The sequence below is a fragment of the Pseudomonas sp. PDM28 genome, assembly GCF_019219115.1.
Lineage (GTDB): Bacteria > Pseudomonadota > Gammaproteobacteria > Pseudomonadales > Pseudomonadaceae > Aquipseudomonas > Aquipseudomonas laurylsulfatiphila.
In genome coordinates this window covers 56,992-112,919 of sequence record NZ_JAHUWG010000012.1, presented here as the reverse complement: position 1 = coordinate 112,919, position 55,928 = coordinate 56,992, and the positions used below count along the sequence as shown (strand labels likewise).

Annotated in this window: 55 protein-coding genes (1 of these 55 running past the window's edge); 26 read left to right on the top strand and 29 right to left on the bottom strand. The window is 61.2% G+C overall.

Going from position 1 to position 55,928, the window contains the following annotated elements:
• The first annotated feature begins 159 nt into the window (after positions 1 to 159).
• Positions 160 to 1,476 carry a bifunctional DedA family/phosphatase PAP2 family protein gene (locus KW841_RS25700; protein ID WP_218480238.1) on the top strand — a complete coding sequence of 439 codons (1,317 nt, stop codon included), beginning with the start codon at positions 160 to 162 and terminating at the stop codon, positions 1,474 to 1,476.
• 189 nt (positions 1,477 to 1,665) lie between these two features.
• On the opposite strand, the gene KW841_RS25695 is transcribed toward KW841_RS25700, so the two are convergent.
• The 4 genes from KW841_RS25695 to KW841_RS25680 form a co-directional block, all read right to left on the bottom strand.
• Positions 1,666 to 2,031 carry a hypothetical protein gene (locus tag KW841_RS25695; protein WP_218480237.1) on the bottom strand — a complete coding sequence of 122 codons (366 nt, stop codon included), beginning with the start codon at positions 2,029 to 2,031 and terminating at the stop codon, positions 1,666 to 1,668.
• A gap of 220 nt (positions 2,032 to 2,251) precedes the next feature.
• Entirely contained in the window at positions 2,252 to 2,842 is a 591-nt protein-coding gene (locus KW841_RS25690; protein WP_007998442.1) for an LON peptidase substrate-binding domain-containing protein, read from the bottom strand.
• Between the two features lie 10 nt (positions 2,843 to 2,852).
• Positions 2,853 to 3,569 (bottom strand): LrgB family protein, encoded by a 717-nt coding sequence (locus tag KW841_RS25685; RefSeq protein ID WP_104451323.1) that lies wholly within the window; start codon positions 3,567 to 3,569, stop codon positions 2,853 to 2,855.
• On the bottom strand, positions 3,566 to 3,928 hold the full coding sequence (locus KW841_RS25680; protein ID WP_015096984.1) for a CidA/LrgA family protein: 363 nt from the start codon (positions 3,926 to 3,928) through the stop codon (positions 3,566 to 3,568). The genes KW841_RS25685 and KW841_RS25680 overlap by 4 nt, the downstream gene beginning before the upstream one ends.
• Positions 3,929 to 4,122: 194 nt before the next feature.
• On the opposite strand from KW841_RS25680, the gene KW841_RS25675 reads away from it, so the two are divergent.
• The 3 genes from KW841_RS25675 to KW841_RS25665 all read left to right on the top strand — a co-directional run bounded on the left by KW841_RS25675 (position 4,123) and on the right by KW841_RS25665 (position 7,080).
• Entirely contained in the window at positions 4,123 to 4,578 is a 456-nt protein-coding gene (locus tag KW841_RS25675; protein WP_008001099.1) for a MaoC family dehydratase, read from the top strand.
• A 114-nt stretch (positions 4,579 to 4,692) separates the two neighbouring features.
• On the top strand, positions 4,693 to 6,411 hold the full coding sequence (locus tag KW841_RS25670) for a C13 family peptidase (protein ID WP_218480236.1): 1,719 nt from the start codon (positions 4,693 to 4,695) through the stop codon (positions 6,409 to 6,411).
• Positions 6,412 to 6,438: 27 nt separating this feature from the next.
• Positions 6,439 to 7,080 (top strand): oxidoreductase, encoded by a 642-nt coding sequence (locus KW841_RS25665; protein WP_218480235.1) that lies wholly within the window; start codon positions 6,439 to 6,441, stop codon positions 7,078 to 7,080.
• A gap of 131 nt (positions 7,081 to 7,211) precedes the next feature.
• Here the strand turns inward: KW841_RS25665 and KW841_RS25660 are convergent, their stop codons facing one another.
• The 4 genes from KW841_RS25660 to KW841_RS25645 form a co-directional block, all read right to left on the bottom strand.
• Positions 7,212 to 7,496, bottom strand: a complete 285-nt coding sequence (locus tag KW841_RS25660) for a YceK/YidQ family lipoprotein (protein ID WP_218480234.1) — start codon at positions 7,494 to 7,496, stop codon at positions 7,212 to 7,214.
• On the bottom strand, positions 7,489 to 8,121 hold the full coding sequence (ubiX, locus tag KW841_RS25655; protein WP_218480233.1) for a flavin prenyltransferase UbiX: 633 nt from the start codon (positions 8,119 to 8,121) through the stop codon (positions 7,489 to 7,491). The genes KW841_RS25660 and ubiX overlap by 8 nt, the downstream gene beginning before the upstream one ends.
• A complete protein-coding gene (mpl, locus tag KW841_RS25650; protein WP_116581882.1) occupies positions 8,118 to 9,467 on the bottom strand; it encodes a UDP-N-acetylmuramate:L-alanyl-gamma-D-glutamyl-meso-diaminopimelate ligase in 1,350 nt (449 codons plus the stop codon). The genes ubiX and mpl overlap by 4 nt, the downstream gene beginning before the upstream one ends.
• Positions 9,468 to 9,559: 92 nt before the next feature.
• Complete coding sequence (locus KW841_RS25645) at positions 9,560 to 11,476, bottom strand: sigma-54-dependent Fis family transcriptional regulator (RefSeq protein ID WP_218480232.1); 1,917 nt, start codon at positions 11,474 to 11,476, stop codon at positions 9,560 to 9,562.
• Positions 11,477 to 11,878: 402 nt separating this feature from the next.
• Here KW841_RS25645 and KW841_RS25640 point away from each other — a divergent pair, with 402 nt between their 5' ends.
• From KW841_RS25640 to KW841_RS25600, 9 genes are all read left to right on the top strand, one after another.
• Positions 11,879 to 13,399: an aldehyde dehydrogenase family protein gene (locus KW841_RS25640; protein ID WP_095965731.1), complete on the top strand. Its 1,521-nt coding sequence runs from the start codon at positions 11,879 to 11,881 to the stop codon at positions 13,397 to 13,399.
• Positions 13,400 to 13,650: 251 nt separating this feature from the next.
• Positions 13,651 to 15,024 carry an ethanolamine permease gene (eat, locus tag KW841_RS25635; protein ID WP_218480231.1) on the top strand — a complete coding sequence of 458 codons (1,374 nt, stop codon included), beginning with the start codon at positions 13,651 to 13,653 and terminating at the stop codon, positions 15,022 to 15,024.
• 191 nt (positions 15,025 to 15,215) lie between these two features.
• On the top strand, positions 15,216 to 16,610 hold the full coding sequence (locus KW841_RS25630; protein ID WP_218480230.1) for an ethanolamine ammonia-lyase subunit EutB: 1,395 nt from the start codon (positions 15,216 to 15,218) through the stop codon (positions 16,608 to 16,610).
• Complete coding sequence (eutC, locus tag KW841_RS25625) at positions 16,607 to 17,443, top strand: ethanolamine ammonia-lyase subunit EutC (RefSeq protein WP_371319543.1); 837 nt, start codon at positions 16,607 to 16,609, stop codon at positions 17,441 to 17,443. The genes KW841_RS25630 and eutC overlap by 4 nt, the downstream gene beginning before the upstream one ends.
• Before the next feature lie 114 nt (positions 17,444 to 17,557).
• Positions 17,558 to 18,019, top strand: coding sequence for an N-acetyltransferase (locus KW841_RS25620; protein ID WP_007970197.1), 462 nt, complete (start codon positions 17,558 to 17,560; stop codon positions 18,017 to 18,019).
• Positions 18,020 to 18,253: 234 nt separating this feature from the next.
• On the top strand, positions 18,254 to 18,910 hold the full coding sequence (locus KW841_RS25615; protein ID WP_007970195.1) for a DedA family protein: 657 nt from the start codon (positions 18,254 to 18,256) through the stop codon (positions 18,908 to 18,910).
• Positions 18,911 to 18,914: 4 nt separating this feature from the next.
• Positions 18,915 to 19,727 carry a zinc-dependent peptidase gene (locus KW841_RS25610; RefSeq protein WP_007970193.1) on the top strand — a complete coding sequence of 271 codons (813 nt, stop codon included), beginning with the start codon at positions 18,915 to 18,917 and terminating at the stop codon, positions 19,725 to 19,727.
• A 113-nt stretch (positions 19,728 to 19,840) separates the two neighbouring features.
• Positions 19,841 to 20,368: an inorganic diphosphatase gene (gene ppa, locus KW841_RS25605; RefSeq protein WP_007894323.1), complete on the top strand. Its 528-nt coding sequence runs from the start codon at positions 19,841 to 19,843 to the stop codon at positions 20,366 to 20,368.
• 229 nt (positions 20,369 to 20,597) lie between these two features.
• A complete protein-coding gene (locus KW841_RS25600; RefSeq protein WP_007970191.1) occupies positions 20,598 to 21,344 on the top strand; it encodes a S24 family peptidase in 747 nt (248 codons plus the stop codon).
• Between the two features lie 373 nt (positions 21,345 to 21,717).
• On the opposite strand, the gene KW841_RS25595 is transcribed toward KW841_RS25600, so the two are convergent.
• Genes KW841_RS25595 through KW841_RS25570 form a run of 6 tightly spaced genes read right to left on the bottom strand, consistent with a single transcriptional unit; the run spans position 21,718 to position 31,888 of the window.
• Entirely contained in the window at positions 21,718 to 22,530 is an 813-nt protein-coding gene (locus tag KW841_RS25595) for a YfaP family protein (protein WP_218480228.1), read from the bottom strand.
• 3 nt (positions 22,531 to 22,533) lie between these two features.
• Entirely contained in the window at positions 22,534 to 24,153 is a 1,620-nt protein-coding gene (locus tag KW841_RS25590) for a DUF2300 domain-containing protein (protein ID WP_218480227.1), read from the bottom strand.
• A gap of 1 nt (position 24,154) precedes the next feature.
• The gene (locus KW841_RS25585; RefSeq protein WP_218480226.1) at positions 24,155 to 28,714 is read right to left on the bottom strand and encodes an alpha-2-macroglobulin; all 4,560 of its coding nucleotides are present in this window, start codon (positions 28,712 to 28,714) and stop codon (positions 24,155 to 24,157) included.
• Positions 28,711 to 29,349: a DUF1175 family protein gene (locus KW841_RS25580; RefSeq protein ID WP_218480225.1), complete on the bottom strand. Its 639-nt coding sequence runs from the start codon at positions 29,347 to 29,349 to the stop codon at positions 28,711 to 28,713. The genes KW841_RS25585 and KW841_RS25580 overlap by 4 nt, the downstream gene beginning before the upstream one ends.
• A complete protein-coding gene (locus KW841_RS25575; RefSeq protein ID WP_218480224.1) occupies positions 29,346 to 31,058 on the bottom strand; it encodes a DUF2138 domain-containing protein in 1,713 nt (570 codons plus the stop codon). Before KW841_RS25575 ends, KW841_RS25580 begins: the two co-directional genes overlap by 4 nt.
• 38 nt (positions 31,059 to 31,096) lie before the next feature.
• Complete coding sequence (locus KW841_RS25570) at positions 31,097 to 31,888, bottom strand: YfaP family protein (protein ID WP_218480223.1); 792 nt, start codon at positions 31,886 to 31,888, stop codon at positions 31,097 to 31,099.
• A 278-nt stretch (positions 31,889 to 32,166) separates the two neighbouring features.
• On the opposite strand from KW841_RS25570, the gene KW841_RS25565 reads away from it, so the two are divergent.
• The 5 genes from KW841_RS25565 to KW841_RS25545 all read left to right on the top strand — a co-directional run bounded on the left by KW841_RS25565 (position 32,167) and on the right by KW841_RS25545 (position 38,638).
• The gene (locus KW841_RS25565) at positions 32,167 to 33,312 is read left to right on the top strand and encodes a Fic family protein (RefSeq protein ID WP_218480222.1); all 1,146 of its coding nucleotides are present in this window, start codon (positions 32,167 to 32,169) and stop codon (positions 33,310 to 33,312) included.
• A 165-nt stretch (positions 33,313 to 33,477) separates the two neighbouring features.
• The gene (locus tag KW841_RS25560) at positions 33,478 to 33,720 is read left to right on the top strand and encodes an exodeoxyribonuclease VII small subunit (RefSeq protein WP_007970180.1); all 243 of its coding nucleotides are present in this window, start codon (positions 33,478 to 33,480) and stop codon (positions 33,718 to 33,720) included.
• Positions 33,717 to 34,604 (top strand): (2E,6E)-farnesyl diphosphate synthase, encoded by an 888-nt coding sequence (gene ispA, locus KW841_RS25555; protein WP_218480221.1) that lies wholly within the window; start codon positions 33,717 to 33,719, stop codon positions 34,602 to 34,604. The genes KW841_RS25560 and ispA overlap by 4 nt, the downstream gene beginning before the upstream one ends.
• A 91-nt stretch (positions 34,605 to 34,695) precedes the next feature.
• On the top strand, positions 34,696 to 36,594 hold the full coding sequence (gene dxs, locus KW841_RS25550; protein WP_218480220.1) for a 1-deoxy-D-xylulose-5-phosphate synthase: 1,899 nt from the start codon (positions 34,696 to 34,698) through the stop codon (positions 36,592 to 36,594).
• A gap of 157 nt (positions 36,595 to 36,751) precedes the next feature.
• Positions 36,752 to 38,638: a TonB-dependent receptor domain-containing protein gene (locus tag KW841_RS25545; RefSeq protein WP_218480219.1), complete on the top strand. Its 1,887-nt coding sequence runs from the start codon at positions 36,752 to 36,754 to the stop codon at positions 38,636 to 38,638.
• Positions 38,639 to 38,755: 117 nt separating this feature from the next.
• On the opposite strand, the gene KW841_RS25540 is transcribed toward KW841_RS25545, so the two are convergent.
• The 12 genes from KW841_RS25540 to nrdR form a co-directional block, all read right to left on the bottom strand.
• Complete coding sequence (locus tag KW841_RS25540; RefSeq protein WP_218480218.1) at positions 38,756 to 39,556, bottom strand: cobalamin-binding protein; 801 nt, start codon at positions 39,554 to 39,556, stop codon at positions 38,756 to 38,758.
• A complete protein-coding gene (locus KW841_RS25535) occupies positions 39,556 to 39,975 on the bottom strand; it encodes an MFS transporter (protein WP_102702040.1) in 420 nt (139 codons plus the stop codon). Before KW841_RS25535 ends, KW841_RS25540 begins: the two co-directional genes overlap by 1 nt.
• The gene (gene ribA, locus KW841_RS25530; protein ID WP_007970170.1) at positions 39,972 to 40,589 is read right to left on the bottom strand and encodes a GTP cyclohydrolase II; all 618 of its coding nucleotides are present in this window, start codon (positions 40,587 to 40,589) and stop codon (positions 39,972 to 39,974) included. The genes KW841_RS25535 and ribA overlap by 4 nt, the downstream gene beginning before the upstream one ends.
• A gap of 239 nt (positions 40,590 to 40,828) precedes the next feature.
• The gene (locus tag KW841_RS25525; RefSeq protein ID WP_218480217.1) at positions 40,829 to 41,569 is read right to left on the bottom strand and encodes an ABC transporter substrate-binding protein; all 741 of its coding nucleotides are present in this window, start codon (positions 41,567 to 41,569) and stop codon (positions 40,829 to 40,831) included.
• Between the two features lie 35 nt (positions 41,570 to 41,604).
• Positions 41,605 to 42,108, bottom strand: coding sequence for a phosphatidylglycerophosphatase A (locus KW841_RS25520; protein WP_007970166.1), 504 nt, complete (start codon positions 42,106 to 42,108; stop codon positions 41,605 to 41,607).
• Positions 42,105 to 43,070, bottom strand: a complete 966-nt coding sequence (gene thiL / locus KW841_RS25515; protein ID WP_218480216.1) for a thiamine-phosphate kinase — start codon at positions 43,068 to 43,070, stop codon at positions 42,105 to 42,107. Before thiL ends, KW841_RS25520 begins: the two co-directional genes overlap by 4 nt.
• A gap of 28 nt (positions 43,071 to 43,098) precedes the next feature.
• Entirely contained in the window at positions 43,099 to 43,599 is a 501-nt protein-coding gene (nusB, locus tag KW841_RS25510; protein WP_007970164.1) for a transcription antitermination factor NusB, read from the bottom strand.
• Positions 43,596 to 44,072 (bottom strand): 6,7-dimethyl-8-ribityllumazine synthase, encoded by a 477-nt coding sequence (gene ribE, locus KW841_RS25505; RefSeq protein ID WP_003228649.1) that lies wholly within the window; start codon positions 44,070 to 44,072, stop codon positions 43,596 to 43,598. The genes nusB and ribE overlap by 4 nt, the downstream gene beginning before the upstream one ends.
• A 91-nt stretch (positions 44,073 to 44,163) precedes the next feature.
• Positions 44,164 to 45,255: a bifunctional 3,4-dihydroxy-2-butanone-4-phosphate synthase/GTP cyclohydrolase II gene (gene ribBA, locus KW841_RS25500; RefSeq protein WP_007970163.1), complete on the bottom strand. Its 1,092-nt coding sequence runs from the start codon at positions 45,253 to 45,255 to the stop codon at positions 44,164 to 44,166.
• Between the two features lie 16 nt (positions 45,256 to 45,271).
• The gene (locus KW841_RS25495; RefSeq protein WP_007906836.1) at positions 45,272 to 45,934 is read right to left on the bottom strand and encodes a riboflavin synthase; all 663 of its coding nucleotides are present in this window, start codon (positions 45,932 to 45,934) and stop codon (positions 45,272 to 45,274) included.
• A 47-nt stretch (positions 45,935 to 45,981) separates the two neighbouring features.
• Entirely contained in the window at positions 45,982 to 47,115 is a 1,134-nt protein-coding gene (gene ribD, locus KW841_RS25490) for a bifunctional diaminohydroxyphosphoribosylaminopyrimidine deaminase/5-amino-6-(5-phosphoribosylamino)uracil reductase RibD (RefSeq protein ID WP_218480215.1), read from the bottom strand.
• A complete protein-coding gene (nrdR, locus tag KW841_RS25485; protein ID WP_003228656.1) occupies positions 47,112 to 47,576 on the bottom strand; it encodes a transcriptional regulator NrdR in 465 nt (154 codons plus the stop codon). Before nrdR ends, ribD begins: the two co-directional genes overlap by 4 nt.
• Positions 47,577 to 47,703: 127 nt before the next feature.
• On the opposite strand from nrdR, the gene KW841_RS25480 reads away from it, so the two are divergent.
• From KW841_RS25480 to trxA, 3 genes are all read left to right on the top strand, one after another.
• Complete coding sequence (locus tag KW841_RS25480) at positions 47,704 to 48,168, top strand: YbaY family lipoprotein (RefSeq protein WP_007970161.1); 465 nt, start codon at positions 47,704 to 47,706, stop codon at positions 48,166 to 48,168.
• Positions 48,165 to 48,818 (top strand): methyltransferase, encoded by a 654-nt coding sequence (locus KW841_RS25475; protein WP_218480214.1) that lies wholly within the window; start codon positions 48,165 to 48,167, stop codon positions 48,816 to 48,818. The genes KW841_RS25480 and KW841_RS25475 overlap by 4 nt, the downstream gene beginning before the upstream one ends.
• A gap of 197 nt (positions 48,819 to 49,015) precedes the next feature.
• Positions 49,016 to 49,888, top strand: a complete 873-nt coding sequence (gene trxA / locus KW841_RS25470) for a thioredoxin (RefSeq protein WP_007970158.1) — start codon at positions 49,016 to 49,018, stop codon at positions 49,886 to 49,888.
• 103 nt (positions 49,889 to 49,991) lie between these two features.
• Here trxA and KW841_RS25465 read toward each other — a convergent pair whose 3' ends face one another.
• A complete protein-coding gene (locus KW841_RS25465) occupies positions 49,992 to 50,330 on the bottom strand; it encodes a hypothetical protein (protein WP_218480213.1) in 339 nt (112 codons plus the stop codon).
• A 135-nt stretch (positions 50,331 to 50,465) separates the two neighbouring features.
• Between KW841_RS25465 and KW841_RS25460 the strand changes: the two genes are divergently transcribed.
• The 5 genes from KW841_RS25460 (at position 50,466) to KW841_RS25440 (ending at position 54,634) form a co-directional block, all read left to right on the top strand.
• On the top strand, positions 50,466 to 51,044 hold the full coding sequence (locus KW841_RS25460; protein WP_218480212.1) for a DUF2796 domain-containing protein: 579 nt from the start codon (positions 50,466 to 50,468) through the stop codon (positions 51,042 to 51,044).
• A 135-nt stretch (positions 51,045 to 51,179) separates the two neighbouring features.
• Positions 51,180 to 51,890 carry an ABC transporter ATP-binding protein gene (locus KW841_RS25455; protein WP_007970153.1) on the top strand — a complete coding sequence of 237 codons (711 nt, stop codon included), beginning with the start codon at positions 51,180 to 51,182 and terminating at the stop codon, positions 51,888 to 51,890.
• Between the two features lies 1 nt (position 51,891).
• The gene (locus KW841_RS25450) at positions 51,892 to 53,157 is read left to right on the top strand and encodes an ABC transporter permease (protein ID WP_218480211.1); all 1,266 of its coding nucleotides are present in this window, start codon (positions 51,892 to 51,894) and stop codon (positions 53,155 to 53,157) included.
• 11 nt (positions 53,158 to 53,168) lie between these two features.
• Entirely contained in the window at positions 53,169 to 53,687 is a 519-nt protein-coding gene (locus KW841_RS25445; RefSeq protein WP_218480210.1) for a DUF3299 domain-containing protein, read from the top strand.
• Positions 53,688 to 53,935: 248 nt separating this feature from the next.
• Positions 53,936 to 54,634: an OmpW family protein gene (locus KW841_RS25440; protein WP_007970148.1), complete on the top strand. Its 699-nt coding sequence runs from the start codon at positions 53,936 to 53,938 to the stop codon at positions 54,632 to 54,634.
• A 128-nt stretch (positions 54,635 to 54,762) separates the two neighbouring features.
• Here KW841_RS25440 and KW841_RS25435 read toward each other — a convergent pair whose 3' ends face one another.
• On the bottom strand, positions 54,763 to 55,692 hold the full coding sequence (locus tag KW841_RS25435) for an NAD-dependent epimerase/dehydratase family protein (RefSeq protein ID WP_218480209.1): 930 nt from the start codon (positions 55,690 to 55,692) through the stop codon (positions 54,763 to 54,765).
• On the bottom strand, positions 55,685 to 55,928 hold the final stretch of the coding sequence (locus KW841_RS25430; protein WP_007970144.1) for a sugar nucleotide-binding protein. Its footprint extends 641 nt past the window's final position; only the last 244 of its 885 coding nucleotides appear in the window; its start codon lies off the right edge, out of view; its stop codon occupies positions 55,685 to 55,687. Before KW841_RS25430 ends, KW841_RS25435 begins: the two co-directional genes overlap by 8 nt.

Below are 55,928 nucleotides of genomic sequence, written 5' to 3'. Positions count from 1 at the left end.
GTGGGAGCGGGCTTGCCCGCGAAGGCAGCGTGTCAGGCGACACAAATATCGACTGGAAGGGCCCCTTCGCGGGCAAGCCCGCTCCCACAGGGTTCGGCGCCGTTACGAAAATTTGCGTTTGCCCACCAAGGGCCAATTGAATTCAATGGAGTGGTTTTTATGGGCCCATGGCTCGATAGCGTGACCGGATGGTTGGCGATCAACCCGCAATGGCTGGCAGCAGCGGTATTCATCGTAGCCTTTGTGGAATGCCTGGCGATTGCCGGGCTGATCGTTCCCGGCACGGTATTGCTGTTCGCCGTGGCGGTACTGGCAGGCAGTGGAGCGCTGACGCTCAGTGAGACGCTCTTGCTGGGTTTCATCGCCGGTGTGCTGGGTGACGTCGTTTCGTATTTTCTGGGGCGGCACTTCCATCAGAACATCCGGCGCCTGCCGGGCTTGCGCCATCATCCGGAATGGATCGCCGGGGCCGAGTCATACTTCCAGCGCTACGGCATCGCCAGCCTGCTGGTTGGGCGCTTTATCGGCCCCCTGCGGCCAATGCTGCCGATGGTGGCCGGGATGTGCGACATGCCTTTCCCGCGCTTCTTCGCTGTCAGCCTGTTGGCCGGTGCGGGGTGGTCGGTGGCTTACCTGATGCCTGGCTGGGCCACGGGCGCAGCAATCCGCTTGCCGTTGCCCGAAGGCTTCTGGTTCCAGGCCGGGGTTGTTGCCGGCAGCATTGCTCTGATGGTCGGCTTGAGCGCGACCAGCAGCCTGCGCCGGCATCGTCGCGCGACGCTGTTCATTACCGGGATGAGTCTTTTGATTCTGGCGGGGTTGCTTATCGGATATTCGCACCTGTCCGCACTCGATCAAGGCGTGATGACGCTGGTGCAGGAGCATCGTAAACCGTTGCTGGATGAAGTGGCGGTAGTCTTCACGCTGATCGGCGAATTCCGCAACATGTTGTTGTTCAGTGCGCTGCTGACCGGCTTGCTGTTGCTGACGCGTCAATGGCGGCACGCGATTTTCGCGGGCAGCACACTGCTCTTCACGGCACTGGCCAATACCGCGACCAAGTACTTTTTCGCCCGCTTGCGCCCCGAAGTGTTGAGCGACCCGCTCACCAGCTACAGCATGCCCAGCGGCCACGCTTCAGGGTCTTTCGCGCTGTTCCTCACCCTCGCCGTTCTGGCCGGCCGCGGGCAACCGCCCCGGATGCGCCTGACTTGGTTATTGGTGGGATGCCTGCCAGCGACGGCTATTGCGCTGTCGCGGGTATACCTCGGTGCGCATTGGCCGACAGATGTATTGGCTGGCGCAATGCTGGCGGCGTGTGTCTGTGCGGCCAGCCTGTGGCTGATCCAGCGCAAGGAACCGCTCAACGCCTTGCAGCCCAAGGTCTGGTGGCTGGTGCTCCCAGCCTTGGTGGCATTGTTCGGGTTCTTCGTGTTGCGGCATTTGCCGCATACGATGTTGCGATATGCGTACTAGATAAAGCAAAAGACCCCAGCCCTCAGTCGCACTTGTATGAGCATTCACTCTGCAGAAGCGACCAAAGGCTGCGATCTTTTCAATAATGCCAGGTAAACAACTTCTGGGCGGATAACCCTATCACAGCAGTGACATAAAGAATCGCACTGACATCAAGCAACAGCCCAACCTGACAGATTATATTGAGTCTTAGCCGCCGATCGGGAAACTTGGCAAGTTCTCGCCATCAACAGCACGATACGTCATTAGACCCACTTCGATTTGCTTTGCAATCTTGCCAGCAAGGGCAATATTGTTTTCAAGTTTCCAACGAATCTCAGTAAACTTGACCATCGCCTCCCCGGCATAATCATCCCAGAGCCGCTGCTCAAAACTATCGCGTGCAACATTCGAGGGCGAACGTCGCGCCAGGATCAGCGCAGTCGCCACACTCACCGCCGAATCCGCCGCAAACTCAACTTCGCCACCCTGTGTGCTTCCGTTAATATACCGCAACATGGACCGAGTAAAGCAAAAACCCCACAACGCACGCTCATCGTCAGTTAAATCTTTCATCAAATATTCCCTTATATATGAAATACCTGCCTCATGCAGGCGAAGCAAATATAACCACCTCAACTTTATCAATCAACACTAACCCCATCCATAATTTATTATAAATCAATGCAAAGACCCATCAAATAAACCGACCACCGCAAATACAACCGACTAACAAATTTAAGAACAAACCAAATAACAGCACTCAACCGAACAACCGCCGACTTTCCATGATTAATCAGGCAAACAACTCACCCTGCAATTCATCCAGCAACGCCTGAATCGCATCCAGTCGTTGTTGCGGATCATCAAGTTGCAACAGGTCGATCTTGTCCAGTTCCGCAAATGGCAACAGGTAGGCCAATTGATTAGCCAGCGATTGTTGCCCGGTCGCTTCGGTGCCCATGTTCAAGGCCTCGACCATCGGGTGTTCAGCCAGGGCCTTGAGCAATGCCACCAGGTCGGCGTCCTCATCCTGCAGTGGCTGCTCGGGTTCATCTTCCAGCCACTCGACCTCGGCGACGGTCAACTGATCGCGCTGGACTTCCGTTCGTAATACATGGAAACGCCGACCACCCTGGACCCGAATCCCCAGCAGGCCGTTGTCCTGCTGTTTGAAATCGGTGATCAGCGCTTCACAACCCACCAGCGCGTAGCCGGCCGGGGCGATTCCGACTTCTTCGCCGTCGAGGATGCACACCACGCCGAACCCGCCACCCTGCTTCATGCAGCGGCCGATCATGTCCAGATAGCGCGCTTCGAAGATCTGCAAGTCGAGGATGCAACCTGGGAACAGCACTGTGTTCAACGGAAAAAGCGGCAGACTCATAGACATTTCCTTACACGACCATCGACACCGCCAGCGGCAGGAAAACCGCCGTGGCCACACCCATCAGGCTCATCGCCAGCGCCGCGAAGGCGCCACACTCTTCACTTTCCTGCAACGCCACCGACGTGCCGACCGCGTGGGCCGTCATGCCCAGTGCCATACCCCTCGCTTCCGGGCTGTGCACACCGAGGCGACTCAACAGGGCCGGGCCGAAAATCGCCCCGATCACACCAGTAATCAGGACGAACACCGCTGCCAGCGCCGCGACCCCACCGATCTGTTCGGCCACCAGCATCGCAATCGGCGACGTCACCGACTTCGGCGCCATGGTCATCAGGATCATGTGCTCGGCACCGAACCACCAGCCCAGCAACACACCCATCCCCGTGGCCACCACCCCGCCTATCACCAGCGTAGTAAATATCGGCCAGAACAACTGCCGAATCCGTCGCAGGTTGAGATAAAGCGGCACCGCCAGCGCAACAGTGGCCGGACCGAGCAGGATGCTCAGGATCTCGGTGCTCTTGCGGTACTCGGCGTAAGTCAGGCCGCAACCCACCAGCACACCGATCACCAGCAACATGGAGACCAGCACCGGCTGCAAAAAGATCCAGCGGGTTTTCTCGAATGCCGCAAGGACGAGCTGATAGGCACCGAGGGTGATACCGATGCCGAATAATGGATGGTGAATCACCGAGGCCCAGGCGCCGTGCCAGTCGAAGATCATTGGTTGTCCTCGGAGTGCGCGTGACGCTTGACCATGCGTTGCATAAGCACCCCGGCGAAGGCCATCGAAAGCAACAGCGACAACACCAGTGCACCGACGATGGCCCAGAAGTCCGCCGCGATGTCAGCGGCATACACCATCACGCCCACGGCCGGCGGTACCAGCAACAGCGGCAGATAGCGCAGCAGGCTGCCGGCCGCCAGGTTCAGTGGCTCGCCGACCTGTCCGCGGCAGATGAGGTACACCAGCAACAGCAGCAACCCCACAATCGGCCCCGGCAGCACAGGCAGAAACAAATGATTGATCGCCGTGCCGAGCAATTGGAACAGCACCAGCCACGTCAGGCCCCGTAACAACATCAAAGATCTCCCGCAAAATCCGTCACCCGCATTGGCTTGGCATTATAAGCATGCCCACGCTATAGACCGGCATTCGCCAAAAGCATGGCCAGTTGACCGCGACGTTCAGCCATGTTGATCTAAAGTGGTAAGCCGGGAGGTCAAGTCCCCCCCAACTCAAAACTATAAAACCGATGAACCCAAGGAGAGTCTCAATGCCCTATGTTCCAGTTGCAGAGCTCAAAGATTATGTCGGCAAGGAACTTGGACGTTCCGAATGGCTCACCATCGATCAGGACCGTATCAACCTGTTCGCCGAAGCCACAGGGGATTTTCAGTTCATCCACGTCGACCCGGTCAAGGCCGCGCAAACGCCATTTGGCAGCACTATCGCTCACGGCTTTCTGTCGTTGTCGCTGATTCCGAAGTTGATGGAAGACATCCTCGTCATGCCCGAAGGCTTGAAGATGGTGGTCAACTACGGCCTCGACAGCGTGCGCTTCATCCAGCCGGTCAAGGTCAATTCGCGGGTGCGGCTGAAGGTCGACCTGACCGAAGTCATCGAGAAGAAACCCGGCCAATGGCTGCTCAAGGCCACCACCACCCTGGAAATCGAAGGTTCGGACAAGCCGGCGTATATCGCCGAACCCCTGTCCCTGTGCTTCGTGTAAACCTTCCGGGATGCGAAGCAGCGCCTGCTGTTTCGCGCCCTCTTGCGGTACCTCGCCCTATATAAGGACACATGGCTGCGGCATACTCCCTCGCCTAATTGCCCGGAATCCGCTATGCGCCCACTTGCACTCCTTGCCTTGACCCTGATGCTCACCGCTTGCGGCGACGGCGAATCGCCTTTGCCCCCCGACGCACGCCTGCCGGACGGCGGACGCTATCGCGGTGACCTGGTCAATGGCTTGCTGCAAGGCAAGGGTCGCATCGACTACCCGAACGGCAGTTGGTACGCCGGCGAATTCGACAAAGGCCAGTGGCAGGGCCAGGGTGAATGGCATGGCAGCAATGGTGAAGTCTATCGCGGGCAGTTCACTCAGGGACTGTTCGACGGCCAGGGAGCACTGACCACCAACGCCAACAGCTACAGTGGCGGCTTCAAGGCTGGCCGTCGCGACGGCGAAGGCACGCTCAAAGAAAACGGCATGAGTTACCGCGGTGAATTCAAGGCCGATCAATACGCTGGCCTGGGTCGCCTCGAACTCGAAGACGGCAGCTCCTATCAGGGCCAGTTCGCCCACGGCAAACCCAACGGCGAAGGCCAGCGCGGTGACGGCAACGGCAATCAGTTCACCGGGCACTTTGTCGACGGCCAGCTGGAAGGCAACGGCACGTTCAACAGCGCCGACGGCGACATCTATGTCGGCAGCTTCAAGAATAATCAACTGCACGGTAAAGGCCGCTACGAAAACGCCGACGGCGATGTGTGGCTGGGCCAGTTCAAGGAAGGCTCGCTGAACGGCAAGGGCGAGTTGATCGGCACTGACGGCAGCCACTACATCGGCCACTTCAACGACTGGCGCTTTTCCGGCCAGGGCCGGCTGAACCTCGCCGATGGCAGCTTTTATACCGGCCAGTTCGACAACGACAGTTACCAAGGGCGTGGCACGCTGGTGCTGACCGACGGCACCGTGCTCAGCGGCACCTGGATCAATGGCCAGCGCGTGCGCGACGCCGAGGGCAAACTGTTGCCTGACACACTCGAGCTCGGCCTGCTGGCACAGGGGCGCTTGCTCGACGCAGCGCTGGCCAATATTCCGCCTTCCACCCCGGCAGTGGAGCTGTATTCGCTGACCCTGGGCGGTGATGGCAAGCAAAGCGTGTTTCTGCGCGAGTCCGACTACGTCGCCAATATGCTCTCCACCCGTTTCGGCGCCTTCGGCCAAATTCGCCTGGTGAACCATCGTGACCACCTCGCCGACCGCCCGATGGCCACCCGGGAGAACCTGCGTCGCGCGGCCCTGACGCTGGCTGAACGGAGCGGTCCGGAAGACCTGATTTTCATCTACCTGACCAGCCATGGCACCAGCGAACACGAGCTGGTACTGGACCAGCCGCGCATGGAACTGGCCGATCTGCCAGCCGACGAGTTGGCCACTGTTCTCGCCCCGCTGAAAAACCGCGACAAGGTCATCGTGATTTCGTCCTGCTACTCCGGCGGTTTCATTCCCGCACTCAAGGATGAACGGACCCTGATCATGACGGCCTCGCGGGCTGACCGAGTCTCCTTCGGCTGCTCGGAGGAAGCCAACTTCACCTACTTCGGCGATGCCCTGTTCGTCCAGGCCCTGAACCAGACCGATGATCTGGAACAGGCCTTCAAACGGGCCAAGGCCACCGTCGCCGAGCGTGAGCTGGCAGACGGCTTCGAAGCATCCGAACCACAGATCTGGGCACCGAAAACCGTCCTCTCGCACTGGCAACTATTGCGCAAACAACAGGCACGAAAAGCGTTGCAAAGTGCATCCATGCAAAGCAAGGATGCAAACAGCAACTAAGCTGAACAGTATCAAGGGAGAAACACTATGTACTTGACGCCTCAGCATGTGCTGCTCGCCGGAGCCACCGGTTTGACGGGTGAACATCTGCTCGATCGCTTGCTCAGCGAGCCAACGATCACCCGGGTATTGGCCCCCTCACGCCGGCCATTGGCAGAACACCCGCACCTGGAAAACCCGGTCGGCGACCCGACGGCGTTCCTGCCACAACTGAACGGGCGGGTCGATATCGCCTATTGCTGCCTGGGCACCACGATCAAGCAGGCAGGCTCGGAGCAGGCGTTTCGCGCAGTGGACCTGGACATGGTGGTGGCATTCGCCAAGCGCGCACGGGAGATGGGCGCACGGCACCTGATCGTGATCAGTGCCCTGGGAGCCGATCGCCGATCCTCGATTTTCTACAACCGGGTCAAAGGCGAGATGGAGTACGCATTGCGCGCGCAGGACTGGCCGCAGCTGACTATTTGCCGCCCTTCGCTGTTGCTGGGTGATCGCATTGAGCCGCGCCTGGCCGAGCAAGTCGCCGGCCCCTTGTCACGCCTGATCCCCGGTAAATACCACGGCATCGAAGCCTGCCAACTGGCCCGCGCCATGTGGCGTCTTGCACTCGAAGAGCAGGATGGCGTGCGGATTGTCGAGTCGGATGAGCTGAGGAAGTTGGGCAAGTAATTTTATAGTGCCTGAGCGGGCCTCATCGCGGGCAAGCCCGCTCCCACAGGATTTGTGTTGTACACAAATTTTGCAATCGCTGAAAAACCTGTGGGAGCGAGCTTGCTCGCGATAGAGCGCGAAGCGCTCTCTTACAACCCACCCGTTGCCTGAAAACTCACCCCGATCACCGTCAACACCGACAACGGCAACAGCAGTGTGTCGAGCAACGCACTGGCCGGCAGATCAACGCCAGGATAGCTCGGCGCTTGCGCGCCGAAACGGTCCATCGCGCAACAACCACCATTCATTGCATACAAATCCAGCCGCGTCCCGGCGTACACCACCGGCGCCCCCGGCTTGGCCGCATCGAGGGTGCGCACCGTGGCGCACCCGGCCAATTGCAGCGCCAGCACCATCACCAGCAGCTTATTCATCGCTGGTCAGATGATGCTCGCCCCAACGCGGCAGCATGTCCTGTGGAATATTCAGCAGGTTAAGGATCCGTGCCACGACGAAATCGATCAGGTCGTCGATGGTTTGCGGCTGATGATAAAAGCCCGGTGATGCCGGCAGGATTGTCACGCCCATGTTCGACAACTTGAGCATGTGCTCCAGGTGAATGCTCGAATACGGCGCCTCGCGAGGCACAAGAATCAGTTGGCGACGCTCTTTGAGCGTCACATCCGCGGCACGCTCGATCAGGTTGTTGCAGGCACCGGTAGCGATGGCCGACAACGTGCCAGTGGAGCACGGCACCACCACCATCGCCGCTGGCGCGCCGGAGCCCGAGGCCACCGGCGACATCCAGTCTTCCCTGCCGTACACCCGAATCTGCCCGGCGGCGGCCCCCGTGTATTCGGTGAGAAACGCCTGCATCACCTGCGGTTTGGAGGGCAGCGTGACGTCAGTTTCGGTCGCCATCACCAACTGCGCGGCCCTTGAAATCAGGAAGTGCACTTCACGATCTTCCCGCACCAGGCAGTCGAGCAGGCGTAAACCGTACTGGGCGCCTGAAGCGCCGGTCATCGCCAGGGTGATGCGCTCCGGGCCGTTGTTCATTTGAGTGCCTCGGCCAACTTGCCGTGAAGGCCGCCGAAGCCACCGTTGCTCATGATGACCACGTGAGTGCCGGGTTGGGCCTGGCTCTTCACACGATCGATGATGCCCTCAAGGGAATCGCTGACAATCGACGGCACAGTGCACAGTGCCGCGGTACCCGCCAGGTCCCAGCCGAGGTTGGCGGGTGCATACCAGATCACCTGATCGGCATCGACCACGCTTTCCGGCAATCCGTCACGGTGCGCGCCAAGCTTCATGGAGTTGGAGCGTGGCTCGATGATCGCGATCAACGGTGCATCGGCGATGCGCTTGCGCAGGCCGTCCAGCGTGGTGGCGATGGCGGTCGGGTGGTGAGCGAAGTCGTCATAGATGGTGATGCCACGGACTTCCGCGACTTTCTCCATCCGGCGTTTCACGCTTTTGAAGGCGCTCAACGCGGCGATGCCCATGGATGGCACCACACCGACGTGGCGCGCAGCGGCCAAAGTGGCCAATGCATTGGCGACGTTGTGCTGGCCAGTCATGTCCCATTCGACCACCCCCTGGGTGACGCCTTCGAACATCACTTCGAATTTCGAACCATCTTCACTGAGCAGTTTGACCTGCCACTGACCGCCGGCACCGGTAGTTTGCACCGGGGTCCAGCAACCCATTTCAATGACTCGCTGCAAGGCTGGCTCAGTGGTCGGATGAATCACCAGCCCTTCGCTCGGGATGGTCCGCACCAGGTGATGGAACTGCCGCTCGATGGCCGGCAGGTCCGGGAAGATGTCCGCGTGATCGAACTCAAGGTTGTTCAGGATTGCGGTGCGCGGGCGGTAATGTACGAACTTGGAGCGCTTGTCGAAGAACGCACTGTCGTACTCGTCGGCTTCGATGACGAAGAAGGGTGTATCACCCAGGCGCGCGGACACCGAGAAGTTTTGCGGCACGCCGCCGATCAGGAAGCCCGGGGCCATGCCTGCATGCTCCAGCACCCAGGCCAGCATGCTGCTGGTGGTGGTCTTGCCGTGCGTACCGGCAACGGCCAGCACCCAACGACCTTGCAGCACGTGATCCGCCAGCCATTGCGGGCCGGAAACGTACGGCAAACCTTTGTTCAGCACGTACTCCACCGCCGGGTTGCCCCGGGACATGGCGTTGCCGATCACCACCAGATCAGGGGCCGGATCGAGTTGCGCCGGGTCATAGCCTTGTGTCAACTCGATGCCCTGGGCTTGCAGCTGAGTGCTCATCGGCGGATAGACGTTGGCATCGGAGCCCGTCACGTGATGGCCCAGCTCTTTGGCCAGAACCGCCATTGACCCCATGAAAGTGCCGCAGATACCAAGAATATGAATGTGCATAGTCGACCTCGTAAAACTTGGTCGCAGGTTAGCTTAGGGAGGGGAAAATCGCACCTGATGTTTCAGATCCGAAGACGCCTTCGCGACCCGGTTTACCGGGCAATACCGTGTTTACGCAGCTTGCGATACAGGGTATTGCGACTGACCCCAAGCTGCTCCGCCGTATGCGTCATATGCCAGCGCGTCTGCTCCAGCGCACTGAGTAACGCCAGCCGCTCGGCATCCTCCAGCGGATGCTCCGATGGTTCCTCGACAACCTGCGCCATCGCCGGCCTGGCCGAACGAATCATGGCCGGCAAATCTTCCAGACCGATCCGTCCGTCCTCACACAGGGCTGCCAGCGTACGCAGCACATTTCGCAACTGGCGTACGTTGCCCGGCCAGGCAAATCCCAACAATGCCTCGCGTGCCGGTCCGTCAATCAACACCGCTTCTCCGTGCGCCTCTTCGGCCAGTAAAAAATCGAGCAACTGCGATTTGTCACTGCGATCACGCAAAGCCGGCAGCGCGACTTCCAGCCCGTTGAGGCGGTAATACAAATCCTCGCGGAAGCTGCCGTCCTGCACGCGATCCAGCAAATTACGGTGGGTGGCGCTGATGATCCGCACATTTACCGCTTCCGGCTCGCCACCGATCGGCACCACCTGCCGGTCCTCAAGCACCCTGAGCAATCGCGTCTGCAGGGCCAGTGGCATGTCACCGATTTCATCGAGGAACAAGGTCCCGCCGTCGGCCTGTTGCAACTTGCCGCGCATGCCTTCCTTGCGTGCGCCGGTGAAGCTGCCGCCACGGTAACCGAACAGCTCGCTTTCGATCAGGCTCTCGGGAATGGCCGCGCAATTGAGGGCGACGAAGGCTTTTTCCGCCCGCTGGCTGGCGTGGTGCACCGCTTTGGCGAAGGCCTCCTTGCCGGACCCGGTTTCGCCGTTGATCAGCAGCGGCACGTCGCGCTCGTAGACGCGCAAGGCCTTGCGAAAATCCGCCTGCAAGGCCACATCATCCAGGCAAATGCCCGACAGGCGCGGTGCAGGTGCGGCCTTGGGAGCAGGCTCCATCGGAATCGGCAGTGACCGCCGCGCCTCGCCGCGCAATACCGCGAACAACTTGCGACCATCACGGGTACGCAATGGCCAACTGGCCGCGGCATTGATACTCGCCCGCCCCAGCAACTCATCGAGCGAGCAATCGAAAAACGCTTCCACCGGCTTACCCAGCAAGCCGCCGCGAATGTGTCCCAGCAGGTTCAGCGCACTCTGATTGACCGCGCTGATGCGCCCTTCTCCGTCGAACGCCAGCAACCCTTCGCTGAACAAACCGACGGACTCGGCCTGCAAGTGAAAACGCAGCAACCATTGATTGTCGAAGCAGCGCAGGAAGTAACAGCTCTCGATCATCTTCGCCGACAGATTGACCAGCGCCATGGTGTGGAACTGACTTTGCCGCGACACGTCACGCCGTGCCGACGATACGTCGAGCACCGCCAGCAATTCGCCATGGGGATCGAAGACCGGGCTCGCCGAGCAGGTCAGGCCGGTGTGGCGGCCGCGAAAGTGTTCGTCTTGATGGATGGTCAGCGACTGACGCTCCACCAGGCAGGTGCCGATGCCGTTTGTGCCTTCGCAGGCCTCGCTCCAGTCGGCACCAAGCCAGAGCCCGGCACGCTCGAAAATCTGTCGTTCGGCAGGCGCGGTGACGCAATTGAGGATCACGCCGCGAGCGTCGGTCAGCAGCACTGCATGGCCGGCACCGGAGAGTTGCTGGTGCAAGCTGGTCATTTCATTGCCAGCGATGTGCAGCACTTGCTGCAAGCGTTCGCGGCTTTCCAGGACACGTCCATGCTCAAGCACCGTCGGTGCGATGCTCAGGGCCGGGTCGAGGTGATAGTCCTCAAGGCAGCGCAGCCAGGAGCGGGCGATGGACGGATCACTGCCAGGGCCATGCAGGTGGGCCTTGCCCTGAGTGACGGTCAGAACCTGCTGGGCATGGCGACTCAAATGGTTGTCGTGCATTTCTTATTGTTCTCCCCCCGAAAGGTGTACACGTTCCCTGTAGGAGCTGCCGCAGGCTGCGATCTTTTGACTTTGATTTTTTCAAGATCAAAAGATCGCAGCCTGCGGCAGCTCCTACAGGGGTGATGCAGCGTCAATCCTTGTGATTGCCCGAGCATCCTCCAGCCGGGCCTGCATTGCAATGCTGGCAAGACCGCTCGGTCAGAGGCTGTGCCAGAAGCGGTACAAAGTGTCACGCCAGGTGTACCGAAAGCGTCACAGGCGCACTCCATCCGTCCGACAAAAAATGCGCAAGGCCTTGATTTGCCTGAGCTGCAACGCACTGGCCCGCCCCTTGCTCTACGCTTATAGCAAGCGCACATGCGCGACTCCCTATAAGCACAAAAGCAAGGAGAGACCACCATGCGTTACGCTCACCCCGGTACTGAAGGCGCTATCGTTTCGTTCAAAGCCAAATACGGTAACTACATCGGCGGCGAGTTCGTCGCGCCTGTCAAAGGTCAGTACTTCACCAATACCTCGCCAGTGAATGGCCAACCCATTGCCGAATTCCCCCGCTCCACGGCCGAAGACATCGACAAGGCCCTGGACGCTGCCCACGCAGCCGCCGATGCCTGGGGCGCCACGTCCGCCCAGGCGCGCTCGCTGGTGCTGCTGAAAATCGCCGACCGCATCGAACAGAACCTGGAACTGCTGGCAATCACCGAATCCTGGGACAACGGCAAAGCCGTGCGCGAAACCCTCAACGCCGACATCCCGCTGGCCGCCGACCATTTCCGCTACTTCGCCGGCTGCATCCGCGCCCAGGAAGGCAGCGCTGCCGAAATCGACGGCAACACCGTGGCGTATCACATCCATGAACCCCTCGGCGTGGTCGGCCAGATCATCCCGTGGAACTTCCCGATCCTGATGGCCGCCTGGAAACTCGCCCCGGCCCTGGCTGCCGGCAACTGCGTGGTGCTCAAGCCTGCCGAGCAAACCCCGCTGGGCATCACCGTGCTGGTTGAACTGATCGGCGACCTGCTGCCACCGGGCGTGCTGAACATCGTGCAAGGCTTCGGCAAAGAAGCCGGCGAAGCCCTGGCCACCAGCAAACGCATCGCCAAGATTGCTTTCACCGGCTCGACCCCGGTCGGCTCGCACATCATGAAATGCGCCGCCGAAAACATCATTCCGTCCACCGTGGAGCTGGGTGGCAAGTCGCCGAACATCTTCTTCGAAGACATCATGAAGGCCGAACCGTCCTTCATCGAGAAAGCCGCCGAAGGCCTGGTGCTGGCGTTCTTCAACCAGGGCGAAGTCTGCACCTGCCCGTCCCGCGCCCTGGTGCAGGAGTCGATCTACGACGAGTTCATGCAAGTGGTGATGAAGAAGGTCCTGCAAATCAAACGCGGCGACCCGCTGGACACCGACACCATGGTCGGCGCCCAGGCGTCCGAGCAGCAATTCGACAAGATCCTGTCGTACCTGGAAATCGCCAAGGGCGAAGGTGCCGAACTGTTGACCGGCGGCAAGGTGGAAAAACTCGAGGGCAACCTGGCGAGCGGGTATTACATCCAGCCGACGCTGCTCAAGGGCACCAACAAGATGCGCGTGTTCCAGGAAGAAATCTTTGGCCCGGTGGTGAGCATCACCACCTTCAAGGACGAAGCCGAAGCCCTGGCCATCGCCAACGACACCGAGTTCGGCCTGGGCGCCGGCCTCTGGACCCGCGACATCAACCGCGCCTACCGCATGGGCCGGGCGATCAAGGCCGGTCGTGTGTGGACCAACTGCTACCACCTGTACCCGGCGCACGCCGCGTTCGGCGGGTACAAGAAGTCCGGCGTCGGCCGTGAAACCCACAAGATGATGCTCGACCACTATCAGCAGACCAAAAACCTGCTGGTGAGCTACGACATCAATCCGTTGGGCTTCTTCTAAAACCGAGGGCGACACTGATCCCCGTGTCGCCCTTTCTACCGCCTTCGCGAGCAAGCCCGCTCCCACAGGGGGGGAGTGTGAACACAAGTCCAATGTGGGAGCGGGCTTGCTCGCGAAGGCGCCCAAAATGACACAACACCCAAGCTCTGGCCGCTCTGGCACGGGCCTTGCGTACCCGTCATTCAGCGTTTCACCCAACCCGTCACACCCGAAAGTCCAAAAGATCGAACAATAAAAAATAGAGAGGACTTATGACTACTTCTTCCACACAGCTCAAACCCACACTCGGCACCCTGCATCTATGGGGCATTGCCGTCGGCCTGGTGATCTCCGGCGAGTACTTCGGCTGGAGTTACGGCTGGGGCACCGCAGGCACCCTGGGTTTTCTCGTCACCGCCCTGATGGTGGCGACGATGTACACCTGCTTCATTTTCAGCTTCACCGAACTGACGACGGCGATTCCCCACGCCGGCGGGCCATTTGCCTATAGTCGCCGGGCCTTTGGTGAGAAAGGCGGGTTGATCGCCGGCATCGCCACCCTGATCGAATTCGTCTTTGCCCCACCGGCCATCGCCATGGCTATCGGCGCCTACCTCAACGTGCAATACCCGGAACTGGACCCGAAGATCGCCGCCGTTGGCGCTTACTTCGTGTTCATGGGCCTGAATATCCTCGGCGTCAGCATCGCGGCCACCTTCGAACTGGTGGTCACCGTGCTGGCCGTCGCTGAACTGCTGGTGTTCATGGGTGTGGTCGCCCCGGGCTTCAGTTTCAGCAATTTCGTACTGAACGGCTGGTCGGGTGCCAATGAGTTCACGATGGGCTCGATTCCTGGCATCTTCGCCGCCATTCCCTTCGCGATCTGGTTCTTTCTCGCTATCGAAGGCGCAGCCATGGCCGCCGAGGAAGCCAAGGACCCGAAACGCACCATCCCCAAGGCCTACGTCAGCGGCATTCTGACGCTGGTGTTCCTGGCCATCGGCGTGATGGTGATGGCCGGCGGCGTGGGCGACTGGCGCCAACTGTCGAACATCAACGATCCGTTGCCCCAGGCAATGAAAGCCGTGGTCGGCAATAATTCGACCTGGATGCACATGCTGGTGTGGATCGGTCTGTTCGGCCTGGTGGCGAGTTTCCACGGGATCATTCTTGGCTATTCACGCCAGTTCTTCGCCCTGGCTCGCGCTGGCTACCTGCCCAAAGGCCTGGCCAAACTCTCGCGCTTCCAGACACCGCACCGGGCCATTCTGGCCGGTGGCGTGATCGGCATTGCAGCCATCTACAGCGATGGTCTGGTCAATCTGCAAGGCATGACCCTGACGGCGGCAATGATCACCATGTCGGTATTCGGCGCCATCGTGATGTACATCATCAGTATGCTGAGCCTGTTCAGACTGCGTAAAACCGAGCCGAACCTGGAACGCACCTTCCGTGCGCCAGGCTATCCGATCGTACCGGGAATCGCGCTGTTCCTGGCGGTGGTGTGCCTGGTGGCGATGGCGTGGTTCAACACCTTGATCGGCCTGATCTTCCTCGGGTTCATGATCGCCGGTTACCTGTACTTCCAGTTGACCGCCCGGCAACGCTCCGAAGCTCCGGCGGACGCTATGCTCGAAGGTATCTAAAATGCACCGGTGCCGGGCCCGCTGCCCGGCGCCTGCATGATTGAAGTGCACGCAGCTCCCCTGTGGAAGCGGGCTTGCTCGCGAAGGCGTCGTGTCAGTCGGCATCTATTTTGAAAGTCACACCGCATTCGCGAGCAAGCCCGCTCCCATAGGAAGAGCAGATTGCAGTCATTATTGGAGGACACCGCCCCATGGCCACATTCGCCCATACCGTCGGCGCCCAGACTTACCGCTTCGACAGCCTCAAGGAAGTGATGGCCAAGGCCAGCCCGGCCCGCTCCGGAGATTTTCTGGCCGGCGTCGCCGCCCTCAACGATGGCGAGCGAGTGGCCGCACAGATGGCGTTGGCCGACACGCCGCTAAGCCACTTTCTGCAGGAAGCACTGATCCCCTACGAATCCGATGAAGTCACCCGACTGATCATCGACACCCACGACAAAAATGCCTTCGCGGTCGTCAGCCACCTCACCGTCGGCGGTTTTCGCGACTGGCTGCTCAGTGATGCCGCCGATGAACAGGTCCTGCGCGCCCTGGCACCCGGTCTGACGCCGGAAATGGCCGCCGCCGTATCAAAGATCATGCGTGTGCAGGATCTGGTGTTGGTGGCGCAAAAAATCCGCGTGGTCACGCAGTTTCGCGGCACCCTGGGTCTACGCGGGCGCCTGTCCACACGACTGCAACCCAACCACCCCACCGACGAACCGGCCGGCATCGCCGCGAGCATTCTCGACGGCCTGCTGCACGGCAATGGCGACGCGATGATCGGCATCAACCCGGCCACCGACAGCATCGCCTCGATTTGCGCGATGCTGGAGATGCTCGACGCAATCATCCAGCGCTACGAAATCCCGACCCAGGCGTGTGTGCTGACCCATGTCACTACGTCGATCGAAGCGGTGAATCGCGGCGTCCCGTTGGATCTGGTATTCCAGTCGATCGCCGGCACCGAAGCGGCCAATGCCAGTTTCGGCATCAACCTGAGTGTGTTGAAGGAAGGCTATGACGCTGGATTGAGTCTGAATCGCGGCACCCTGGGCCAGAACCTGATGTACTTCGAAACCGGCCAGGGCAGTGCTCTGTCGGCCAACGCTCACCATGGCGTCGATCAACAAACCTGCGAAACCCGCGCCTATGCCGTCGCGCGTCACTTCAACCCGTTTCTGGTCAACACCGTCGTCGGCTTTATCGGCCCGGAATACCTGTACAACGGCAAACAGATCATCCGCGCCGGCCTGGAGGACCACTTCTGCGGCAAACTGCTCGGTGTGCCCATGGGTTGCGACATCTGCTACACCAACCATGCCGAAGCCGACCAGGACGACATGGACACCCTGCTGACCCTGCTGGGTGTCGCCGGGATCAACTTCATCATGGGTATCCCGGGTTCCGACGACATCATGCTCAACTACCAGACCACCTCGTTCCACGATGCGCTCTACGCCAGACAGACCCTGGGGTTGAAGCCCGCGCCGGAGTTCGAGCAATGGCTGGCGAAAATGGGCATCTTCACTCAATCGGACGGCAGGATTCTCTTCGGTGACAGCCTTCCGCCGGCCTTTCGGCAGGCCTTGGCGCAATTGGGATGAGTAATGACATGGATAAACTACCCTTTGACCCCCACAACCCATGGCTGGAACTGCGACGCCTGACACCGGCGCGAATTGCCCTGGGCCGAACCGGCACCAGTATTCCCACCCGCGCGCAACTGGACTTCCAGTACGCCCACGCCCAGGCACGGGATGCGGTGCACTTGCCGTTCGATCACGCGGCACTCAACTCACAACTGGCCGAACGCGGACACCAAAGCCTTTTGCTGCACAGCGCCGCAATCGACCGCAACAGTTACCTGCAACGCCCGGACCTGGGACGAAAGCTGAGTGATGCGTCGGCAAAAACCCTGCGTGACTACGCTGCGGCGCATCCTGGCGGAGTCGATCTGGTGATTGTGATCGCCGACGGCCTGTCGGCTCTGGCCGTTCATCGCCATACCCTGCCCTTTCTGGCACGCCTCGAGGAACAGATTGCAGCTGAAGGCTGGACTGTTGCACCGGTGATATTGGTGGAACAGGGGCGCGTGGCGGTCGCTGACGAAATCGGTGAGCTGCTGGGTGCGAAAATGACCGTCATCCTCATCGGCGAACGCCCTGGCCTCAGCTCCCCGGACAGCCTGGGTTTATATTTCACCTACAATCCCAAAGTCGGCCTTACCGATGCCTACCGCAATTGCATCTCCAACGTGCGGCTCGAGGGCCTGAGTTACGGCATGGCGGCACACCGTTTGCTGTATTTGATGCGCGAAGCCTGCCGACGGCAGCTGTCAGGGGTCAATCTTAAGGATGAAGCACAGGTTCAGACACTGGAATCGGACGCGGGAGCCGACATGAAAGATAATTTCCTGCTTGGGCCACCGAATGCCTGAACCGCTTCCGCATTGCACATTCGTACCAGTTTAAGGCAGGATCGTTGCACGGCCGCCAAGGGTTTCCCATCGCCGTCAGAGACGTAAGACAGCCACTTGAAGACGAGACCTACCATGCGGATTATTCAAGCGACCCTCGAACACCTGGACCTGCTGACCCCGTTGTTCGTCAAATATCGCGAGTTTTATGGCTCCCTGCCGTATCCGGACTCGTCCCGGGCGTTCCTCGAAAAACGCCTGCGTCGCAAGGAATCGGTGATCTACCTGGCGCTGTCCGATGACGACAGCCACAAGCTGATGGGCTTCTGTCAGCTGTACCCGAGCTTCTCCTCGCTGTCACTCAAACGTGTGTGGATCCTCAACGACATCTATGTCGCCGAGGACGCCCGCCGCCAGTTGGTGGCCGACAACCTGATCCGTACCGCGAAAAAAATGGCCAAGGAAACCAATGCCGTACGCATGCGCGTTTCCACCAGCAGCAACAACGAAATCGCGCAGAAAACCTACGAATCCATCGGATTCAAGGTAGACACCGAATTCAAGAACTATGTGCTGCCGATCAGCGACGAACTCTGAATCACCTGCGCCCTGCTCGCGCTGGCATCGCGAGCAGGTTCGCTCCCACCTGTTCGTTATCAAACATCAGCCCTGTCATGACATTCCCCGCTACAATCTCGACGCGATTTTCACCACTCGCCTCGTATAATCCCGATATTCCCGGCTTGTAAGAAAAACTACCCCTATCCGTAGTCTTACGCGAAGTCATCCGCACAGGCCTGCAGAGTCGGGCCAATACCACAGGTGCTATCCATGGATTTCAACCCGATCGACATTGTCCTGCATCTCGACGTCTACCTCGACATGCTTGTAGCCAACTACGGGGCATGGATCTACGCCATTCTGTTCCTGGTGATCTTTTGTGAAACCGGCCTGGTGGTCATGCCCTTCCTGCCGGGAGACTCCCTGCTGTTCATCGCCGGCGCCGTGGCGGCCGGTGGCGGCATGGATCCGGTACTGCTCGGCGGCCTGCTGATGCTGGCGGCGATCCTGGGCGACAGCACCAACTACATCATCGGACGAACGGCGGGTGAAAAACTGTTCAGCAATCCGAACTCGAAGATCTTCCGCCGCGACTACCTGCAACAAACCCATGATTTCTACGACAAGCATGGCGGCAAAACCGTGACCCTGGCGCGCTTCCTGCCCATCATCCGTACCTTTGCACCGTTCGTCGCCGGGGTGGGGAAAATGCCCTATCCGCGGTTCTTTGCCTTCAGTGTGCTGGGCACCATCCTCTGGGTCGGTGGCCTGGTGACCCTCGGTTATTTCTTCGGCAACGTACCGTTCATCAAGAAGAACCTGTCGCTGCTGATTGTGGGCATCATCCTGTTGTCGCTGGTGCCGATGATCATCGGCATGGTGCGTAGCCGCCTTGCCGGTTCGAGCTCCAAAGCCGAATCGCGCTGACACGATGTGGTCCCTGAGCGCCTGGCGTCGCCGGCGCACCCTGGCCAGGCACCCGATTGCCGATGACATGTGGCAACGGGTGCGTCATCACCTGAGCTTTCTCGATGGCATCAGTGCCGCCGAAGACCAATGGCTGCGCGAAGCTTGCGTGCTGTTCCTCGAAGACAAGCACCTGACCGCCCTCCCCGGCGTAGAACTGCACCAGGAGCAACGCTTGCTGCTCGCTGCCCAGGCGCAACTGCCGCTGCTTCACCTCGGCGACCTGAACTGGTATCAGGGCTTCCACGAAATCATTCTCTATCCCGACGACTTCCTCAGCCCCCAGCGCCATCGCGACGCCAGCGGTGTCGAGCATGAATGGGACGGTGAGCACAGCGGAGAAGCCTGGCAGCAAGGCCCGATCATCCTCGCCTGGCCCGGCGTTTTGGCCAGCGGAGGCTGGGAAGGCTACAACCTGGTGATCCACGAACTGGCGCACAAACTCGACATGCTCAACGGTGACGCCAATGGCCTGCCGCCACTGCATCCCGACATGCGGGTCAGCGACTGGGCCAAGGTCATGCAAGAGGCCTACGACGACCTGGACCGGCAACTGGAACGCAATCCCGACGCTGAAACCGCCATCGACCCGTACGCCGCCGAAAATCCTGCCGAGTTCTTCGCCGTCACCAGCGAATACTTCTTCAGCGCCCCGGATTTGCTACACGAGGCTTATCCACAGGTGTACCAGCAGCTGAAGCTGTTCTATCGCCAGGACCCGCTGGCAAGGTTGAAGCAACTTCAGGCGCATGACCCTGTCTATCAGGCACACCAGTGAGCGCCATACGACTTCTGGTACATGGCGTCGACACAGGAATATGCCTATAATCGCCGCCACTTTTTGGTCAATCCGGCCAAGTGTTTCTGGTCAACTAACGGGGGCAACGCCCAATGAGCTACAGCAAGATTCCGGCTGGCAAAGACCTGCCGAACGACATCTACGTCGCGATCGAGATTCCGGCCAACCACGCGCCGATCAAATACGAAATCGACAAAGACAGCGATTGCCTGTTCGTTGACCGTTTCATGGCCACCCCAATGTTCTACCCGGCCAACTACGGTTACATCCCGAACACCCTGGCTGACGACGGTGATCCCCTCGACGTGCTGGTCGTGACCCCTTACCCGGTTGCTCCTGGTTCGGTGATCCGCGCTCGCCCGGTCGGCATCCTGAACATGACCGACGACGGTGGCGGCGATGCCAAAGTCATCGCTGTTCCGCACGACAAGCTGTCCCAGCTGTACGTCGACGTCAAGGAATACACCGACCTGCCAGCACTGCTGATCCAGCAGATCGAGCACTTCTTCGCGAACTACAAAGATCTCGAAAAAGGCAAATGGGTGAAAATCGAAGGCTGGGCCGGTGCAGACGCCGCCCGCGACGCGATCACCAAGTCGGTTGCTGCCTATAAAGGTTAAGAGAAGCCGCGAGCTTCCAGCGACAGGCTTCAAGAAAAACCCCGGGTGATCCGGGGTTTTTTGTGGGCGCTTGGTAAGTGCGTTAAACATGATGTTTAGCCTTGTTCGATCTTCGTTTTTGTCTGTTTAAAGTTCCTCAAGAACGTCTTACATCCGGTCGTAAATTACCCACGAAATTTGAACGAGGCGTTTATTCAAACCCTTACCCGCCGTCAGTAGACTCGCGTTCATGAAAAAGAACACTAGCGGCCCACGCTTTAAAGCGCTCCTCGAAGCAGCGAACATCACAACCACCGGATTTGCCGACTTTCTGGATACGGCTCCGCAAAATGTCCATAACTGGTACACCCGCGGCGTGCCTGCCCATTGCATGGAAGAAGTCGCCAGAAAACTCTCCGTCAACAGTGACTGGCTGAAAACCGGCGAAGGCTCGAAAGACGCCCGGCATCTGCGCCTGATCGAGGAGTCAGGCAACATCTTCGACGCCCAAACCATCCGCGGTATCTACACGGTCATCGAGCCTGTCGACGTCGAACTGCCTTTCTACAAAGAAGCTGTCATCGCCCCGGGATCCAACAAAACCCACGTCATAGAAGATCCCGAGACGTCCATTCGCCTGCCCCGCAGCCATCTCGACTCACTGGAAATCAACCACGCCGACGCCATCTGCGCCTTCATGAGCGGTAACAGCATGGGCGAGAAAATTGAAGACGGTTCGACCCTGGCGATTGATCGTGGCCTGACCCAGATTATCGATGGCGAGATCTACGCCATCGAACATGACGGCATGCTGCGCATCAAGTACCTGCACCGACTACCGGGCAACTCCCTGCGATTGCGCAGCCACAACCGCGCCGAGTACCCGGATGAAATCTTCCGAGCGGCACAAATCGAGGAACAGAACATCAGGGTACTGGGTTGGGTGTTCTGGTGGTCGACCCTGAACAAGCGGCGGCCGGCGGTGCCCTTTCTTTAAACGCTCCACAACGCCCATCGGCCACCCACCCAGGTGGCCGAACAGCTCTGCGCGGCACTTCCCGCTGGGAATTTCCATCAAACCTGCGTATGCTGCGCCCCACATTTGCGCATCGACCCGCCCTGCGGCTCAGATGCGCTGACCTGACAGATGACTTTCTCACCAGGTCCCACAGCCGGACGCAAGATCCGGGTGTACGTTTTGAAGGCTGGCGCGGTTTACCAAAAATGATCCAAGCCAGTCCCCGAGAAGCCGGCCACAAGCCGGCTTTTTAATGTCTGCTGGAAAGTTAACTGCCCAAAACCTGCATTTGTCTCAGCAGCGCGGAGACAAATGCAGAGCTAATAGTGTCAGCACTGCTGTCACTATCCCCTCACGGATAACTAAACCCCTTCACCAACGTCAACTCCCCCACCGCGCGCATCGGCACCAGGAAGGTCTCCATCTTTTCACTCGGCGTGCCTTCCTCGGTAATCACCGTCACCTGCGCGGTGGTCAGCGCCTGTACCGCGTCTTCCTGCCCTTCCTCATCACTGCTGTAGCCGCCACCGAAGTAGTTCACATACACCAGATACTGCCCCTTGATCGGTGCAGGCATGGCGAAGATTTCCGGGCCGTAGCCGGTCGTGACGTCGACGTCGAGCGCTGCGCCGTTGGGGGCGACGCGGTCGCCGTACCAGATGTGCGCGCCGTCGGGGGTGATGAGGTGCAAGTCGAGGTCGGTGTTGTCGCTGTCCCATGCCAGCAATACACGTAACTTGGCCGGGGTCGCACCGCCGCTGCTGTTGAGGAATTGCGTGCGATGACGTTGCTGGCCATCGGGGTTGCGAACTTCGACGCTGTTGCTGCCGTTAGGGAATGAGAAGGGGCGATCGAAGCGGCCGGCCGGATCGATTTTCAGCGGCATGCTCACCCCGTTGACGATCAGCCGGCCGGGCTCTGTGGATTTCGCTGTGGCTTTGATCTGGCCGCTGATGCGTGCGGTGTTGGCCTGCCCTGCCGGGGTGTTGACCGATGAGGCCGGGTAGTTGACGACCTGCCGGAAGCTTTCTCCCTCGCCCCCGGGCGCGCCGGTGCGCCAGCCGCCTGCGGGGGTGTCGAGTTTGACGCTGTCCGCCGCCATCACTGATGGCAACGCCAGCAGCGAGCAGAGACACAGCAAGACCTGTGGATAACGGAGTTTCATGGTCTATTCCAGCAAGAGGTGGCGGGCGAGCCCTTCGATGTAGGTTTCATCCTGGCCGTTGGGGTGTGCCTCGAAGGCCAGGTGCAGGTATTCGTGGGTCAGGTCGAGGCGGTCTTGCAGCGTCAGCACGCCACGCACGTAGATACGCTGGCGTTCGCGGTTGACATAAGGGCGTCCGAAGGCCAGGCGGCATACGGCGAAGGTGCCGACTTCGTTGTAGCCGACCTCGCCTTGCAACCGCGCACGCCAGCCGCGCCGTTGTTTCTGCAGCCAGTCTTGCGCGGCAGGCAATGCTTCGCAGGACGCGACCGGGTTGTCCCAGCGACTGAGGCTGGCGCGTGGGTAGGCGTGCAGCAGGATGGCGTCGTAGCGCTGGCCGCTACGGGCCTGTTCGACGGCTTGCTGCCATGACAGCTTGTCCGGGCCAGGTTGATCGGAATGATAGGTGACGGTACTGCCGGCCAGGACCAAGTCGCTGGTCCACGCGGCGATGTCGCGTGACCCGGACGATGCCGGACGTGGCGCGACCCGCTGACGACTGCTGCTGTCGTCGATGCTCAGGCAATCGCCGCTGCGCGTGGCGTTTTGCAGCAGGTACGTGCGGATGGCCACCGCGAGGGCTTTGGCGGCCTCGACCGGCTCGGCAGTGGCTTCGCGCTGGAGCACACGGGCGACGTACTCTTCGCGATCCAGCCGGGCGACGAGCTTGTCGTCCAGCAGAAAGAGTTCGCCATCGCTGTGGATATCCAGCGCATTGCCGTTGGCGAATTCGACGCGGTAGTCACCCTGTAACGCTCCGGAAGTCACCGCAGAGCCTCCTGACAAGACACGCCGAAGTGGATAGCGGGAGAACAGGTCGACCTCGACACACTTCCCTGTATCCGCAGGCCAGGCAACAGGAATCACCGTGGACAACGCCCGGGCGTAATCGCGCAGTACCCGCTGACTGGTGCCCCGTCCCCCGGCCCAGACCGATGCACCCTCCGCCGTCCAACCGGCAAATCCGCCCTGGCGTGACGTGGCATCCTGATCCGCCAACCAGCTCCAGGTCTTCACCCGCAGGCTGCTTCCGAGTTCGCCGACGACATGGCCATCGGCGGCATTGAGCACCACATCGAGCAACACACGTCGGGCTTGATCCTGTGCCGGCAGTACCGAGAGCACTTTCAGCAGCTGCGCCACCGAAACCCGGGTAGCCGGTTGCAACGAAGGCAAATCCAGTAACCATGGCGGCGCCTGCCGTGCCTGCCAATAGGTTCGCCAGTCGGCCTCTCGGATGCCCAGTCGCGCGGGTTCGAAATACAGACCGCATGACTTCACCAACGCCTGATCGCGCTCGATCCTGCCGCCCGCCGTGCAGCAATAGACTTCTTCCTTCGACTGGCCGCGACATTCATAAGCCGGCTCACGCGCACTGGTGTCCACCAGCCAGGCGTAGACGAACAACTTCCACACACTGCCCAACGGCGCCTGCAAGGTCTGCGGCAGTGGCTCGCGGGCGATCACCTGAGTTCGGCTCAACGACAATAAATCGCCCTTGAAGGCCAGGCGCAGCGGTTCATCCTGTGCTGTCGCCAGCACAGGGATCAAACACAGCAGCCACCCCAGCAGCAATCTGTGCACGTCAGTGAACCGTGACCTGGCCAAGGGCTGCCTTCTGCTCCATCGCCTGATGCTGCGGCGCATACACCTGAGTGAATCGCACCGGTGGCAAGTTGAACTGCCCCTTCTGCGAGAAACGCACCAGATGCCGCAGGCGCAATTCGCCACTCAAGGCATCGACCGGAACGGCATAAGCCATTTGCCCCGGTTCGAAACGCGCCTTCTCCAGCGATGTCGGTTCGGTGCCAGCCTTGCCCATGAGCTTGATGCCCCAGGTCGTGCGCTCGACATCGGCACCCGGTGGCAGCGGCACTTCCAGCAGGCCGTAGCGCAGCGGTTTGGCAGCTTTGCTGGTGATAATCACTTCGTCGAGATAAAGATTGTCGCTGGACAGCGGCGCGTTGCCGACCGCTTCGAGTTTGAAGGTAAACGCTTCATCCCCCGGCACCAGCCGCGACAGGCGACGGGTGATGGTCACGGCCATCGGATCCACCGCCGGCTGCTGGCTGCGATAGCTCAATGCAGCGCGCAGCGGACGCTCCTGCACCCCGCTCAGCGTCAATACCGCTGGCACTGGCGCAGGCCCCTGCCACGTCCAATACATCTCACCAGAAACCCCGTACTGTTTCTTCCAGCCTTCACCCGGCGCCAATGCAATGGTGGGCGATGCCTGCTCGATGCTGCGCTGCAGCCAGGTGAGCGCCAATGCCCGCTCAAGGGTCGATTGCTGCGGCAACAGGCGTTGCAACAACGCCTGGGCGCGAGCCTGATCGAAGGGTTGCAGCGACAGGTTCAGCGCTTCGGCGAACGGCTGGGAACTGACCGCCAGACGTTGCTGCGCGTCGGCCAGTTGCCGGTTGAACGCATCCGGCAGAACGACCTTCGCCTGCCTGGCCAGCGAAGCCGTCAGCACTCGCGCGGCAGCCAGCCCCAGGGCTGAATCCGGGTCGCTCATGACGAGGCTGTCTTCACCGCCTTCCATCAGATTCGCGGCACTGCCCTCGCCCGCTTTCGCCAGGTCATCCATCAGCCCACTGAGCAAGGTGTTGACCGGCAACTGCATCTGTTTGGCGAACGACAGGATCAGCGCCCGCTGCAATAGCGGCGTGTTGTTCGCCTGTTTGGCGTAGACCTCCAGCACCCGCTGCCAGTGCTCCGGCGGCAGGCTCAGGTCCAGCACCCGGCTGGCGTGCCAGTCGGCGTAATAGGCGTAGGCCGTGAGAAACGCGTCCGGCTCACCGTCCATGCCCCACCAGGTGAAGCTCGCCGAAGGACCGGCCATTTGTACCAGGCGCAGGCGACTGTTTTGCATGATCAGGCGCAAGCGATCGCGGATCTGCGGATTCGCCGCCAGCGTCGGGTAGGCAATGCTCAACGGCAACAGGCGACTGGCGGTTTGCTCGACGCCACCGTAGGGGTAGCTCAACAGATCGTCGAGGGCAGAACGGAACAACGCTTGCGGACTGTCATCCAGGCGCAGGCGAATATCGGTTGCGTCTGCCGGCAGAGTCAGCGGTGTATCGCCGCTGCTCACATCGAGACTCTGGGATTGCGTCACCCGCCAACCTTCACCGGTCGCGCTCAGCTGCACCGTCAACGCGTCAGCGGTTTTGCCGTCCTGCACCAGCTCCGCGCTCCACTCGCCATTGGCCAGTTCGAACGCCGGCAATGGGATGTAGTTGATGCCGCTGTTCAGGGTCACAGGCACGCGCTGTTCGTTGCCGGCGTAACGGGTCACCAGTTCGACCTTGACCGGTTTCTCGGCCTGACTGAAGGCGAACACACCGAGGTCCGGTTTGTCGCCGGTACGGAATCGACTCGGCCCGCTCCATTTCAGGTACAGCGGTTTTTCCGAGCGTACGAATTGCTTCTTCTGTCCGACCTGACCGTCATCGGCGATGGCCCTGGCGGTGATGCGCCAGCGGGTCAGGGAGTCGGGCATCTTGAAGGTGAAGCGGGTTTTGCCGTTGGCGTCGGTCAGCAATTCTGGCTGCCACGTCGCCGTGTCGACGTCCTCGCGACGCGGCCGTTCCAACACCTTCACGCCGCGCTCACTGCGATTGGCTTTGCCCGGTGCACCGGGGCTGCCCGGCAAGGCAACGTCATAACTGATGAACGACAAACTGGCGCTGGTGCGCACGTTGTTGCGCCGTGGGTGATAGAAGAACTGGTCGATGCTCGGCGCCACTTCCGGTTGCAGGGCGTAGACCATTTCATCGACCACGCTGACTGTCAGGTGCGCCGGGATCGGCTTACCGGCAAATTGAGTCGTCAGGTCCACCGAGACGGTTTCGCCCGGCTGGTAGGTGTCTTTATCGGTGGCGATGACCACGTCGATTTGTGGCGTTACCACCTTGATGCCGGCGTTCTGGAAACTGTACTGGCCGCCCTTGGTGTACAGCACCGAGAAGGTCAGGTTCGGCGCGAAGCCGTCCTTCACCGGGATGCGCGCGCGGTATTGGGTATCGCTGAGTTTTTCCGTTTTCAGCCAGTCACCGCCTCTGGACAGCAGCGCGGTCGCCTCGACCTTGTCCCGCTCCAGCGACAGCAAGGCATCGTTGACCGGCTCCGGGAAAGTGATCAGCGCCAGCGCCTCATCGCCGGTGACGTACTCGGGCTTGTCGAGGACGATTTCCACGGTGCCGGGTACGGCTTTGACACCTTCACCGGTGACCGAATGCCCGGTGGCGCCAACCACGCGACCGTGGTCATCCTTGAGCGTCAGGTTGTAGGTGCCCGGGCGGTCAAAGGCCAGGGTGAAACCTTTATCGGTTGCCGCGAGTTTGCCCTCGCCGGTGCTCTGATCTTCCAGACGTACCCAACCGTAGCTGCCCGGTGTAACGGCCTGGGCCTGCTCGCCTTCGCGGGTGTAGCTGAACGCAACCTTGTCGCCCACCGCGCTGAAGCGTCGGGGCGCGCTCAAGCGGAAGTTCGCCGCGCCACGGTCGATGAGGATTTCCTTGGTGGTCTTGACCCGATACGCCGCGCCGTCGCTGGCGAACACGGTCAACATGTAGCGACTTGGCTTGTCGGCGGCGGGCAGGTCGAGCGTTGCGTTGCCCTTGGCGTCGGTGGTCAGTTCGGTACTGCTCAGCTCCACCGGAAATTGCCCGAGGTATTGCAGTTCGTTGTCGACCATCGACAACTGTTGGGCGCGCAGGCTCAGGCTCAATTTCGCATTGGCCACTGGTTTACCGTCCGGGTACAGCAGCACCAGGCTGCCCTTGACCGGCTCGCCGGTGCGGTAATCCTGCTTGGCCAGATTGAGCGAAATCTCGAAGTGCGGCTTGATGTATTCCGCGACGCGAAAGGCGCTGCTGTAGGTCTGGTCCTTGTAGGTGAAACGCAGTTCATAACCACCGGCCACGGCATTGTCTGGCAACTGGAAGCGGCCCTGGGTGCCGGCCCTGGAATCGAGCTTCAGATCGAGGGATTGCAGCGCCGTGCCGGTGGCATCGAGCACGCTCACATTGACGTCGGCAGCGCTTGGCTGCACCGAGTCCCGCGCGTTCTTGAATTCACGTCCGACGATTTTCAGCGACACCCAATCCCCCGGCCGATACAGCGGTCGGTCGGTGAAGGCATAGAGTTTGGTGTCGTAGATTTCGCTGTCGTAGTAGAAATTCTCGGAGACGAACACCCCGCCCTCTTCGTCTTCACCGATCACGAAGGAACGCTCGGGGCTGACGTGTTTCAGGCGCAGCAAGCCGTCGCTATCGGTGGCGCCGCTGCTCATCACACCCAGGCCGTCGGTCCACAGCACATTGACCTTCGACACCGAGCTGCCTTCGTGTTTGCGCGCGGCCCACACCAGCAATTCGTCACCGGCAATCTTGCTCACCGCCACGGTGTTGGAGACGAACACCATGGTGGTCGCGCGGTACTTGCCGATCAGCGCTTCCACCAGATAAAGACCCGGTTTGAGAGTGCCCAGCGGGATGTACACATTGCCCGGCGCGACACTGACAAACTCGCTGGAAGATCCGGCCAGGTTCACCCCTGCCGGTGGCTGGATCGGCTTGGCCTGCCACAACGGATAACGGAACTGGCTGACCACCGGCAAACCGGGTATCAACGCGAATTGCGGCTGCGCATCGTAGGGCGTCGGCGCGGCCATCGCGTTGCCCATCTTCAGTTCCGGCACTTCCTCGGTGACTTGTTTACGCGACTCGTAGGAAAACGCCCGCTGCATCACCCGGCGGGATTTGCGATACCAGTTGTCCCACAGGTACGCGAGGGTGTTGGACAGACCTTCACCCTTGAACTGGCCATCGCTGACCACCCGATGCAGGTTCTTCTGGCGCTTGAGGAAGTCCAGCGGCTTGTCGATGCGATACACCCGAATGTCCGCGCCGCCATAGGGCTCCATGCGAAACCGGCGATAGTCGCGGCCCGGCGCTTCGAGGCGCACCATCGCCGGCTCATCGCTGGCGAAACTGCTGTCGGCCAGCAGGAAAAAGCTCTCGCCGGCCACTAGCGCATAGCCGCTGGCCGGAACCGAGTCATCGGCGTTAACCACCGAGAGTGGCAGCATCCACACCAACATCAGAGACAGAAAACGCAGCATGCGGGCACCGGTCATTGGGAGAGAAAATTCAGTCGATAGACGCCGATGAAGTTGGGGTTGGCTGCGTCGGGTATCCATCGGGTGTCCTTCCATGTCATGAGTTGCTGCAGGCTTGCCGAACGCATGCCGTTGTCGGTGGGGGTGGTGGTGCCGGTGTGATAGGCGATGTAGCGACCCATCCAGATCATCAGGTGCTGGTCGTCGCCCTGATCGAAAAACATCAGGTCGCCCGGTCGCGCCTGTGACACATCGCGACTGACCAGATGGCTGTTGAACTGGATCAATTTGATCGCGTTGACGTACGGCCCGACCTTGCCGCCACCCTGCTGCCACTGCTGGGCGAGACCGCGCTGGGTATCGCTCAATTGCAGTTCCGGCGGCAGGTAACGATTGGACAGGCCATTGCTGCGCAGCCATTTGTCGTCATGGACTTTCAGCGCTTCATTGGCGGCAAAGCGCACCAGTCCGGCGCAGTCTTGCTGATACCAACGGGGGCTCGGACCCTGGCTCAGTTGCTCCTGGGCAATGCGCACGAACCAGGCGCGGAACACCTGGGATTGCTGCGGGTCGAGCGACGGCGCCTCGACAGCGCGGGCACTTGCGCTCAGCAACAACGCCAGCAGGCCGAGACTGCGGATCAATGCCGTCACAGCGCTTTCCACTCCAGCGGCAGCCACTGCCAGTGGCCGTCTGGCTCGCTGCCTTCGGGCAAGGTCAGGGCGTATTTGCCGTAGCCACCGAGCGTGCGCAGTTTCGGAATCAGGAAGGTTTGCGCGGCGTTGTAGAACACCGGTTCCATGTCCTGGGGCAGGCTGTCGAGGGTTTCCTGGCGCATCAGTTGCGCCATGGAATCGGGGCCGAAATAGACTGGCATCAACAGGTCTTTGGGCACCACGTCGGCCATCGGCGGGAAGCGTTTGTCGAGGGTGCCGAGGGCCTTGTCCACCAGCTTGTCGTCGAGGGAAAACAGCAACGTCGAACCATGGCGCGCCAGGCTGACTTTCATGAACGCCTTGCCGGTGATGGCATCGGGATCTTGAGCTTCCTTGGCCGCATAAGGCCCGAAACTGGAGCTGACCTGGCGTTGCCATTGATGGCTCTGGCCTTGCTGTTTTTCCACCACCGGGAAGGCACCGTCCTCGACATTGCTCTCGTGCGCACCGACCATCGAGCCGAACAGCTTGCCCAGGTCCCCATCGAGTTTGCCGCCGTCGTCATCGTTGAGGCTGGCCACCAGCAAGGGCGTGTACAACCGCGAATCGGCATACCAGCACAGCCCCGCCGCGCCGGCCATGTGTTCGGTCAGTGCCTGGGCCACCGTCTCCTCGGCACCGAGTTTCACCAGCAGCGGCTTCTGTTGTTCGGCAGCCAGCGGCAACGCTACACAAGCGCTTGCGCCCATGGGCATGGCTTGCCAGATCGGTTTGAAATCGAAGTCCGGCTGATTCTCCAGTTCATCCATGGCCAGGAAGCTGTGCCAGCCCTTGTCGTCCATGTCGAAACGCAGGCCGGCGAAGTTCGGAATGAAACGCTGGTAACCCATGGCCAGCACACTGGCATTCACCGACAGGCGTTGTTTCACCTGCGGCGCACGAGGCGGCAGACCGAAGGCTTCGGGAAACAGTTTTTCGCCACTAAGCAGCGCGGCAACGGCCGTGGTCGATACGCTGCCCGGCTCCTCCGTTGCACCGTTTTGCGGATCGTAGAGTTTCGCCGGATTGGACAGCACCACCAGTTTGTCGCCATGGGACGCGAACAACAGCGCCTTGCTGGCGTTGTAATTGAGTTGATAGAGCGGCACGTCTTCGCTGCCGACCTTCACGTCAGCGACCTTGCTCAGCTGCGAGTCGTCCAGCGCGACTTTGGCCAGCGGTTCCAGCACCTTGGCCAGGCCGCCGCGATCCATCACCAGCAGGAAATCCTTGAGCCGCCCGTCCGCCCCGCGCCACAACGCCACGTCGGCAGGCTGATCGAACAGTTGCTCGATCAGGGTGTCCTGCAACTTCAGGTCATGTTCGTAGATGATCCGCCGCAGACTGCCGATCAAACCGAGGCGATCGGCGTGGGTTTCGTAGTAGAAGACGAAATCTTCGGTCAGGGTTTCCTTGAGGAAGGGCACCGCGAGCAGGTCTTTGGGCAATTGGCTCAAGGAATGGGTTTCCAGCAAACCATCCGGGCGGCCCATACCCAGTTTGTCACTGGCCAACGCAGGCGCCGGCGCCTTGGGCTTGTGCATGAGCCACCCCAACCCACCGGCTACGCTAGCGACCAGGCATATGCCGATCAGCAGCGTCGGCCAATGCAGGGAAGATTTGGCCGCGGGTGCGTCAGCGGCCGGAGTAACAGTGCTATCACTCATGTTCACAAAACCCGATGTTCATCCGTGGAGCGGGATGCTTAATAGTTGAAAGTCTTGACCAGCAACAGGTCGCCGATTGCGCGCAGGGGCACGATGAAGGTCTCGCGTTTTTCATCGACGGTGTTTTCGTTGAGCACCAGGTTGATTTGCGAGGTAATCACCTCGTTCTGGTTGCCGGTCTCATCGAAGTTATAGCCGCCACTGCCGAAGTTGCCCCAATAGTTCACGTAAACCAGATAGGTGCCGTGCAGCGGTGCGGTCATGGTGAACATCTCCGGGCCGGGTCCATCGACGCCGTCCGGGTCGAGGCCGCCGCCATTGGTCAGCGCCGAGTGCGCCCAGAAAGCGTGCTGGCCGTCGGGGGTGATGATGTGCAAATCGAGTTCGGCCTTCGGGTCGTCCCAGCCCAGCACCACACGAATCCGCGCCGGGGTGCGCAAATTGTTGGCTTCATAGAATTGAACGCGCTTGAGCGACTGGCCTTCAACGCTACGCACTTCGACGCTGTTGGAACCGGCGCCGAACGCATAGGGCCGGGCGAAACGGCCCTGGTCGTCGGTGTACAGATTCAGGGGATTGCCGTTGACCGCCAGCGTGTGCGGCCCACGCTGAGTGCCGAGAGCCTTCAGTTGGCCTTCGATCATCGTGCGATTGCGCTGCACGCCCCGGTCGATAGGCGGCGTGGGATAGGCGACTTGCGGGTTTTCCGTGCGATCCAGCAAACCGTTGTAGCGCCAGCCGCCCACCGGCTCCGACAACTCGGCATTCGGCGCGGCCAGAATCCCGGGCGCGAAAACCAGCCCGATCAGCAGCAAAAGAAATGAGCGCATGCGACGCCTCCTGCCATGCATGACGAAACCTTGCGCCTGATCCTGGGCGCGTTACAGATGTGCATACTGCGTTTCGTCTGAAAGACCCGTGACTGCCAGGTCGTATAGGGCTCGAAGGTTAGCCATTCGGGTGTTTTTTAACAATCGGATGGCTGCGAAATTGCGGTGGGAATCACGATAACGGGTGGACGGTGAGCCGAATACGCGCCATATTCGGCTCACTATATGAGCCGAATAGACAATCTAATCGGCTCACCCCCACTTAGAGCATCAAGTGCATGACACCTCAATGGATATGGCAGCAGCCTGATTGGCCAGAGTTCACCTGGAATACCGAACGCTTGGCGCCCTTGTTACGCGAGTGCGTTCAAGCACAAGGTCGGCTAATGGGCATGGCCAGTTCAGTGGGCAGTTCGCTGAGCGCGCAAAGTGAGCTGGATGCGTTGTTGCAAAACATCGTCACCTCATCGGCCATTGAAGGTGAACAACTGAACGTCGGCTCCGTTCGTTCGTCGCTGGCTCGACGCCTGGGTCTGGATCTGGTTGATGGCGATAGAGTCAGCCAACGCAGTGAAGGTCTTGCGCAATTGATGCTTGATGCTACTCAGCATTTTGCCGAGCCGCTGACACTGGACCGCTTGCTGCACTGGCATGGATGGTTGTTTCCGGAGCAGGACGGCGACCTCGCCACCCGGGCGATACGTGTCGGTGCATTGCGCGGCGATGAACCGATGCAGGTTGTCTCCGGTCGTCTCGACAAGCCGACCGCACACTTCGAAGCGCCGCCTCGACCGGGCCTTGAGCGTCAACTCGAAATCTTCCTCGACTGGTTTGAGTGCGGCCGAAGCCAGGCCGGACTCGACCCATTGCTGCGTGCTGGCATCGCACACTTCTGGTTTGTCACACTCCACCCTTTTGACGACGGCAATGGTCGCCTCACGCGCACCATCACGGACCTGGCATTGGCACAGGGCGAGGCTCAGGCGATTCGTTTTTACGCAATGTCGGCAAGCATTCTTGAGGACCGCTCCGGCTACTACCGGGTATTGGAAACGAGTCAAAAAGCTACGACCGATGTCACTTATTGGCTGGAGTGGTTTCTGCAAACCCTTCTGCTCAGCCTGCAACAAGCCATGACACGGATCGACAGCGTGCTAGGCAAGGCGCGATTCTGGCAGGCGCACCAAACATCCGGGCTGTCGGCCGAACAAACCAGGGTACTGAATCGCTTGCTCGATGGCGGCGAAAGAGGCTTCGAGCACGGCATCAGTGCGGCTCAATACCAGGCCGTCGCCAAAGTATCCAAAGCGACCGCAACCCGTCATCTGGCCGAACTGCTGGATAAGGGCTGCCTGCAACGCCTGCCCGGTGGCGGGCGCAGCACCCGCTACCGAATCCACTATCCTGATAACCCGGTACTGTAGGAGCTGCCGGAGGCTGCGATCTTTTGATCCTGCTTCCAAAAAAACAAAGTCAAAAGATCGCAGTCTTCGGCAGCTCCACACGGGTGTGCGCCGTCTGTGAGTTTGCCCATAAACCCCCTATCTGCTAGTGTCGCGCCGGTTTAACGTCAACCGGAAATCGCCGCCATGGCCCGCAAAAAAGCTGCACTGGATTTCGAACAGTCCCTCGCCGACCTGCAAACGCTGGTGGAGCGTCTGGAGAATGGCGAATTGTCGCTGGAGGACTCGCTGGCCGCTTTCGAGCAAGGCATCGGTCTGACCCGCGATTGCCAGGCGGCGCTGGCCCAGGCCGAGCAAAAGGTTCAGGTACTGCTCGAGCGTGATGGCGAGTTGGCCGAGGAACCCTTCGACGCGGATCAGCCAGAATGATTGCAGCCTACTCGGCCACCAGCCAGGCCCGCGTCAATGCGGCGCTGGAAACCCTGTTCACGGCACCAGGCCCCGAGTTGGCACGGCTGTACGAAGCCATGCGCTACAGCGTGATGAATGGCGGCAAACGCGTGCGTCCACTGCTGGCCTACGCCGCCTGTGAAGCGTTGGGCGGCAAGCCTGAGCAAGCCAACGGTGCCGCCTGTGCGGTGGAGCTGATCCACGCCTATTCACTGGTGCATGACGATTTGCCGGCGATGGACGATGACGATCTGCGTCGCGGCCAGCCCACCACCCACAAGAAATTCGATGAAGCCTGCGCGATCCTCGCCGGCGACGGCTTGCAGAGCCTGGCCTTCAGCGCCCTGCTCGACCCGCGCATGAGCGCGTCGGATGCCGAAATCCGCCTGCAAATGGTCAGCGCCCTGGCACTGGCGGCGGGCCCGGCGGGCATGGTCGGCGGTCAGGCCATCGACCTCGGCTCGGTCGGCCTGAAGCTCGACCAGAAAGCCCTGGAGTACATGCACCGGCACAAGACCGGTGCGCTGATCGAAGTCAGCGTCAAACTCGGCGCCCTGGCCAGCGGCCGTGCCGAGAAAGACGAACTCAAGTCCCTGCAGACTTATGCACAGGCCATCGGCCTGGCATTCCAGGTCCAGGACGACATTCTCGACGTCGAAAGCGATACCGCCACCCTCGGCAAACGCCAAGGCGCCGACATTGCCCGGGACAAACCGACCTACCCGGCCCTGCTCGGCCTCGATGCGGCCAAGGCCTATGCCCTTGAGCTGCGCGACCAGGCCCTGCACGCACTGCGACCGTTTGACGCGGCGGCCGAGCCGTTGCGGGATCTGGCCCGGTATATCGTCGATCGCCGCAATTGACGGCGATTGCGCCAAAAAAGACCAACGCGTGGGCAGGGGGCGATGCATCAGGTAAACTGCCGCATCTTTTATACCTATAACGATTCGCCTGATGCCCACGACGTTTCATGAGATTCCCCGCAAGCGCCCGACCACGCCCCTGCTCGACCGCGCGAACACGCCGGACGGCCTGCGCCGGTTAGGCGAAGCCGAGCTGGAAACCCTGGCCGATGAGTTGCGCCTGGAATTGCTCTACACGGTCGGCCAGACCGGTGGGCATTTCGGTGCCGGCCTGGGCGTGATCGAGCTGACCATCGCGCTGCATTACGTCTTCGACACCCCGGACGACCGGCTGGTGTGGGACGTGGGTCATCAGGCGTATCCACACAAGATCCTCACCGGTCGTCGCGAGCGCATGGGCACCCTGCGCCAGAAGGACGGCGTCGCTGCCTTCCCGCGCCGCTCCGAGAGCGAGTACGACACCTTTGGCGTCGGCCACTCCAGCACCTCGATCAGCGCCGCGCTGGGCATGGCGATTGCCGCCCGCCTGCAGAACAGCGAGCGCAAGGCGATCGCGGTGATCGGCGACGGCGCGTTGACCGCGGGCATGGCGTTCGAGGCGCTGAACCATGCGCCGGAAGTGGACGCCAACATGCTGGTGATCCTCAACGACAACGACATGTCGATCTCGCGCAACGTCGGTGGCTTGTCGAACTACCTGGCGAAGATCCTTTCCAGCCGCACCTACGCGAGCATGCGCGAAGGCAGCAAGAAAGTGCTGTCGCGCCTGCCCGGTGCCTGGGAAATCGCTCGCCGCACCGAAGAATATGCCAAGGGCATGCTGGTTCCCGGCACGCTTTTCGAAGAGCTGGGCTGGAACTACATCGGCCCGATCGATGGCCACGACCTGCCGACCCTGATCGCCACCCTGCGCAACATGCGCGACCTGAAAGGCCCGCAGTTTCTGCACGTCGTCACCAAAAAGGGCAAAGGCTTCGCCCCGGCGGAAGTCGACCCGATCGGTTACCACGCCATCACCAAACTCGAGCCTCTGGACGCCCCGGCCGCCGCGCCGAAAAAGGCCAGCGGGCCGAAATATTCCGGTGTGTTCGGTGAATGGCTGTGCGACATGGCAGCGGCCGATCCACGTCTGGTCGGGATTACCCCGGCGATGAAGGAAGGCTCGGACCTGGTCGCGTTCAGCGAACGTTTCCCGCTGCGTTACTTCGACGTGGCCATTGCCGAGCAACACGCCGTGACCCTCGCCGCCGGTATGGCCTGCGAAGGCGCCAAACCCGTAGTGGCCATCTATTCAACCTTCCTGCAGCGCGGCTACGACCAGCTTGTCCACGATGTGGCGGTGCAGAACCTCGACGTACTGTTCGCCATCGACCGTGCAGGCCTGGTGGGCGAAGACGGTCCGACCCACGCCGGCAGCTTCGATTTGTCGTTCCTGCGCTGCATCCCCGGCATGCTGGTGATGACCCCGAGCGACGAAAACGAGCTGCGCAAGATGCTCACCACCGGTCACCTGTACGAAGGCCCGGCGGCTGTGCGTTATCCACGCGGTAATGGCCCGAACGCGACCATCGAGAAAGACCTCGAGCCGATCGAGATCGGCAAGGGTGTCGTCCGCCGCCAAGGCAGCAAAGTCGCCCTGCTGGTGTTCGGCGTGCAACTGGCCGAAGCCCTGAAGGTCGCCGAGACGCTGGATGCGACCGTGGTCGACATGCGTTTCGTCAAGCCGCTGGATGAAGCGCTGGTGCGCGAAATCGCCGGCAGTCACGAGCTGCTGGTCACTGTCGAAGAAAACGCGATCATGGGCGGCGCCGGTGGCGCAGTCAGCGAATTCCTCGCCCGGGAAAACATCCTCAAGTCGATGCTGCACCTGGGCTTGCCGGACATCTACGTCGAGCACGCCAAGCCTGCACAAATGCTGGCCGAGTGCGGGCTGGATGAAGCGGGAATCGAAGCGTCCATTCGCGAGCGCCTGCAACTGCTGAACCGCTAAACACACTCTCCCTGTGGGAGCGGGCTTGCCCGCGAAGAGGCCGGTATATCCAACATCAATGTTGGCTGTACCGACGCTTTCGCGGGCAAGCCCGCTCCCACAGTGTTTTGTGGCCCCCTCAAAATTGTATTTGCCTCAAAGCACCATCGGACTACCCATGAAGTTCTCCCGCCTCGCCCTGCCCCTATTCCTGCTACCCACCGCCAACGCCCTCGCCGACACCTTCGAACGCGATCAAGCGCTGAAGCTGCCCGACGTGCTGATCAGCGCCAACCGCCAGGTCGAAGCGCGCAACGACAGCAGCGCCGCCAACACCGTGTTCACCCGCGACGACATCGATCGCCTGCAACCCGATAGCATCACCGACCTGCTGCGCCGTGTACCGGGCGTGCAAGTCTCGCAGGCCGGCGGGCGCGGCAGTGTGCCGGGGGTCTACATTCGCGGCACCCAGTCGGCCCAGAGCCTGGTGCTGGTTGACGGCCAGCGCATCGGCAGTTCGACCTCCGGCGACAGCAACCTGCAGCACCTCAACATCGAACAGGTCGAGCGCGTGGAGGTGCTGCGTGGCTCCCGTTCGGTGATTTATGGCAGCGATGCGATTGGCGGGGTGATCCAGATCTTCACCCGCCGTGGTGGCGAACAGGGCCTGCAACCGCGCCTGCACACGGCGCTTGGCAGCAACCAGACCTGGGAGCGCAGCCTTGGCCTGGCCGGTGGCGATGAGCGCACCCGCTTCAACCTCGGCGCCAGCCTCGACGAAAGCGCCGGGATCAATCGCACCCACGAGTCTTACCCTAGCGATGGCGACCATGATGAGTACCGAAACCAGTCGTTCAGCCTGAGCGTTAGCCACGCACTCAGCGATGACATCGAGATCGGCGCCAACGCGCTGGATAATCGCGGCAAAAGCGAGTTCGACAACCCGTTCGGGCGCTTCGACATGAATACGTTCGAGTCGGTCCAACAGCAGCCCGACAACGAATTCGATGTGAGCAGTGTCAGCAGTTACATCGACGCGCGCATCAATGACCTGTGGCAAACCCGCATCGAGTTCGGCCACAGCGAAAACCGCGAGAAGACCCTCGACAAACTCAGTGACGAACGCAGCGTGTTCAACACCTACCGGGATTCGGTGAACTGGCAGAACGACCTGGCGCTCGACGAGCGCAACAGTCTGCTGCTCGGAGGTGACTGGTATGAAGACCGGATCAACAGCAGCACCGCGTTCGATGAAGACAGTCGCTGGAACCGTGCGGCGTACATCCAGCATCGCTATCGGGCCGACCGTTTCTCCACGGAGCTGGGTCTGCGTCACGACGACAACCAGCAATTTGGCAGCCAGAACACCTGGAGCGGCACCTTCACCCTGCCGCTGAATCCGGACAACGAAGTGCTTTTCACCTACAGCGAAGGCTTCCGCGCACCGACGTTCAACGATCTGTACTACCCCGACTTCAGCAACCCGGACCTCAAGCCTGAAACCTCGAAAAGCTATGAGCTGCAATGGCGCAGCCAATTGACCGAGAGCAGTCGCCTGGAAACGTCGCTGTATCGCACCGACCTTGAAGACGCGATCATCTTCGGCAGCAACTCGCGCCCCGAGAACGTCGCCTCGGCGCGGATCAACGGCTTCGAAGCAGCGCTTAAACAGGAATTGTTCGACTGGCAAAGCAATCTCGGCGTGGCGATCATCGACCCGCGCGACCGCGACACGGGTCATACCCTGGCCCGCCGCGCGCGCCGCACTTTGAGCTGGGATCTGGACCGACAGTTCGACCGTCTGGGCCTCGGCGCCAGTTGGCAAGCGGTCAGCAGCAGCTATGACGACCTGAACAATCAACAGCCCCTCGGCGGCTATGCCTTGCTGGGGCTGCGCAGCAGTTGGGCGCTCAATCGTGAAGTCCGGCTGGAGCTGAAGGTCGACAACCTGCTGGACAAGGGTTACAGCCGGGCGTTGTACAGCTACCAAGGCAGCCAGTACGGGTATCGCGAGGAAGGTCGGGCGTGGATGTTTGGCGTGACCTGGACCCCCGACATCCGCTGAGATCACCTGTAGGAGCTGCCGAAGGCTGCGATCTTTTGATCTTGACTTTAAAAAGAAAAATCAAAAGATCGCAGCCTTCGGCAGCTCCTACAGGGTGGCCAGAGTATCAGTGACATTTCAGCGGTCGGGGGCGATCAATTGGCACAGCTTGGCAGTTGCCTCGACCATCTGCCCACTCGGCCGCTCCAGGCCCTTGTCCGTCACCAGGCGCAATTGCCCCTGCGCTACCGCCGCCACCTGCGGCCAGGCTTTCCACGCATCAAGTTGCGCCTGATCACTGGCCAGAATCACCTCGGGATTACGCTGCAACACGGCTTCCACACTGACCTGTGGTGCCGGCAGTTTCAGGTCAGCGAACACATTTTTGGCTCCGCAGACCTCCAGCGCATCGCTGATGATCTGCTCGCCGCCAACGGTGTACAGCGGCCGATCCCAGACCTGATAGAACACCCGCAACGGCTGATCCCGTCGATAGCGTTGACGCAGCGCATCCAACCGCTGGCGCATGTCGCTGGCCAATGAAACGCCGCGCTCAGGCCGACCGAGCCGAGCGGCAATGGCCTCGATTTGCGCGGTGAGTTGGTCCAGGCTGTGGGGTTCGGCGACATAGGTGGGAATGTTCAGGCGCTTGAGCTGGTCGCGTTGGGCCGGGCCGACGCTACCGGGCCATAGCAGCAACAGATCGGGCTGCAGGCTGAGCAGCCGCTCCATGTCCAACTGGCCATAGCGGCCAACGGAGGGCAGGTTCTTGAGTTCGGCAGGTCGCTCACCGGCGTCCAGCACACCGACCAGGAGGTCGGCAGAACCCAGTTCCACGACGATTTCAGAGAGTGACGGTGCAAGGCTGACGACCCGCTCGACCGCGATGGCCGAGCGGCTGGCGGCCAGCAGCAACACCGCCAGCCAGAGCGCGCGCATCAACCGAGCTGACGCGGAATACGGTAGAGGTAAAACAGCACGGCGGTCGACAGCGCCAACAGCATCAGCGGCACCGCTTCGAGCCCGACGAACACCGCCAGGGCACCGATCCACGCTGGCAGGCCGGCGGCAAGGAACGCTGTACGGCGCTTCGCCGCCAGGTTGATCCACGCGCCAGGTTCTTCAGGGGTATCGAGGGCTTTCTGGGTGGCGATCAGCGCGTGTTTGTAGGCGCCGAAAAACTTCAGGCTGACAAACATCGAGGCGACACCGGCGATGAACAACGGCATCGCCAGCACCGGCAGAATGGCTTCGCTCTGGCCGAACACCGCGTTGATCACAAACAGCGGCAACAGGGCCAGTGCCAGGTATTGCCACCAGTTGACGGACAGTCGCCGCCGAACCTGACCGCGGGTCACGCCCGGTCTACCTCGCCCTGATGCTCATTGCCCATCATGTGGTCGAGCTTGCTGGCCTTGGTCGCCAGGTAGAGTCGGTTATGCGGGTTGTGGCCAGTGTGCAACGGCACGCGCTCGGCGACCGCGATTCCCATGTCGGTCAAGGCCTTGACCTTGCGCGGGTTGTTGGTCATCAGGCGCAACGACTTCACGCCCAGGTGCTCCAGCATCGGCAGGCACATGGCGTAGTCACGCTGGTCGGCGGCAAAGCCCAGACGCTCGTTGGCTTCGACGGTATCGGCGCCACCGTCCTGCAACTCATAGGCGCGGATCTTGTTCAGCAGGCCAATGCCACGACCTTCCTGGCGCAAGTACAGCAATACGCCACGACCTTCACGGGCGATAGCCTGCAAAGCGGCCTCCAGTTGCGAGCCGCAGTCGCAACGCTGGCTGAACAGGGCATCGCCAGTCAGGCATTCGGAGTGCAACCGGCCGAGTACCGGGGCACCGTCGTCGAACTCACCCAGGCTCAGCACAACGTGCTCGCGGCCAGTGCCTTCATCGAGAAAGCCGTGCATGGTGAATTGCGCAAAAGGCGTTGGCAGCTTGGAAGCGGCGACAAAAACGACAGGCACCGGTGTGCTCCTGATCTAAAAGTTCTGAAGATTCGCAGAGCCGGCATTGTAACAGCAGGTTCCGAGCGACGCTTAGGCTGAATTATCGGCCATAACAATCAAAAAGTTTGATATGCGTTCCACCACATTCCCTGTGGGAGCGAGCCTGCTCGCGATTGCGTACGGTCAGCGGCATCAACATTGGCTGATACTCCGCCATCGCGAGCAGGCTCGCTCCCACAGGACTCTGTGTCAGCCCTTCAGTTCGAATCAAACGGATAAGGCTGTTTCCAGCGTTCAAAAATCGGTTTCAGCTCACCGCTTTTGACCAACTTCTCCATGCGCTGATCGAACAGCGCCATCAGGCTACGCGCCTTTGCGGTCTTGGCAAAGCACAGGTACAGCGGCAACTCGGCGATATGGGTACTGCGCAACTGGGAGGGGTCTTTGGCACGATTGCGCACGTAGTCAACTTCGGTCTGCCCGTCGATGTAATAGTCGGCACGGTTGTGGGTCAGCATCGACACGATGCCATCGCGCCGCTGTACTTCCGCAAAGTGCTGCACGTTGGGCAAATAATCCTGGTAATCGTAGCCACGGACCCAGGCCAGTCGATAATTGCCCAGGGTTTCGGGGGTTGGCACCGGACTGCTCGCCAGGCCCAGGGCGTAGATGTGATCGGTGTCGAAGTTCCAGTGGGGATAGAGCACAGCCTCGGATTCGTCGCGATAGGAACCGACGCAGGCATCGACTTCACCCCGTTCGGCCAGGCCCAGCGAACGCACGTAGGGCTCGGTGCGGATGTCCACTTTGACACCTGCCGGCTCGAACACTTGTCGCAGCACGTCCCAGCCCAGGCCATGGCCGTCAGCGGCGGTGTAGTCTTCCCAGTCTTCACTGGCCAGATGAATCACCGACGGCGGCGTAGCCCCCCCTCCTCCCGCTTGGGCGAAAGAGCAAAACATCACGAATACCACCACCATCAATCCACGTAGAACCATCCCTGCTCCCCCGATTAACGCCTGGCCACCCTTGATCAGGCGAAAAACCACACCAGTCCCTGCATCGCCAACCAGGCGAACACCCCGGCCAGCACATCATCGAGCATGATGCCAACGCCGCCATGCACATGCCGGTCGATCCAGCGAATCGGCCATGGCTTGAGGATGTCGAAGAAGCGGAACATCAAGAAGCCCGCGAGCAACCATTGCCAACCTTCCGGCACCAGCCACAGGGTGATCCACATCCCGACCATTTCGTCCCAGACGATGCCTTCATGGTCATGTACCCGCAAATCGTCGGCCACTTTGCCGCACAGCCAGAAACCGAACAGCATGGTGATGCCAAGCATCAGCCAGTAACCCCAGTCGGGCAACATCTGCCACAACGGAATAAAGGGCAGCGCAACTAACGATCCCCAAGTGCCGGGCGCCTTTGGCAAGGTGCCCGAGCCGAAGCCGAACGCCAGGAAATGCCATGGATTACGCCAGACCGACGGCGGTACGAATTCCGCCGGGACCTGTTTGGGATGATCTGTCACGGTGACTCCCGAAAATGTTGATAACCCCGGGTTTGCGGGGTGATGTCTTGGCCATCGGCGTCCAGCAGCGTCACGCCCTGCCCCGTCACCACCTGCCCAATCACATGGATCGGCCAGCCGTCGGCCAGCAATAGCGGCAACTCGATGGACGGTAGGGTGAACGCCAGAACGTAATCGTCGCCGCCGCTCAGGGCCGCCACCTGGGCGTCCGATCGGCCGAGAAAGTCGACCAGGCTCTGCGACAGCGGTAAACGCTCCCGCTCGACTTCGATACCGACCTTCGAGGCCAGCGCGATATGCCCGCAATCAGCGAGCAGGCCGTCGGAGATGTCCATCGCCGAAGTGGCTTTGCCCCGCAGCGCCTGCCCCAGGCCAAGCTGCGGTTGCGGCGACCAGTAGTGAGCCAACAACGGCTCGGCAATGCTCGCGTCGGCCGTGCGCTGGCCGAGCACCAATGGCAAGGCACCGGCGGCATTGCCCAGGTCGCCGCCGACACACAGCAGATCGCCCGGTTGCGCACCGCTGCGGGTCAGAGCCTGGCCACTCGGCACGCGACCGAACACGGTCATGGTCAGGCTGAGCGGCCCACGGGTGGTATCGCCACCGACCAGCGCCACGCCGCAGCTTTGCGCCATCTGGTTCAAACCACGGGCATAGGCTTGCAGCCAATCGGCGGTCACCGTCGGCAAGGTCAGGGCAAGGGTAAAGGCGATTGGAGTGGCGCCCATGGCGGCCAGGTCGCTGACGGCCACGGCCAGCGAGCGCTGACCGAGCAGAAAGGGATCGCAGGGATCGGCGAAATGCACACCGGCCACCAGCGTATCGGTAGAAATCGCCAACTGCTCCCCGGGAGGAACAGCCAGCAAGGCGCAGTCATCGCCGATCCCGAGGGCAACGCCTTCGCCGCCCTGCGCACAAGGCGCGGCGGCGAAGAAATTGCGGATCAGCTCAAACTCGCCCATGGCTTCGTGTCGACATTCCAAGCGCCGATCAGCGCTTGAACGCCTTCACTTCAGCTTCACGCAGACGCGGGGCCAGCTTGTCGAGCACACCGTTGACGAACTTGTGGCCGTCGGTGGAACCGAAGACCTTGGCCAGTTCGATACCTTCGTTGATCACAACGCGGTACGGCACGTCGACGCGCTTGAGCAGCTCCCAGGTGGACAGGCGCAGAACCGCCAGTTCAACCGGGTCCAGCTCTTCGATGGTCAGATCGAGGCAAGGCTTGAGTGCGGTGTCGATTTCGGTCTTGAACTGCGGAACCCCGTGCAGGATTTCGCGGAAGTACGCGCCGTCGACATCGCTGAAATCGTTATCGACCCGGAACTGCGCTTCGATCTCGTTCAGCGACTGCTTGGCCATGTGCCATTGGTACAGCGCCTGAGTCGCGAGCTGACGGGCTTCGCGGCGCTTGGCGCTTTTCGATGGCTTGCCGGCATCCGCAGGCTTTGGATCGCGCGGGTTGAAACGATCGCTATCGTCGCTAATCACTTGGCCTCCAACTGCGCCAGCAGGCTGACCATTTCCAGAGCGGACAGGGCAGCTTCAGCACCTTTGTTGCCGGCCTTGGTGCCGGAACGCTCGATGGCTTGCTCGATGGAGTCAACGGTCAGCACGCCGAATGCAACCGGTACGCCGAACTCCATGGACACCTGGGCCAGGCCCTTGGTGCATTCGCCAGCCACGTATTCGAAATGCGGAGTGCCGCCACGAATGACTGCGCCCAGGGCGATGATTGCCGCGAACTCGCCCTTTTGAGCGACTTTCTGTGCAACCAGCGGAATTTCGAAGGCGCCAGGTGCGCGGATGATGGTGATGTCGCTTTCGCTCACGCCGTGGCGAACCAGGGCATCAACGGCACCGCTGACCAGGCTTTCAACAACGAAGCTGTTGAAACGGCCCACTACCAGAGCGTAGCGGCCTTTAGGGGCGATGAAGGTACCTTCGATGGTCTTCAGGGTCATTCGTTAGATCTCTTAAAGAGCCGGGACGCGTCTCGTACGCGTCCCTCGGTGATTTATTTGCCGCGAATTCAAGGCCGGGAACAACCGGTCATTATTCGGAGGGCACGTATTCTACAACTTCCAGATCGAAACCGGATATCGCATTAAATTTCATTGGCGCCGACATCAGGCGCATTTTGCGTACGCCCAAGTCGCGCAGGATCTGCGAACCGGCACCGACAGTGCTGTAGGTGGTCGGTTTTTTCACCGCGGCGTGATCGGCGGTTTCGCGAATATGCGCCAGCAATACATCGCCATCAAGCGGGTGACCGAGCAACAGCACCACGCCGCTGCCGGCCTCGGCAACCGCTGACATGGCGGCGCGCAGGCTCCAGCGACCAGGTTGCTTGACCATCAGCAGGTCGCGCAGCGGGTCCATGTTGTGCACGCGAACCAGGGTCGGTTCTTCGGCACACACGTTGCCCAGGGTCAGTGCCATGTGCACGTCGCCTTCCACCGAATCACGATAGGTCACCAGGTTGAATTGGCCCAGTTCGCTGTCCAGCGGCTGCTCGGCAATCCGCTGAACGGTACGTTCGTGGATCATGCGGTAGTGAATCAGGTCGGCGATGGTGCCGATCTTGATGTCGTGTTCGGCAGCAAAAGCTTCCAGCTCGGCGCGACGGGACATGGTGCCGTCGTCGTTCATCACTTCGCAGATCACGCCGCTCGGCTCGAAACCGGCCATGCGCGCCAGGTCGCAGGCAGCTTCAGTGTGGCCGGCACGGGCCAGGGTGCCGCCGGCCTGGGCCATCAGCGGAAAGATGTGGCCCGGGCTGACAATGTCTTCAGCCTTGGCATCACGGGCGGCAGCCGCTTGCACAGTACGCGCGCGGTCCGCGGCGGAGATGCCGGTGGTCACGCCGGTGGCCGCTTCAATGGAGACGGTGAACTTGGTGCCGAAACCGGAACCGTTGCGCGGTGCCATCAACGGCAGCTTGAGCAGTTCGCAGCGCTCGCGGCTCATCGGCATGCAGATCAGGCCACGGGCGTGCTTGGCCATGAAGTTGATGTGCTCGGGCTTGCAGCACTCGGCGGCCATGATCAGGTCGCCTTCGTTCTCGCGGTCTTCGTCATCCATGAGGATGACCATCTTGCCTTGGCGGATGTCTTCAACCAGTTCTTCGATGCTATTGAGCGCCACAAGGCACCCCCTTGGGTCAGGATTTGAGGTAGCCATTGGCGGCCAGAAAGCTTTCAGTGATGTTACTGGAGGTCGGCTCTGCGGCCTTGTCGCCCAACAGCAGGCGTTCCAGGTAACGGGCCAGCAAGTCCACTTCCAGGTTCACCCGGCGACCAGGCTGATACGACGCCATGATGGTTTCGCTCAGGGTGTGCGGAATGATGGTCAGCAGGAACTCGGCGCCATCGACTGCGTTCACGGTCAGGCTGGTGCCGTCGACGGTGATCGAGCCCTTATGGGCGATGTACTTGGCCAGGTCCTTGGGCGCGCGAATGCGGAATTCCACGGCGCGCGCGTTTTCGGTACGGGCAACCACTTCACCCACACCATCGACGTGACCGCTGACCAGATGCCCGCCAAGGCGAGTGGTCGGGGTCAGGGCTTTTTCCAGGTTGACCGGGCTGCCGCTTTTCAGGTCGTTCATGGCGGTGCAGTCGAGGGTTTCGCGACTGACGTCCGCCGCAAAACCATTGCCCGGTAATTCAACGGCAGTCAGGCACACGCCGTTGACCGCGATGCTGTCGCCCAGTTTGACGTCGCTCAGGTCGAGCTTGCCGGTTTCGACGTGTACCCGCACATCACCGCCCTTTGGGGTCAATGCACGAATACTGCCGATGGATTCGATGATGCCGGTAAACATGAGGTTCTCCTCGAGAACAAAGCCAGCGCTATAGCGATGGCCGGAAATTATACGCTCGCTGCTGGCACTGGGATGGCGATGACTCGCCAGTCATCGCCAACTGCACGAATTTCGGTGATTTTGAGTTCCGGCGCATCCTTCATTTGTGCGAGCGGCCAGTCCAGCAGCGGCCGCGCCGAAGAACCCAGGAACTTGCCGGCAATGAAAATCTGGAACTCGTCCACCAGCCCGAGCTGAGCGAAAGCACCCGCCAGCCGTGGACCGGCCTCAACCAACACCTCGTTGACGCCACGGTTGGCGAGTTCGACCAGCAGCTGACGCAAGTCGACCTGGCCATCGTAGCCGGGCACGATCAGGCATTCCGGGCCGTTGGCGTACTGCTCTTCCACCGCCACACAGGTGGCGACCAGCGCCGGGCCGGCCTTGAAGAACGGCGCATCCAGCGGTACGCGCAGGCGGCCATCGACCAGCACACGCAACGGCGGCCGGCTCATGGCCAGTGCAGTTTGTTCGGCGTCCAGTCCAAGCTCATCGGCACGCACGGTCAACCGCGCGTTATCCGCCAGCACCGTGTCGGCGCCGGTCAGCACCACGCTGGCCTGGGCGCGCAGGCGTTGCACCGCCGAGCGTGCTGCCGGACCGGTAATCCACTGGCTTTCGCCGCTTTCCATCGCCGTGCGACCGTCAAGGCTCATGGCCAGCTTGACCCGCACGAACGGCAAGCCCTGCTCCATGCGCTTGAGGAAGCCTTGGTTGAGCTTTCGCGCTTCGCCCTCCAGCACACCACTTTCGGTGGCGATACCGGCCTGAGCCAAGCGTTGCAAACCGCGACCGGCGACTTCCGGGTTCGGGTCCTGCATCGCCGCGACCACGCGGGCCACACCGGCATTCACCAGCGCATCGGCACAGGGCGGCGTGCGGCCGTGGTGGCTGCAAGGTTCAAGCGTCACATAAGCGGTAGCACCCCGCGCCTGCTCACCGGCCGCGCGCAAGGCGTGGACCTCGGCGTGAGGCTCGCCGGCGCGCTCGTGCCAGCCTTCGCCGACAATCTGCCCATCCTGCACAATCACGCAACCTACACGTGGGTTGGGGTGCGTTGTGTAATACCCCTTGCGCGCCAGTTCCAGGGCACGGGCCATGAAATGGGCGTCGAGGATGGCAAGTTCTGCGGGCGTGGTCATTCTTTCACCGGTTCACGGGCCAGGCGATCGATCTCTTCGCGGAACTCGTTGAGGTCCTGGAAGCGGCGATACACCGAAGCAAAGCGGATGTAGGCGACTTCGTCGAGCTTCTGCAGCTCGGCCATCACCAGTTCGCCGACCACGAGGGATTTGACCTCGCGCTCGCCGGTGGCACGCAGTTTGTGCTTGATGTGCACCAGCGACGACTCGAGGCGCTCGACGCTAACCGGGCGCTTTTCCAGCGCGCGCTGCATGCCGGCGCGGAGTTTTTCTTCGTCGAACGGCTGGCGGCTGCCGTCGGTTTTTATCAGGCGCGGCAACACCAGTTCAGCCGTCTCGAACGTCGTGAAACGCTCGCCGCAGGCCAGGCATTCACGCCGGCGGCGCACCTGTTCGCCCTCGGCGACCAGACGCGAGTCGATGACCTTGGTGTCGTTGGCACCGCAGAAGGGACAGTGCATGGTGGCAGGCAACAAAAAAAGGGAGGGCCATGGTAGCGCATCCCGGTGGCAAGACAAGCCATAGGGTTTGCGGTATACAGACGGGATGATCACTTGATCCATGGAATTCAGCTTTATGGAGCCACCAATGTCGTTACGTCCGCTCATTTTGCTCAGTGTTTTCAGCCTGCTGGTGGCTTGCGGCAGCGATGCACCCAAGCCCCAGCCGCCAACACCTGGCCCGGCGCCGCAGCAAGCGCAGAAGAAAGCCAGGGAGGCCGCCGACCTCGGCCCCCTGCCTGCCTATCAGCGTGAGCTGAGCGGCACCCTGCAGGGCGTGCCGGCCGGCGCCGAAGTCGAACTGGCATTGCTGGTGATCGACGAAAAAGACCGCCCGCAACAATTGATCGCCAGCTCCAGCCTGATCGGCAATAACCAGGTGCTGCCGTTTCACTTGCGCTTCAATCCGGAGTCCTTCCCGTCCGGCGCCCGCGTGGAACTGCGAGGCCGCGCTAGCCAGTCCGGCCAGTTGATCCTGCACTTGCCGTCGCAACTGATTACCCAACCGACCACCCAGGCCCTGGGCCAATTGCAATTCGTCAAAGCCCCATGAGTGCACCGCTCGACCTGCAACAGGCCCTGGCTGAATTGCTCGGTGATGCACAACTGGTGGCCTGCCCGTTGCCGGCAACCGATTTGAAGCTGTGGCTGATCGACGGCGACAACATGGACCGCGCCTTCAGCCCCGAAGAGACCCGGCGCATCCTGCATGAGCCACCGTACTGGAGTTTCTGCTGGGCCAGCGGCCTGGCCGTGGCCCGCTATCTGGCCGCAAACCCGCACTGGGTCGAAGGCAAGCGGGTGCTGGATTTCGGCGCCGGTTCCGGGGTGGCGGGGATTGCCGCCGCCAAGGCCGGCGCGCTGGAGGTGCTGGCCTGCGACCTCGATCCACTGGCGATTGCCGCGTGTCGGGCGAATGCCGAGCTCAATGACGTGCAACTCAACTACTCGACGGATTTTTTCGCCGAGGCTGATCGCTTCGATCTGATTCTGGTGGCGGATGTGCTGTACGACCGGGCGAACCTGCCGCTGCTCGACCAGTTCCTCAGTCGCGGCCGAGAGGCGCTGGTGGCGGATTCCCGGGTACGGGATTTTCGCCATCCGTTGTACCGGCGCATCGAGATGCTCGAAGCCATGACCCTGCCGGATCTGGCCGAGCCCCACGAGTTTCGGCATGTGAGCCTGTACCACGCGCGGCGCTAGCCAAAAGCTTCGCGGGCAAGCCCGCTCCCACAATGGTTGGTGTGAACCACACATCTTGTGGCGACTTCAATCCCTGTGGGAGCGGGCTTGCCCGCGAAGGCGCCCTGTCAGGCAACACACCTCTCACGGCCAACCGCTTCCGGCCGCCCCCCACCAAGCCGTATAGTTGCCCCATTCACGCTTCTACGAGATTGCCCATGAGTCAGGAAACGCCGTACATCTTCGACGCCACGACTGCCGATTTCGACCAGTCGGTGATCGAGAACTCTTTCCACAAGCCGGTGCTGGTGGATTTCTGGGCCGAATGGTGCGCGCCCTGCAAAGTGCTGATGCCGATGTTGCAGAGCATTGCCGAGAGCTACCAGGGTGAATTGCTGCTGGCCAAGGTCAACTGCGACCTCGAGCAAGACATCGTCGCCCGCTTCGGCATCCGCAGCCTGCCGACCGTGGTGCTGTTCAAGGACGGCCAGCCTGTCGACGGCTTTGCCGGTGCCCAACCGGAATCCGCCGTGCGCGCCTTGCTTGAGCCCCACGTACAGATGCCGCCACCGGCCGCCGCCGATCCGTTCGAGCAAGCCCAGGCGCTGTTCGACGACAGCCGTTTTGCCGATGCCGAAGCACTGCTCAAAGTGATCCTGGGTGAAGACAATACCAATGCCAAGGCGCTGATCCTCTACGCCCGCTGCCTGACCGAGCGCGGTGAACTGGGCGAGGCGCAAGCCGTGCTGGATGCGGTCAAGAGCGACGAGCACAAGGCCGCGCTGGCCGGCGCCAAGGCGCAGATCAAGTTTCTCGGTTTGGCCAAGGACTTGCCGGATGCCGCCGACCTGAAGGCACGGCTGGCGAAAGACCCGCTGGACGATGAAGCGGTTTATCAATTGGCGATCCAGCAACTGGCCCGTCAGCAGTACGACGCTGCGCTGGATGCATTGCTGAAGTTGTTCATCCGCAACCGCAGCTACAGCGAAGGCTTGCCGCACAAGACCTTGCTGCAGGTGTTCGAGTTGCTGGGCAACGATCACCCGCTGGTGAGCACGTATCGTCGTAAATTGTTTGCTGCGTTGTATTGAATTGCCCTTGTAGGAGCGAGCTTGCTCGCGATGGGCGTAAGGGCACCGTGGTCATACAGGTAGCCCTCGTTATCGTTGACGTCCATCGCGAGCAAGCTCGCTCCTACAACCAGCGGTAAATCGGCGTATCCCCGCCGCTCACTACCTTCACATCCGCACAATGGCGCAACCGCACCAGCAGGCGCTTGCCCGCCGCCGCGCTGCCGGTCAGGCCTTCCAATTGATCGAGCAAATCCGGTCCACTCAACTGTCCGGCCTGACGCAGCAAATCCCGGGCGATCTGCCACAGCGCATCATCCTGATTCAGCGGCTTCGCCACCGGGGCGCTGACCGGGGATTTTTCTACCTGCAACTGCGCCCCTAATCGCGCCCAGTCCGCATCGTCCATCTCCAGGGTCAAATCCACCGGCCAGTCGCCGATGCTTCCGCGAATTCGCAACATAAGTCTGCTCCCGCACTTTTCTTCCCTGCATGCTCCCATGGGACTTGTGCAACGCCAAGCAGGCAGTCAAACTCTCCGCACTCACGTTATAAGATTACATAACATTTTCTTCATTTTACTTTTCGGAGACTCGCCATGCGTCGTCTGCTTCTCGTTCTGCCGTTTGCCATGCTGCCGCTGGCTATCGCCCATGCCGCCGACGAACACGATCACGAGCATGGCAGCCTGGGCGCCCACGAACATGGCGTTGGACGCCTGAACGCGGCGCTGGACGGCAAGACCCTGGCGCTGGAACTGCAAAGCCCGGCCATGAACCTGGTGGGTTTCGAACACGTCGCCACCAGCGATGCCGACAAAGCCAAAGTCGCCGCGGCCCGCGCTCTGCTTGAGCAACCGCTGTCCCTGTTCAACCTGCCGAAAGCCGCCGGTTGCGTGGTAGAAAACCAGGAACTGGAAAGCCCGTTGTTCGGTGACACGCCCGATGCCGACGATGACCATGGTGAAGACGCCAAGGACGAACATCATCACGACCACAGCGAAATCCACGCTCATTATCAGTTCACCTGCGCCACACCGGACGCATTGAAGACCCTGGACCTGGCGAACATTTTCAACGCGTTCCCGGCCACTCAGAAGATTCAGGTACAACTGATCGGCCCGAGCGGGCAGCAAGGCGTTGACGTGACGGCCAAGGCTGCCGCCCTGAAATTCTGATCCACCGCAAATCAAATGTGGGAGCGGGCTTGCTCGCGAAGGCGCCGTATCAGTTTGCATCAACGTCTCTGACACACCGCATTCGCGAGCAAGCCCGCTCCCACAGGGGTTCACCATTAACCTGACCGGTTTCACATGACCCAAGCACTCATCGAACTGTCCGACCTGGGCTTCAGCTGGCCCGGTCACCCGCCACTGCTGGACATCCCGGCGTTTCGCCTGGAGCGCGGTGAAACCCTGTTTCTCAAAGGCCCCAGCGGCAGTGGCAAGACCACCCTGCTCGGCCTGCTCGGCGGCGTGCAAAAGCCCGATCGCGGCAGCATCCGCCTGCTTGGCCAGGAGCTGACGCAGCTGTCGGCCGGCGCCCGTGACCACTTCCGCGTCGATCACACCGGCTACATCTTCCAGCAGTTCAACCTGCTGCCGTTTCTGTCGGTGCGTGAAAACGTCGAACTGCCTTGCCACTTCTCGAAGCTGCGTGCCGAACGGGCGAAACAGCGTCACGGCAGCGTCGACAAAGCGGCCGCGACGCTGCTCGCCCACCTGGGTCTGAAAGATGCAAACATCCTCGGTCGCCGCGCCGACTCGTTGTCCATCGGCCAGCAGCAGCGGGTCGCCGCCGCCCGTGCACTGATCGGGCAACCGGAACTGGTGATCGCCGACGAGCCGACCTCGGCCCTCGATTACGACGCCCGTGAGAACTTCATTCGCCTGCTGTTCGCCGAGTGTCGCGAAGCCGGCTCGAGCCTGTTGTTCGTCAGCCACGACCAGAGCCTGGCGCCGCTATTCGACCACAACCTGTCGCTGGCCGAACTCAATCGCGCCGCCACCCCGTCCGAGGTCTGAGATGTATCTGTTTCGTCTAGCCATGGCCAGCCTGGCTAACCGCCGCTTCACCGCGATCCTCACGGCGTTCGCCATCGCCTTGTCGGTGTGCCTGCTGCTGGCGGTGGAGCGCGTGCGCACCGAAGCCAAGGCCAGTTTCGCCAGCACCATCAGCGGCACCGACCTGATTGTCGGCGCCCGCTCAGGCTCGGTGAACCTGTTGCTGTACTCGGTGTTCCGCATCGGCAACGCCACCAACAACATCCGCTGGGACAGCTTCGAGCACTTCGCCAACAACCCGAAAGTGAAGTGGGCGATCCCGATGTCTCTCGGCGATTCCCATCGCGGCTATCGGGTAATGGGCACCACCGAAGCCTACTTCGAGCATTACCAGTACGGCCGCCAGCAACACTTGGCGCTGGCCGATGGCCGAGCGTTCACGGCCGACCCGTTCGAAGTGGTGCTCGGTGCCGAAGTGGCCGAGGCACTGCACTACAAACTCGGTGACAAACTGGTGCTGGCCCACGGCGTGGCGGCAATCAGCCTGGTCAAGCACGACGACAAGCCGTTCACCGTGGTCGGTATTCTCAAACGCACCGGCACGCCGGTGGACCGCACGCTGCACATCAGCCTTGGCGGTATGGAAGCGATTCACATCGACTGGCATAACGGCGTGCCGGCCCGGGGCGAGGGCCGAATCACGGCCGATCAGGCGCGCAACATGGACCTCACGCCGCAAGCGATCACCGCGTTCATGCTCGGTCTCAACAACAAGATTTCGACCTTTGCCCTGCAACGGGAAATCAATGAATTCCGTGGTGAGCCGATGCTGGCGATCCTGCCGGGCGTGGCGCTGCAGGAGCTGTGGAGCCTGATGGGCACCGCGGAAAAAGCCTTGTTCGTGGTCTCGCTGTTTGTGGTGCTGACCGGGTTGATAGGCATGCTCACGGCCATTCTCACCAGTCTCAACGAACGCCGCCGGGAAATGGCGATTCTGCGTTCGGTGGGCGCACGACCCTGGCACATCGCGACGCTGCTGGTGCTCGAAGCTTTCGCCCTGGCGCTGTCGGGCGTGATCGCCGGCGTGGCGTTGCTGTATGTGTGCATCGCGGCGGCCCAGGGTTATGTGCAGGCCAACTATGGTCTGTATCTGCCGCTGTCCTGGCCGAGCGAGTATGAATGGACGCTGCTCGGTGGCATCCTGATCGCCGCGTTGCTGATGGGCAGCGTGCCGGCCTGGCGCGCCTATCGCCAATCCCTGGCCGATGGCCTGTCGATCCGTTTATGAGGACGTTGAACATGCCCCGCGCAGTACTTGCGCTGTTGATGCTGGTCGCCCTGCCCCTGTGGGCAGCCCAGCCGCGAGATTTGACCTGGTCGGAGATGATTCCACCGGACGCGCCGAAAGAAGTGCCAAACATGACGCCGCTGCATGACCTGTCGCAGATGAGCAATGCGCTGACGGCCGAGTCGGCGCCCGCCGCCAAACAAGACTTGCCCAACGCACCAGTGGTCAAAACCCTCGATGGCCAGAGCATTCGACTGCCGGGTTACATCGTGCCGCTGGAGGTGAGCGAGGAAGGACGCACCACGGAGTTTCTGCTGGTGCCCTATTTCGGCGCCTGCATCCACGTACCGCCACCGCCGTCGAACCAGATCGTGCACGTCAAGAGCGAAGTCGGCGTGAAGCTCGACGAGTTGTATCAGCCGTACTGGATCGAGGGCGCATTGCAGGTCAAGGCGTCCACCAGCGAGTTGGCGGATGCCGGGTATCAGATGGAGGCGGACAAGATTTATCTGTATGAATTGCCGGAGTGAATCCGGAGTTTCCTTGTCGCCAACACAATCGCCATCGCGGGCAAGCCCGCTCCCACAGGTTCGATGTTGAAACAAAAATCTTCAGCATTGCGCAACTCATTGTGGGAGCGAGCTTGCTCGCGATGAGGCCATCAGCAACACCACAAAAATCACGCCCTTCCCACTTTCATTGAGCTGCATCAAAAGACTGAATCGTTAGGCGCCTTACCATTGGACATCGAACATTTTTAACGTCCTCTGGAGCCCCCATGAACAAGTCCTTGCTCAGCGCTTCGCTGGTTGCCCTCGCGCTCGCAGCCCCGCTCGCCAATGCTTTCGAAGCCGGTGACATCATCCTTCGTGCCGGCGCCATCACCGTCAACCCGGAAGCTGACAGCTCCAGCGTCAAGGTTGATCAAGGCCCGCTCGCTGGTGCCGACCTGGGTGGCAAGGCGACCATGAGCAGCGACACGCAACTGGGCTTGAACTTCGCTTACATGCTGACCAATCACCTGGGTATCGAGCTGCTGGCAGCCACACCGTTCGAGCATGACGTGAAACTCAAAGGCACGGCCCTGAGCGCGGCCAACGGCAAACTCGGCACCCTCAAGCACCTGCCGCCGACCTTGAGCCTGGTGTACTACCCGCTGGATCCGAAGTCGGCCTTCCAGCCGTATGTCGGCGGCGGCATCAACTACACCTATATCTACGACGAACACGTTGGCAGCCAGGCGCAGTCCGCCGGTTTCAGCAACTTCAAGGCGGAAAACTCCTGGGGCATGGCCTGGCAGGTCGGTGCGGACTACATGCTGACCGACAACATCATGATCAACGCCCAGGTGCGCTACATCGACATCGATACCCGCGCCACTGTCGAGAACAACTCGATTGCCCCAGGTACCCGGGCACGGGTGGACGTCGATGTTGACCCGTTCATCTACATGGTTGGCCTGGGTTACAAGTTCTAAGCGACATCGCTGGAAGAATGTTCACGTGGTGGTGAACCTGGCCACTGGAATTACATAAGCTGTCAAAGCGAATTCCGGCCACAAAAAAGGCGTCCTTGATGGACGCCTTTTTTGTGGCCGCAAGAATCTCAGCGCCCCAACAACCGCGCCAACCCCACACGCATCGGTGTCTGCTCCGTGGTAGTGAAGCGCTCCAGCAGACGCCGGTTGTTCGCCCGGGAATGACGGATGTCACCGGAGCGCGCCGGGCCGTAGCTTACCGGTGGCAGTTGGCCGACCACGGCCTCAAGCGCTTCGAGCATTTGCTTGAGGGTCGTCGCCTGGTTCCAGCCAACGTTGACCGCCCCCACTTCGGCCCGGGGCTTCTCGATGGCCTGCACCAGCAAGTCGACCAGGTCTTCGACGTAGACAAAATCCCGGGTCTGCTCACCATCGCCGAACACGGTGATCGGCAAGCCCTTCAGTGCGCGCTCGCTGAAAATGCTGATCACTCCGGAGTACGGCGAGGACGGATCCTGGCGCGGTCCGAAGATGTTGAAGAAGCGGAAAATCACCGGCTCCAGCCCATGCTGGCGACGGTAAAAATCGAAGTACTGCTCGCTGGCCAGTTTGTCCACCGCATACGGCGTCAGCGGCGCCTTTGGGGTGTCTTCGTCGATCGACTCGCCCTCGCCATTGTTGCCATATACCGCCGCGCTGGAGGCGAACAGCACGCGTTTGACCCCGGCCTGGCGCATGGCTTCGCAGACGTTCAGCGTGCCGATGAAGTTGCTCTGGTGCGTGCGCACCGGATCGTCCACCGAGGCCTGCACCGACGCCACGGCGGCCAGGTGCGCCACAGCGCTGCAACCGGCCATTGCCTGGGCGACCACAGCCGCATCGGCCACGTCGCCGACGATCAGTTCGACCTTGGGATTATCCAGCGGCAGATTGCTGCGCTTGCCGGTGGACAGGTCATCGAGAATCCGCACGGCATGGCCCTTGGCGAGCAGGGCGTCAGTCAGGTGCGAACCAATGAAACCGGCACCACCGGTGATCAAAACGGGACCGTCAGCCATGGCGATAGAACCTGTCCAGTAGACCGGGAAGCGCCGCACGCCAGGCGCGTGGCTTGATCCCGAAGGTGTGCAGAATTTTCTTGCAGGCCAATACCGCGTGTTGCGGCTCTTCCGCAGCATCCGGACGCGCGGCGTGGGCCTGGGCGGTCGGAGCTTCGATGGCCAGCGGATGCAGGCTGCGGGCTTCGGTCAGAATCGCCTGCCCCAGCGCCAGCGGCGTGGTCGCCTCATGCCCG

What these genes read in the sequence shown, in the direction of transcription:
- dxs (WP_218480220.1), top strand. Translation starts at nt 34,696, where the DNA reads ATGCCCACGACGTTTCATGAGATTCCCCGCAAGCGCCCGACCACGCCC.
- KW841_RS25460 (WP_218480212.1), top strand. Translation starts at nt 50,466, where the DNA reads ATGCGTCGTCTGCTTCTCGTTCTGCCGTTTGCCATGCTGCCGCTGGCT.
- ubiX (WP_218480233.1), bottom strand. Translation starts at nt 8,121, where the DNA reads ATGAACAACGGCCCGGAGCGCATCACCCTGGCGATGACCGGCGCTTCA.
- KW841_RS25450 (WP_218480211.1), top strand. Translation starts at nt 51,892, where the DNA reads ATGTATCTGTTTCGTCTAGCCATGGCCAGCCTGGCTAACCGCCGCTTC.
- mpl (WP_116581882.1), bottom strand. Translation starts at nt 9,467, where the DNA reads ATGCACATTCATATTCTTGGTATCTGCGGCACTTTCATGGGGTCAATG.
- KW841_RS25620 (WP_007970197.1), top strand. Translation starts at nt 17,558, where the DNA reads ATGCGGATTATTCAAGCGACCCTCGAACACCTGGACCTGCTGACCCCG.
- KW841_RS25545 (WP_218480219.1), top strand. Translation starts at nt 36,752, where the DNA reads ATGAAGTTCTCCCGCCTCGCCCTGCCCCTATTCCTGCTACCCACCGCC.
- KW841_RS25540 (WP_218480218.1), bottom strand. Translation starts at nt 39,556, where the DNA reads ATGCGCGCGCTCTGGCTGGCGGTGTTGCTGCTGGCCGCCAGCCGCTCG.
- eutC (WP_371319543.1), top strand. Translation starts at nt 16,607, where the DNA reads ATGAGTAATGACATGGATAAACTACCCTTTGACCCCCACAACCCATGG.
- KW841_RS25700 (WP_218480238.1), top strand. Translation starts at nt 160, where the DNA reads ATGGGCCCATGGCTCGATAGCGTGACCGGATGGTTGGCGATCAACCCG.
- KW841_RS25495 (WP_007906836.1), bottom strand. Translation starts at nt 45,934, where the DNA reads ATGTTTACCGGCATCATCGAATCCATCGGCAGTATTCGTGCATTGACC.
- KW841_RS25465 (WP_218480213.1), bottom strand. Translation starts at nt 50,330, where the DNA reads ATGTTGCGAATTCGCGGAAGCATCGGCGACTGGCCGGTGGATTTGACC.
- KW841_RS25455 (WP_007970153.1), top strand. Translation starts at nt 51,180, where the DNA reads ATGACCCAAGCACTCATCGAACTGTCCGACCTGGGCTTCAGCTGGCCC.
- KW841_RS25585 (WP_218480226.1), bottom strand. Translation starts at nt 28,714, where the DNA reads ATGACCGGTGCCCGCATGCTGCGTTTTCTGTCTCTGATGTTGGTGTGG.
- ribE (WP_003228649.1), bottom strand. Translation starts at nt 44,072, where the DNA reads ATGACCCTGAAGACCATCGAAGGTACCTTCATCGCCCCTAAAGGCCGC.
- KW841_RS25435 (WP_218480209.1), bottom strand. Translation starts at nt 55,692, where the DNA reads ATGGCTGACGGTCCCGTTTTGATCACCGGTGGTGCCGGTTTCATTGGT.
- ribD (WP_218480215.1), bottom strand. Translation starts at nt 47,115, where the DNA reads ATGACCACGCCCGCAGAACTTGCCATCCTCGACGCCCATTTCATGGCC.
- KW841_RS25575 (WP_218480224.1), bottom strand. Translation starts at nt 31,058, where the DNA reads ATGAGTGATAGCACTGTTACTCCGGCCGCTGACGCACCCGCGGCCAAA.
- KW841_RS25615 (WP_007970195.1), top strand. Translation starts at nt 18,254, where the DNA reads ATGGATTTCAACCCGATCGACATTGTCCTGCATCTCGACGTCTACCTC.
- trxA (WP_007970158.1), top strand. Translation starts at nt 49,016, where the DNA reads ATGAGTCAGGAAACGCCGTACATCTTCGACGCCACGACTGCCGATTTC.
- ispA (WP_218480221.1), top strand. Translation starts at nt 33,717, where the DNA reads ATGATTGCAGCCTACTCGGCCACCAGCCAGGCCCGCGTCAATGCGGCG.
- KW841_RS25645 (WP_218480232.1), bottom strand. Translation starts at nt 11,476, where the DNA reads ATGCACGACAACCATTTGAGTCGCCATGCCCAGCAGGTTCTGACCGTC.
- KW841_RS25665 (WP_218480235.1), top strand. Translation starts at nt 6,439, where the DNA reads ATGTACTTGACGCCTCAGCATGTGCTGCTCGCCGGAGCCACCGGTTTG.
- ppa (WP_007894323.1), top strand. Translation starts at nt 19,841, where the DNA reads ATGAGCTACAGCAAGATTCCGGCTGGCAAAGACCTGCCGAACGACATC.
- KW841_RS25640 (WP_095965731.1), top strand. Translation starts at nt 11,879, where the DNA reads ATGCGTTACGCTCACCCCGGTACTGAAGGCGCTATCGTTTCGTTCAAA.
- KW841_RS25475 (WP_218480214.1), top strand. Translation starts at nt 48,165, where the DNA reads ATGAGTGCACCGCTCGACCTGCAACAGGCCCTGGCTGAATTGCTCGGT.
- KW841_RS25565 (WP_218480222.1), top strand. Translation starts at nt 32,167, where the DNA reads ATGACACCTCAATGGATATGGCAGCAGCCTGATTGGCCAGAGTTCACC.
- KW841_RS25440 (WP_007970148.1), top strand. Translation starts at nt 53,936, where the DNA reads ATGAACAAGTCCTTGCTCAGCGCTTCGCTGGTTGCCCTCGCGCTCGCA.
- KW841_RS25660 (WP_218480234.1), bottom strand. Translation starts at nt 7,496, where the DNA reads ATGAATAAGCTGCTGGTGATGGTGCTGGCGCTGCAATTGGCCGGGTGC.
- KW841_RS25610 (WP_007970193.1), top strand. Translation starts at nt 18,915, where the DNA reads ATGTGGTCCCTGAGCGCCTGGCGTCGCCGGCGCACCCTGGCCAGGCAC.
- KW841_RS25690 (WP_007998442.1), bottom strand. Translation starts at nt 2,842, where the DNA reads ATGAGTCTGCCGCTTTTTCCGTTGAACACAGTGCTGTTCCCAGGTTGC.
- eat (WP_218480231.1), top strand. Translation starts at nt 13,651, where the DNA reads ATGACTACTTCTTCCACACAGCTCAAACCCACACTCGGCACCCTGCAT.
- nrdR (WP_003228656.1), bottom strand. Translation starts at nt 47,576, where the DNA reads ATGCACTGTCCCTTCTGCGGTGCCAACGACACCAAGGTCATCGACTCG.
- KW841_RS25600 (WP_007970191.1), top strand. Translation starts at nt 20,598, where the DNA reads ATGAAAAAGAACACTAGCGGCCCACGCTTTAAAGCGCTCCTCGAAGCA.
- KW841_RS25685 (WP_104451323.1), bottom strand. Translation starts at nt 3,569, where the DNA reads ATGATCTTCGACTGGCACGGCGCCTGGGCCTCGGTGATTCACCATCCA.
- KW841_RS25570 (WP_218480223.1), bottom strand. Translation starts at nt 31,888, where the DNA reads ATGCGCTCATTTCTTTTGCTGCTGATCGGGCTGGTTTTCGCGCCCGGG.
- KW841_RS25480 (WP_007970161.1), top strand. Translation starts at nt 47,704, where the DNA reads ATGTCGTTACGTCCGCTCATTTTGCTCAGTGTTTTCAGCCTGCTGGTG.
- KW841_RS25680 (WP_015096984.1), bottom strand. Translation starts at nt 3,928, where the DNA reads ATGTTGTTACGGGGCCTGACGTGGCTGGTGCTGTTCCAATTGCTCGGC.
- KW841_RS25630 (WP_218480230.1), top strand. Translation starts at nt 15,216, where the DNA reads ATGGCCACATTCGCCCATACCGTCGGCGCCCAGACTTACCGCTTCGAC.
- KW841_RS25525 (WP_218480217.1), bottom strand. Translation starts at nt 41,569, where the DNA reads ATGGTTCTACGTGGATTGATGGTGGTGGTATTCGTGATGTTTTGCTCT.
- KW841_RS25670 (WP_218480236.1), top strand. Translation starts at nt 4,693, where the DNA reads ATGCGCCCACTTGCACTCCTTGCCTTGACCCTGATGCTCACCGCTTGC.
- KW841_RS25560 (WP_007970180.1), top strand. Translation starts at nt 33,478, where the DNA reads ATGGCCCGCAAAAAAGCTGCACTGGATTTCGAACAGTCCCTCGCCGAC.
- KW841_RS25695 (WP_218480237.1), bottom strand. Translation starts at nt 2,031, where the DNA reads ATGAAAGATTTAACTGACGATGAGCGTGCGTTGTGGGGTTTTTGCTTT.
- KW841_RS25675 (WP_008001099.1), top strand. Translation starts at nt 4,123, where the DNA reads ATGCCCTATGTTCCAGTTGCAGAGCTCAAAGATTATGTCGGCAAGGAA.
- KW841_RS25595 (WP_218480228.1), bottom strand. Translation starts at nt 22,530, where the DNA reads ATGAAACTCCGTTATCCACAGGTCTTGCTGTGTCTCTGCTCGCTGCTG.
- thiL (WP_218480216.1), bottom strand. Translation starts at nt 43,070, where the DNA reads ATGGGCGAGTTTGAGCTGATCCGCAATTTCTTCGCCGCCGCGCCTTGT.
- KW841_RS25445 (WP_218480210.1), top strand. Translation starts at nt 53,169, where the DNA reads ATGCCCCGCGCAGTACTTGCGCTGTTGATGCTGGTCGCCCTGCCCCTG.